Annotated in this window: 33 protein-coding genes, 1 pseudogene and 1 riboswitch; of the genes and pseudogenes, 23 read left to right on the top strand and 11 right to left on the bottom strand. The window is 59.2% G+C overall.

Features of this window, described 5'->3' with window-relative positions; genetic code table 11:
- The 5 genes from ACH2ED_RS15930 to ACH2ED_RS15910 form a co-directional block, all read right to left on the bottom strand.
- Positions 1 to 1,454 (bottom strand): transposase (locus tag ACH2ED_RS15930; protein ID WP_395093158.1); only part of this gene is annotated, 1,454 nt, incomplete at its 3' end.
- Between the two features lie 149 nt (positions 1,455 to 1,603).
- Positions 1,604 to 2,290, bottom strand: coding sequence for an ABC transporter ATP-binding protein (locus tag ACH2ED_RS15925; RefSeq protein WP_395093155.1), 687 nt, complete (start codon positions 2,288 to 2,290; stop codon positions 1,604 to 1,606).
- Positions 2,291 to 2,316: 26 nt separating this feature from the next.
- Positions 2,317 to 3,306 carry a ParB/RepB/Spo0J family partition protein gene (locus tag ACH2ED_RS15920; RefSeq protein WP_395093153.1) on the bottom strand — a complete coding sequence of 330 codons (990 nt, stop codon included), beginning with the start codon at positions 3,304 to 3,306 and terminating at the stop codon, positions 2,317 to 2,319.
- Complete coding sequence (locus ACH2ED_RS15915) at positions 3,236 to 4,057, bottom strand: ParA family protein (protein WP_395093151.1); 822 nt, start codon at positions 4,055 to 4,057, stop codon at positions 3,236 to 3,238. Before ACH2ED_RS15915 ends, ACH2ED_RS15920 begins: the two co-directional genes overlap by 71 nt.
- Before the next feature lie 136 nt (positions 4,058 to 4,193).
- On the bottom strand, positions 4,194 to 4,490 hold the full coding sequence (locus ACH2ED_RS15910; protein ID WP_395093148.1) for a flagellar biosynthesis anti-sigma factor FlgM: 297 nt from the start codon (positions 4,488 to 4,490) through the stop codon (positions 4,194 to 4,196).
- Positions 4,491 to 4,523: 33 nt separating this feature from the next.
- Positions 4,524 to 4,618, bottom strand: a riboswitch (cyclic di-GMP riboswitch).
- Positions 4,619 to 4,822: 204 nt separating this feature from the next.
- Between ACH2ED_RS15910 and ACH2ED_RS15905 the strand changes: the two genes are divergently transcribed.
- The 9 genes from ACH2ED_RS15905 to atpA are packed head-to-tail and all read left to right on the top strand — an operon-like array spanning position 4,823 to position 11,342.
- A complete protein-coding gene (locus ACH2ED_RS15905; RefSeq protein WP_395093146.1) occupies positions 4,823 to 5,356 on the top strand; it encodes an ACT domain-containing protein in 534 nt (177 codons plus the stop codon).
- The gene (locus ACH2ED_RS15900) at positions 5,353 to 6,729 is read left to right on the top strand and encodes an aspartate kinase (RefSeq protein ID WP_395093142.1); all 1,377 of its coding nucleotides are present in this window, start codon (positions 5,353 to 5,355) and stop codon (positions 6,727 to 6,729) included. Before ACH2ED_RS15905 ends, ACH2ED_RS15900 begins: the two co-directional genes overlap by 4 nt.
- Complete coding sequence (locus ACH2ED_RS15895; RefSeq protein WP_395093140.1) at positions 6,726 to 7,103, top strand: AtpZ/AtpI family protein; 378 nt, start codon at positions 6,726 to 6,728, stop codon at positions 7,101 to 7,103. The genes ACH2ED_RS15900 and ACH2ED_RS15895 overlap by 4 nt, the downstream gene beginning before the upstream one ends.
- Before the next feature lie 9 nt (positions 7,104 to 7,112).
- Positions 7,113 to 7,529, top strand: coding sequence for a hypothetical protein (locus ACH2ED_RS15890; protein WP_395093138.1), 417 nt, complete (start codon positions 7,113 to 7,115; stop codon positions 7,527 to 7,529).
- Positions 7,530 to 7,537: 8 nt separating this feature from the next.
- The gene (gene atpB, locus ACH2ED_RS15885; RefSeq protein WP_395093136.1) at positions 7,538 to 8,392 is read left to right on the top strand and encodes a F0F1 ATP synthase subunit A; all 855 of its coding nucleotides are present in this window, start codon (positions 7,538 to 7,540) and stop codon (positions 8,390 to 8,392) included.
- A 37-nt stretch (positions 8,393 to 8,429) separates the two neighbouring features.
- Positions 8,430 to 8,708: an ATP synthase F0 subunit C gene (atpE, locus tag ACH2ED_RS15880; RefSeq protein ID WP_309693889.1), complete on the top strand. Its 279-nt coding sequence runs from the start codon at positions 8,430 to 8,432 to the stop codon at positions 8,706 to 8,708.
- Positions 8,709 to 8,742: 34 nt separating this feature from the next.
- Complete coding sequence (gene atpF / locus ACH2ED_RS15875; RefSeq protein WP_395093133.1) at positions 8,743 to 9,270, top strand: F0F1 ATP synthase subunit B; 528 nt, start codon at positions 8,743 to 8,745, stop codon at positions 9,268 to 9,270.
- Entirely contained in the window at positions 9,270 to 9,812 is a 543-nt protein-coding gene (atpH, locus tag ACH2ED_RS15870; RefSeq protein WP_395093131.1) for an ATP synthase F1 subunit delta, read from the top strand. The genes atpF and atpH overlap by 1 nt, the downstream gene beginning before the upstream one ends.
- A gap of 12 nt (positions 9,813 to 9,824) precedes the next feature.
- A complete protein-coding gene (gene atpA / locus ACH2ED_RS15865; protein ID WP_395093128.1) occupies positions 9,825 to 11,342 on the top strand; it encodes a F0F1 ATP synthase subunit alpha in 1,518 nt (505 codons plus the stop codon).
- Positions 11,343 to 11,398: 56 nt separating this feature from the next.
- Here atpA and ACH2ED_RS15860 read toward each other — a convergent pair whose 3' ends face one another.
- Positions 11,399 to 12,424, bottom strand: coding sequence for a substrate-binding domain-containing protein (locus tag ACH2ED_RS15860; protein ID WP_395093125.1), 1,026 nt, complete (start codon positions 12,422 to 12,424; stop codon positions 11,399 to 11,401).
- A 200-nt stretch (positions 12,425 to 12,624) separates the two neighbouring features.
- On the opposite strand from ACH2ED_RS15860, the gene ACH2ED_RS15855 reads away from it, so the two are divergent.
- The 3 genes from ACH2ED_RS15855 to ACH2ED_RS15845 are packed head-to-tail and all read left to right on the top strand — an operon-like array spanning position 12,625 to position 16,131.
- Positions 12,625 to 13,758: a peptidyl-prolyl cis-trans isomerase gene (locus ACH2ED_RS15855; protein ID WP_395093122.1), complete on the top strand. Its 1,134-nt coding sequence runs from the start codon at positions 12,625 to 12,627 to the stop codon at positions 13,756 to 13,758.
- A gap of 5 nt (positions 13,759 to 13,763) precedes the next feature.
- Complete coding sequence (gene mazG / locus ACH2ED_RS15850; protein ID WP_395093119.1) at positions 13,764 to 15,272, top strand: nucleoside triphosphate pyrophosphohydrolase; 1,509 nt, start codon at positions 13,764 to 13,766, stop codon at positions 15,270 to 15,272.
- 22 nt (positions 15,273 to 15,294) lie between these two features.
- Positions 15,295 to 16,131: a BsuPI-related putative proteinase inhibitor gene (locus ACH2ED_RS15845; RefSeq protein ID WP_395093116.1), complete on the top strand. Its 837-nt coding sequence runs from the start codon at positions 15,295 to 15,297 to the stop codon at positions 16,129 to 16,131.
- Positions 16,132 to 16,134: 3 nt separating this feature from the next.
- Here ACH2ED_RS15845 and aroQ read toward each other — a convergent pair whose 3' ends face one another.
- On the bottom strand, positions 16,135 to 16,602 hold the full coding sequence (aroQ, locus tag ACH2ED_RS15840; protein WP_395093113.1) for a type II 3-dehydroquinate dehydratase: 468 nt from the start codon (positions 16,600 to 16,602) through the stop codon (positions 16,135 to 16,137).
- Positions 16,603 to 16,625: 23 nt separating this feature from the next.
- Positions 16,626 to 16,817 carry a Trm112 family protein gene (locus tag ACH2ED_RS15835; protein ID WP_395093110.1) on the bottom strand — a complete coding sequence of 64 codons (192 nt, stop codon included), beginning with the start codon at positions 16,815 to 16,817 and terminating at the stop codon, positions 16,626 to 16,628.
- Between the two features lie 116 nt (positions 16,818 to 16,933).
- Here ACH2ED_RS15835 and ACH2ED_RS15830 point away from each other — a divergent pair, with 116 nt between their 5' ends.
- The 7 genes and pseudogenes from ACH2ED_RS15830 to ACH2ED_RS15800 all read left to right on the top strand — a co-directional run.
- Positions 16,934 to 17,836: a prepilin-type N-terminal cleavage/methylation domain-containing protein gene (locus ACH2ED_RS15830; RefSeq protein WP_395093107.1), complete on the top strand. Its 903-nt coding sequence runs from the start codon at positions 16,934 to 16,936 to the stop codon at positions 17,834 to 17,836.
- Between the two features lie 106 nt (positions 17,837 to 17,942).
- Complete coding sequence (locus ACH2ED_RS15825; RefSeq protein ID WP_395093104.1) at positions 17,943 to 19,952, top strand: hypothetical protein; 2,010 nt, start codon at positions 17,943 to 17,945, stop codon at positions 19,950 to 19,952.
- Positions 19,953 to 19,975: 23 nt separating this feature from the next.
- Positions 19,976 to 22,312 (top strand): type II secretion system protein, encoded by a 2,337-nt coding sequence (locus ACH2ED_RS15820; RefSeq protein ID WP_395093101.1) that lies wholly within the window; start codon positions 19,976 to 19,978, stop codon positions 22,310 to 22,312.
- A 5-nt stretch (positions 22,313 to 22,317) separates the two neighbouring features.
- Positions 22,318 to 25,335 carry a hypothetical protein gene (locus ACH2ED_RS15815; RefSeq protein WP_395093099.1) on the top strand — a complete coding sequence of 1,006 codons (3,018 nt, stop codon included), beginning with the start codon at positions 22,318 to 22,320 and terminating at the stop codon, positions 25,333 to 25,335.
- Between the two features lie 10 nt (positions 25,336 to 25,345).
- A complete protein-coding gene (locus ACH2ED_RS15810) occupies positions 25,346 to 30,229 on the top strand; it encodes a hypothetical protein (protein ID WP_395093096.1) in 4,884 nt (1,627 codons plus the stop codon).
- A gap of 78 nt (positions 30,230 to 30,307) precedes the next feature.
- A complete protein-coding gene (locus ACH2ED_RS15805) occupies positions 30,308 to 40,762 on the top strand; it encodes a hypothetical protein (RefSeq protein WP_395093093.1) in 10,455 nt (3,484 codons plus the stop codon).
- 360 nt (positions 40,763 to 41,122) lie between these two features.
- Positions 41,123 to 41,362: pseudogene (locus ACH2ED_RS15800) on the top strand (TM2 domain-containing protein); the annotation flags it as partial.
- A gap of 6 nt (positions 41,363 to 41,368) precedes the next feature.
- Here ACH2ED_RS15800 and ACH2ED_RS15795 read toward each other — a convergent pair.
- Positions 41,369 to 43,924 (bottom strand): AAA family ATPase, encoded by a 2,556-nt coding sequence (locus tag ACH2ED_RS15795; protein ID WP_395093090.1) that lies wholly within the window; start codon positions 43,922 to 43,924, stop codon positions 41,369 to 41,371.
- Positions 43,921 to 45,180, bottom strand: coding sequence for an exonuclease SbcCD subunit D (locus ACH2ED_RS15790; protein WP_395093087.1), 1,260 nt, complete (start codon positions 45,178 to 45,180; stop codon positions 43,921 to 43,923). The genes ACH2ED_RS15795 and ACH2ED_RS15790 overlap by 4 nt, the downstream gene beginning before the upstream one ends.
- Positions 45,181 to 45,251: 71 nt before the next feature.
- Between ACH2ED_RS15790 and ACH2ED_RS15785 the strand changes: the two genes are divergently transcribed.
- Positions 45,252 to 46,145: an SPFH domain-containing protein gene (locus ACH2ED_RS15785; protein ID WP_395093084.1), complete on the top strand. Its 894-nt coding sequence runs from the start codon at positions 45,252 to 45,254 to the stop codon at positions 46,143 to 46,145.
- A gap of 23 nt (positions 46,146 to 46,168) precedes the next feature.
- Here the strand turns inward: ACH2ED_RS15785 and ACH2ED_RS15780 are convergent, their stop codons facing one another.
- On the bottom strand, positions 46,169 to 48,220 hold the full coding sequence (locus ACH2ED_RS15780) for a carbohydrate binding family 9 domain-containing protein (protein ID WP_395093081.1): 2,052 nt from the start codon (positions 48,218 to 48,220) through the stop codon (positions 46,169 to 46,171).
- 69 nt (positions 48,221 to 48,289) lie between these two features.
- Between ACH2ED_RS15780 and ACH2ED_RS15775 the strand changes: the two genes are divergently transcribed.
- The 3 genes from ACH2ED_RS15775 to ACH2ED_RS15765 all read left to right on the top strand — a co-directional run.
- Entirely contained in the window at positions 48,290 to 50,071 is a 1,782-nt protein-coding gene (locus tag ACH2ED_RS15775; RefSeq protein ID WP_395093079.1) for a CHASE2 domain-containing protein, read from the top strand.
- Positions 50,072 to 50,785, top strand: coding sequence for a FecR domain-containing protein (locus ACH2ED_RS15770; protein ID WP_395093076.1), 714 nt, complete (start codon positions 50,072 to 50,074; stop codon positions 50,783 to 50,785). It abuts the gene before it with no gap.
- Positions 50,786 to 50,889: 104 nt separating this feature from the next.
- Positions 50,890 to 50,997 (top strand): type IV pilin protein (locus ACH2ED_RS15765; RefSeq protein ID WP_395093160.1); only part of this gene is annotated, 108 nt, incomplete at its 3' end.

Raw genomic sequence — 50,997 nt, 5'->3', positions numbered from 1 at the left:
TCGGGAGTGAGAGCGATGATATACTTTTTAGCGGGCATGGATGCCTCCTTCACCGCAAAGTATACCCATCCATGTAAGCTAACGAAGTGCGGCACTAGTACAGTTTCCCAAACAATAGGATCAGCAAAATCCCATCCCCTTTTTAAGGATTCTGGCAGGCATGGCAATGTCCCAATTGCCTTCAGAGTTTCAAGAGCATAACGACGACCACGGTAGTAGCTCTTCAAGTCACAAACGCCTGCATCAGGGAAATCTTCACGCAAGGGCACCAGAAGATGCGAACTCAAGTTGCCCAAAAATAAAGACAGCCCCACGGCGTTAGTCACTGAGGTTTGTCCAACACAGACAAAATCGCTCAGACCCCAGTGTTGCTTAGCATCGCGAAACTCAAACTCGATCTGGTAGCGAAGAGCGTAATAATCCACCAGAGCCGCCGCCTCTAAATCCAAATCGCTGCTAAATAAAACCACATGACCCACTCGGCCACTGGCAAGGTGCGTCTTGTGGATGACCACCACATTGAGCACCTCGGCAAAGTCCTTGTGGCGGCAGCGCATCTGGTACATCTTGGTGAGCATTCCCTCCTCGCTCTTGCTGGAAACCAACGACTCAGCGGGCAGTGACTCATAGTCCAGACGCCCTCCATACTTGCAACGAGGATGCTCTTGCTTGTATTTTTCATCGGGGAGCAGGTACAGATGCGCATTGTTGCGCATCTTGGAAATCAGGTGCAGCCCCAACTGGCGTGTCATCTGGTAGGCAGGATGGTTGCCAAAATGTCCATCTAAGACCAAATGGCGCAAAGCGATCTTCTTGCCCACGAGTGCCATGATTTGCTGTGCCCAGCCCAGGATACGCAAAAGTTCGGGGCTAAATGTCACCTGCTCTTTGTTTTTGTTCTTGCTGCCCTTGGGCCGTCCCGGCGATTTGGGTTGACTATTGGCTCCCTCTTTGTCTCTGGCTTTTTGTTTGCGTTGAGCGGCGAGCTTCGTGCGTTGGGCGGCCTCTTGTTTCTCTTGTTGTGTGCGCACGACTTGGTGAGCTACCAGGGTGTAGGCTTGCCGCTTTTGCACGTTGACCAGGGCAAAAGTAAAAAACGCGATTCCTGGCACGGGCTTTCCTGCCAGCGAGGAGAAGAATCGATCTAAGCCGAAAGTGGCCTTGCCTGCCTTCTTGACAACCGTCTCGTCTCCCACGAGCAGGTAGATATCTGAGGCAACATAGACCATCAGGATAAAAAAGAGCCACTTGACTTGTAGCCAGTCGATGTCGGTGTGGAAGAAGCGCTGCACACTTCGATAGCTTGCTCCTTTGCCTGCCCATCTTGCGATGCTGAGTTGGTTAATGCGTGCAGGCATCACCAGGATGGCTTGGACGATGCGAGCCAGTTGTCGAATCGTTGTTTTGGAGAGGGCAGGGTGAAGGCACAGAAGTAGCGATAGAATGTCGGGCATGGGCTTTTGGGTGTTTCCAGTTTTGGTTTAGTCACTTCAACTGTACTTCCAAAGCCCTATTTTGTTTTTTAGATCTCCGATATCCAGGCGGCCGCTACCCCGGCGAGGTCATCCGTTTTTGGCGAAGGTATTGTTTTGTTAAATTCGTATTAACGAATCGCGTCGGAGGTGATTCGAAACACAGTACTGAGGCTTTCTGGGGTTAGAGTTTGTTTGGGAGTGCCTTGTGAATGCACCTGCCCCTCGGAGAGAACGATCAGATGATCACACCAGTGCTGCGCCTGCTTGAGGTCATGGAGCACGACGATAATAGTCGCGCCGCTCTCACTACGTTGTTTTAGGAATGCCAGAAGGCGGTTCTGGTAGTACAGATCTAGGTGTGTGAGCGGCTCATCCAGCAGTAGCAGCGGTGTTTGTTGTGCTAGAGCCCGAGCAATTGCGACGCGTTGGCGCTCGCCTCCCGAGAGGCTCAAGAGCGAGCGTGTGGCCAGTGCAGTCAGCTCCAGTGTGTCTAGTGCTCCCTGAAGGCTACTCGGAGACGCCGCATGGAGCCCGACCAGCTCCTGCGTGGTGAAGGCGAAGGCGAAGACGGTGGTCTGTGGGAGATAGGCAATGTGCTGAGCCCGCTCTCGTGCCCGCCAAGTGGAGAGGTCTCTGTTGTCTCCCAGAGTGACACTGCCCTGTTGAGGGGGAAGCTCTCCGGCCAGGCAACGGAGCAGGGTTGTTTTCCCTGCACCGTTGGGGCCGATGATCCCAGTTAGCTTCCCTTTGGGGATTGCTACGGAAATCTGCTTGAGGATCGGGGCTACACTTAGCCCCTCAGTGCATAACTCCATCAGAAATGTTTCACGTGAAACACGCCCTAGAGAGGGCGGCGGGTGCTGAGAAGTCCTGAAATGGGATTGTTTGCCTGTTTCTGACTTGTCGGGGCGCTCGCTGTTGGGGCCGGGGGATCAAACCGGAGTAAGAGGCCCTCTAGCTCCTCTGTGGAAAAGAACTCTACCTCGATCTTGCCTTTTTCCTCGCTGCCCGTGAGGCGCACACGTGTGCCTAGAGCCGTCCGCAAACGATCTTCCAATGCTGTCCAGTCGGCGGAGGTTGTCTTGGTAGTGGCGGACGAAGCACCAGGGACTGGGGGAGCCATCATGCGCTCGACATCGCGTACGGTTAGTCCCTTGCCGACCGCCTGCCGAAAAACATCCTGCTGGCGCTTCTGGAACGCACCGTGGAGGCGGCTCTTGCGGTCGCCTAGGAGTGCCCGTGCATGTCCCTCAGTAAGAGCGCCTTTCTCGAGGCTCTCTTGGATAGGAGTCGGAAGTTCCAGGAGGCGCAGGGAGTTGGCGATTGCCGGGCGGCTCTTACCTACCCGCTGCCCCATCTCCTCCTGGGTCCAGCCAAAGTCATCCATGAGCCGCCGGAACGCCCGCGCGGTCTCCATAGGGCCTATGTCCTCACGAATGAGGTTCTCAATCAGGGCAAGGGCGAGCGTATCCTCATCGGAGAGCTCGCGAATGACGACCGGAACCTTGACGAGCCCCGCACGTAGGGCCGCTCGGTACCGACGCTCCCCTGCGACGATCTCATAGCCGCCCGCGATGCGAGGCCGCACCAAAATCGGCTGGAGAATGCCATTTGCCCGAATAGAGTTGGCGAGCTCCTCCAGAGCGCCCTCGTCGAAGTGCGTTCGTGGCTGATTCGGATTGGCATGGAGGCTTGCGATTTGGATTTCCTGCCCCGCGGCACTCAACGGGAGACCTCCCTCGTGCCCCACCCCTAATACATTAGCGGCGCCGCCACCAACGGGAATCAGATCGGCTAGACCCCTCCCCAGCACCCGTTTTCCGCTCGACATGCGCTATCAACTCCTTTGCTATACTTTCATAGGCCAACGCTCCCTTAGATTTGGGATCGTAGACCGAGATGGGCTGCCCAAAGCTTGGTGCTTCAGAAAGCTTGACGTTACGAGGGACGACATTGGGTGAGACAGTATCTCCAAAGTAGGATTTAACTTCCTGCATCACCTGATTGGCAAGATTCGTCCGGCCATCAAAGAGTGTCAGTACCACGCGCCCTATCTCCAGCTCAGGGTTGAGCCCCCGTCGGACGCGGTCAATGATCTCTAGGAGCTGGGTGATTCCCTCTAGTGCGAAGTACTCACACTGAAGGGGGATGATTACCTGGTCTGCTGCGGTGAGTGTATTGACGGTGATCATTCCCAGCGAGGGAGGGGAGTCAATGAGAATATAATCGTACTCATCCGCTACCTCGGCAAGCGCCTTCTTAAGAATAAACTCACGCTCGGCCCGGCTTGCGATTTCAAGATCCGCTCCGGCGAGATTAATCGTCGCAGGGATGAGATCCAAGTTTGCGATCGCCGTCTTGCGGCGAGTCTCTGCAATCGTGTCCCCCTGCACCAGGATCGTGTAGGCATCCTTTTCTACCTGAGCGCGATCAATACCCACTCCGCTGGTGGCATTGCCCTGAGGGTCGGTGTCCACCAGTAGGACACGCCGCTCCCGGGCGATATAGGCAGCCAGATTGATCGCCGTGGTGGTTTTGCCGACCCCACCTTTTTGGTTTACAACGGCCCAAACAAGCGCCATAACACGTTGTCTCCTCCGGTGCACAGCATACCACACGTCGGCGCATGCATCACAATGTTTCACGTGAAACAAAACAGCCCAACAGAGAGGGCCTCTCTGCCGGGCTGCTCCTCGGTGTTCTTTCGGGCTGTAGGGTCTAGCGCATTCGATCCGCGAGAGCGCGACGTACCATCATTTCAGCGATCTGTTCACCACTCACGTGGTACGTCCCTGACTCAATACGCTCTTTCAGACTGGCAACAATCTGTTCCCGTATGTCCGGTACTTGGGCTAGTGTCTCGCCTATCATCTTCATATCCCGCGATTCCAAAGCAGAAACCACACTTTCTCCGATGGGGACGACACTTTCGGTGACCATCCGCCCCTCCTCTTGCTTTGTCTGCGTCCCGCCGTACTGGGCGATCCGCCGTAGCTCCTCATTTGAGATTCTCATCTTTTGCCTCGCTGTTTGATTAAAAATCCTAAGCGCGGCAGCCCGGCGGCCAAAAGTCTTGTCTCCAAAACTCAAAAGGCCCGTAGCTTTGCGTCACGCCCTTTCGGAGCGTTTTGCCCTTGCACCTAAATTATCGTACCACAACTGTCCCAGGAGCAGATTCCTGCTCGGAAATAATGAAAATACAGCATTTGCTGAAAGGTATTTCTACGAGGCGACTTCCTCGCAGAGAACTTCTGCTCTGCTCTGTACTGTCACAACCACCTGATTTCTTGCACATTTAAGGCCACAGTGGTATACTTCGTGAAAATTCGCACAAAGTTAGGCCACGCGTGTCTGCACTTACTGATCCGCAAAACCAGAACAAGCTTACTCTCACAGGCTTTCTTCCCCCAACGGGCTCTTTTGAACGGGAGCCTGGCGTCACCGCTATTCGCGTCGAGAATCACATGGCCCTCGTGAGTGTCCGCTTTTCCGAAGACATCACCCAAAACCGTCTGCGTCTACTTCAAGTTCTCGCTGAAGCGCGGGTGCCTGTTAATCAAGTTAAGCTTCTGCCAGAGGGCCTTTGTTTCGTCATTAGCGAAAACCATGCCAGTATGTGTCGAAGCCTCCTAAGCCAGGAAAAAGGTGAAGTGAGTGTTCTGGAGAACATGGCGCTCATCAATACCATTGCGGGAGCCATGCGCGACCTCTCGGGCGTGATCGCGCAAATCTGCGAGGCACTTCTGGGGGCCGCGATTCCCAATCGCCAGGTAGGCGATGCGTATGATGCAGTCTTGTGCCTGGTGCCTTCCGACGATGCCCCCCGTGCGGTCGCTGCACTGCGGGAACAGTTTCAGCTCCGTGACGAGGCGGTGACATGAAGATATTGGTGCAGAAGTTCGGGGGGACCTCGGTTGCAACCGATGAAGCCCGGCAAAAGGCGGCCAGTAAGGTCATCCGCGCTGTGCAGGCGGGTTGGCATGTCGTCGTGGTCGTCAGTGCGATTGGTCGCGCCGGAGCACCGTACGCCACGGACACGCTCATACAGACCCTCAAAGACGTTGACGCTGCTGTCCCACCCGCGCCCCGTGAATTAGACATGATGATGGCCTGCGGTGAGATCATCTCCACGGTCGTGCTTGCGCACACCCTGCGCGTCGCAGGGCTCGATACCATTGCGCTCACGGGCTTGCAGGCGGGAATCCTCACGGACTACCAGTTTGGCAATGCCCGTATTCTCTCGATTGATCCGCGCTATATTGTTGAGATGCTTGGCCAAGGCAAGGTGGTACTAGTCGCGGGTTTTCAGGGCGGCACAGAGCGCGGAGCGATCACTACTCTTGGGCGTGGCGGCTCCGATACCACGGCTGCGGCGCTGGGGGCGGCTCTCAAACCCCATGCACAGCAGATCGAAGTGGAGATCTACACGGATGTCAACGGAGTCAAGACCGCTGATCCACGGCATGTGCCCGCAGCGCGCACCCTCGTGCAAGCCACCTACGATGAAGTCGCTGAGATGGCCCATCAGGGGGCAAAAGTCGTCCACCCCCGTGCTGCCGAGATTGCGGGCATTCATGGGGTTCCGCTCCGGGTGAGGAACACCTTCGACGAGGAGCTAGGCACACTGATCACCGCGGATTCCTCCGCGGGCCAAGCACGCTTCACGGGTGTTACTCATACCGGAAAGCTCGTCTACCTGCGCTTCCCCCTCCCGCTGGATAGCCCCGAGGCGGATAGGGCGCGTGTCGAAGTGGAAGTCTATCGGCTACTGGAGCGCGAGAAGATCGCGGTACACCTGACGAGTGCCAGCGATGCGGATTTTGCGTTTGCTGTGGAGCGCACGCACTTGCCTCGCCTGAAAGAGCTGCTAGATGGGCTGGTGTTGCCTGTACAACTCGGAGTGGTGCGTCGCCAGCCTCCGTTTGGGACAATCTATCTTCTTGGAATCGGCCCCAAAGGCAAAGGTTTTACCGCACAGAAGGGTCTGCTTGAGGGAGCGCGCGCCTATATCGCACTCGGCCACGTCCAGGCTGAGGTGATTGAGAACTGTACCATGGTCTCCGTGATCGCCTCCGGCCTGGAAGACATTCCCGGTGTCGTTTTTCGCACCCTGGGGACGCTGGATGCCATTGGGGTTCCTGTCTATCAGATGGCGGACTCGCGCCACTCGATCTCCGCCCTCATTCCCGAGGCGGATGCACAAAAAGCCACGCGTGCTCTGCACGAGGAGTTCGGGCTCGGGTGGGAGAAGTGAGCCGAAAAATGGGAAAAGTGAGCGATACTCTCAAAAAACAACAAGAACCTCTGGAGCCAGAGCTGCCCGCCTTGCCCCGCCTGCCGGAGCCGCCGACAGTTGTTTATCAGAGGCCAAAGGCTGCCGAAGACCCTGCGGAGCGCTTTCTCAAGAGCCGGGGAATAGGGAGCAAAGACGCAGGGAGTATGGGAAAGGCGATGGGGATTGGCACCGCACTGGTGGGTTCGATCATGGGTGGGCTCGTCGTGGGTTGGCTCCTGGATACGTATCTCATCAAGTCCACGACTCCCTATGGGCTGATAGGTGGGTTCTTATTAGGTACCGTCTCGGGTTTTGTGAATCTGGTCAAGATGGCAAACAGCCTGAATGAGTGATGAGTTCCTATGGATGAGACGCGTGATTACTTAAGAAAGACCCTACGGGCTACCAGCATTCTGGCGGCGTGCGCTTCGATGTGCCTGGCAAACTTCGGTATCTCCTGGGCGATTGTGCCCCTGCTGGCAGGATTGGCGCTTGCTGTGGTACTCTTGCTCGGCTGGTGGGGCTTTCTAGGCTCGCTGATTACTCTGGCGCAGGCCATTGAGGAAAAAAATGCGCGGCAACGGAGAGTAACACAGCGATTTTTCTTGCTGGCTCTGGTAAAATACCCGCTGGTCGGGTGGGTGATCTGGTGGTTGACAGGCCATTGGGGTACCAAAGAGCTGGCGGTGTTTGTCGCAGGGTTCGGATTCCTGACACTGGTGATCGCTTTGCGGGCCGTGGGCAAGATGCTCACGGAGCACGGCGAGGTTAAAAAATAATGAGTGTGATGAAACGAGTGGGAGCGAGTCTGGGAGCCGTGGCGCTAAGTGCGACACTGGCTTGGGCACAGGAGCATGGCGCGGAGGGTGCCGAGGGCGCGGCGCAGGGTGGGCACGCGGAAAAGAGCCTTCTCGCCGAGCACGATGCAATCTACTACAGCCTGATCGGGACCCTGGTGGGGATCGGAATTATTCTGTTTTGCAAGACCCGCATCACCACTCTCTCTTTACGTAGCCCTAGCCGTGGGCAGCTGCTCATTGAGCAGGCCGTGGCCTCGATGCAGCACTTCTGCAAGGGAGCTATCGGCGCGGGCGGCGAGAAGTTTACCGCGTTCGTCGGGACGCTGTTTGCCTACGTCCTCTGCTCGAACCTTTGTGGCGTGCTCCCGTTCTACATCAACTTACCCGCACACGCTTCGATGCCCATGTCGCTGACGCCTGCGCCCAGCGCCAACCTCTCGATGACACTCGCCCTTGGGATCATCGTCTTCTTTGTCTTTAACATTGTGGGAATCAAGGCCAACGGGGCGGGCCCCTACTTTAAGCACTTTGCGGGGCCGATCTGGTGGCTGGCATGGCTGATCTTCCCGATTGAGATTATCGGGGTTCTGGTGCGACCTCTCTCGCTCGGGATGCGACTTTTTGGTAACGTCTTCGGGGAAGAGACGGTGATTGCATTCTTGGTCGGGACTTCTATGGCCACCTTTATTGTCCCCTTGCACACCCCGATGCTCGCGCTTGGGGTTTTCGGTTCGGTGATACAGGCGGGGGTCTTTGCGATCCTGACCTGTTCCTATATCGCTCTGGCAATCGGTGACCACGGTCACGATGAGCACGCGCACGAAGCGGCGCACGCGCACTAGCGCCTGTGCAGGCTATTCTATTGGAGGAAAATAAACAATGATCTATTTTGGTCTTCTGGGTCTGGGTTTGGCGATCGGGCTTCCGATCGCGGTAATTGGTGCAGGTATGGGTCAGGGCCGTGCCGCCGCCGCCGCGCTTGAGGGCGCCGCTCGGCAGCCGGAGATGGCCGGTAAGCTGCAGACGATGATGATTATCGCTCTGGCGATTATCGAGTCGCTCGTCATCTATGCGCTTGTGATGTTCTTCATCCTGATGGGCAAGCTCCCTTCGGTTGATGCAGAGACTGTCAAAGCGGCTCTGTTGGCGGGTAAATAGTCCGCTCTCACCACGAAAACGTATAGGAAAACTCATGGGCAATATCCTGGGTGAGCTCAATATCAACCCGGTGCTGATCCTGGTCAACATTATCGGTTTCGGGGTGCTGTTCCTGCTCGCCAAAAATATGGTCTTCACGCCCATCGGCAAGGTTCTTACCGAGCGCGATCTGGAGATCTCTAGCGGCTACGACCGGCTTGATGCCGATCAGCGGGAGATGCAGCGCCTCAAGGGCGACTACGAGACCCGGCTGGAGCAAATTGAGGGCGAGGCGCGCGAGAAGATCTCCTCTGCTATCAAAGAGGCGCAGGCTACCCGTGACAAGATCGTGAGTGATGCCACTGTGCAAGCTCGAGAGATTGTCGCTAAGGCCGAGGCCGATGCAGAGCGGGAGCGCGAGCAGGCAATGATTACGCTACGTCAGCAGATCGTGGATCTGGCACTCGGTGCAACCACCAAGGTTGTCGGCGAGAGCCTGGATGCGGATCGTCACGGCAGGCTGATTGATGAGTACATCGCCAAGGGTGTCCCCAGTATCAGTGCTGGTGTGGCGGAGGCGTAATGCGCGACGAGTCTGTCTCCCGGCGCTACGCCGCCGCGGTGTTCAACCAGTCCAAAGCGGCTGGGACGCTGAAAGAAACGGCTGCTGACCTGGCAGTGGTGTCTGACATGCTTGTGGCTAACAAAGCACTCGCGGGCATGATCGCGCATCCACTGGTTACCCAGAGTCGCAAGAAAACCGTCCTCAATGCAGCGTTCTCCGACAAAGTCTCGGTGGCCACGATGGGGTTCTTGAACCTACTGGCGGATAAGCGGCGCATGGGCCTGCTTGGCGATGCCAAGCGGGAGTTCGATGAGCTTCTGCGGGCGTACAGTAACATTGTCGCGGCAACCGCCACCACCGCCGTTCCTCTCAGCGCGGCACAGCTCGTGGCTCTGGAGAAGGCTCTGGAGCAGCGCACGGGCAAGGACATTGAGCTGACCACGAGTGTTGATCCGAGCCTGATGGGCGGAATTCTTGTGCGAATCGGTGACACGGTGCTGGATGGCACGGTCAAAGGCAAGCTGGATCGCCTGCGCGAGCAGCTTCTCACCAAAAAGTAAAACGGAAATATTATGGCAGTAAGACCCGATGAAGTCACCAGCATCCTAGAGCGAGAGCTGGCAAGTTATCAGAGCGGGGTCGAGGAAGTCGGCGTCGGTACCGTCCTACAAGTCGGTGATGGCGTCGCTCGTATCTACGGCCTGAGTGATGTCGCTGTGGCGGAGCTTCTGGAGTTCCCCGGCGGCGTTATGGGAATGGCGCTCAACCTGGAAGAGGATAATGTCGGCGCGATTATCTTAGGCAATGCCGAGGGAATCCGCGAAGGCGATATCGTCAAGCGCACCGGACGCATTATCGAGGTGCCGGTGGGCGAGGGGCTCGTGGGCCGCGTCGTCAACGCCCTCGGTCATCCCATTGATGATGGAGGCCCGATTGTGGCCGCCGAGCAGCGCCTTCTTGAGATCAAAGCTCCCGGCGTCGTGGACCGTCAGCCGGTTAAAGAGCCGATGTACACGGGTATCAAGGCTATTGACTCGATGCTCGCCATTGGCCGTGGGCAGCGTGAGCTGATTATCGGCGACCGCCAGACCGGCAAGACCGCGATTGCGATTGATACGATCATCAACCAGAAGGGGCAGGATGTTTTCTGCTTCTATGTCGCGATCGGGCAGAAAGCCTCGACCGTGCGTATGGTGGTGGAGGCTCTGCGTGCCAATGGCGCGATGGAGTACACCACGGTGATCGCCGCGACCGCATCCGATCCCGCGTCTCTCCAGTATCTCTCGCCCTACGCCGGTTGTGCGATGGCGGAGTACTTTCGAGACTCCGGTCGCCACGCCTTGATTATCTACGATGATCTCTCCAAGCAGGCCGTGGCCTACCGCCAGGTCTCGCTGCTCCTGCGCCGTCCGCCGGGCCGCGAAGCCTACCCGGGCGACGTCTTCTATCTCCACTCCCGGCTTTTAGAGCGTGCGTCCAAGCTCTCCGATGCTAAGGGGGGGGGCTCGCTAACGGCTCTGCCGATCATCGAGACCCAGGCGGGCGATGTCTCCGCGTATATCCCTACCAACGTGATCTCCATCACCGACGGCCAGATTTTCTTGCAGACCGACCTCTTCAACTCGGGGGTTCGCCCGGCCATTGACGTGGGTGTCTCGGTGAGCCGCGTGGGTGGCTCGGCGCAGATCAAGGCGATGAAGGACAAGAAAGTCGGCGGGCGCATCAAGCTGGAGCTGGCACAGTACCGTGAGGTGCAGGCCTTCGCTCAGTTCGCCTCGGACTTGGATAAAGCGACCCAGCACCAGCTCTCTCGCGGCCAGCGCCTCGTGGAGCTGCTGAAGCAAGACCAGTACGCCCCGATGCGTGTCGAGTGGCAGATCATCTCGATCTACTCGGCCACCTCGGGCGCTCTGGACGACCTGCCGGTGGAGTCCGTCCGCAAGTTCGAGAAAGAGTTCCTGGCTTACATCGCGGACAAGTACCCCGATGTTCCGGTTAAGATCGCCGAGACCAAAGCTTTCTCTCAGGACATCGAGGACAACCTCAACCGCGCTCTGGGCGAGTTCAAGGCCATCTTCAAGCCGTCGTAAAAAACAAGAGCCCCCCGCTTCCCATGATAAGGAAGCGGGGGGCTTTTTTAGTTTTTTTACTTGGCGCGGAATTCTTTCATCTCGGCTTTGTCCATGTTCTCTTTGGTCATGAGCACGACTCCGGTATCAATCTTCTTCTCGACCTTCTCGCCTTTTTTCGCGGCGACCAGGGCTTTCACGGACTCATAGCCCATCTTGAAGGGGTTTTGAATCACGACGGAGTCAATGGTGCCGTCGGTGATGGATTTTTCGATCTCGGTGGTGTTGTCAAACGCGATGATCTTGACCTTGCCCTTGAGACCCTTGGCTTCCACAGCTTTGAGCGCCCCAATCGCGCAGGGCTCGCAGGAGCCGAAGATGCCGACAGTGTCCGGGTTGGCCGAGAGCGCATCTTGGGAGACATTGAGCGACTTATTGCGATCCGACTCGCCGTAGTTGGAGCGCACGACCTTGATGCCGGGGAACTCTTTTTTCATGACCGCCTCAAAGCCGGACTCACGGTCCATTGTGGAGGCGGAGTTGGCCGCATTGGGCACCATGATCACCGTGCCCTTGCCGCCGACGATCTTACCCATCTGGCGCGCCGCGATCTCGCCGCTCTTGAGGTTATCCGTGGCGATAAAGCTGACGTACTGATCGTCGGCCACATCAGCGGCGGAGTCGAAGATCACGAGCGGGACTTTGGCTTCGTGGACTTTCTTGATCACCCCGACAAGCGCCGCTTTATCGAGGGGCGCAAGCGCGATCCCATCCACTTTGGCGGTCATCTGGTTCTCGACAACCCCGATCTGCTGGGCGGTATCGGTCTCTTTCTGAGCACCGACCCACTTGATGGTCGCGCCCATTTCGCCGCCCGCCTTCTCCGCGCCCGCCTTCACAGACTGCCAGAAGACATGGGTCATGCCCTTGGGAATCACGGCGAAGGTGAGCGTGTTTCCGCCTGCTGGAGCGGGTGCCCCTGTACTCTTGTCATTGGGGGTGCCGCCTGTGTCGGCGGGTTTATTGTCGCAGCCCGCTAGCAGTAGCAGTGCCAGAGCGGACAGAGAGAAAAGCGCCGTGCGGCGCGTGGTTACAATACGCATGGAAAACCTCCAGTGGAACTTCACGTGGCTGTCCATTCGCCACGCGGGGGCATTTTTCCTCCGTAATTGCGCCGAAGGAAGGCGCACGATAGAATTGCCAGTAAATGTGTGGACACGTCACTCATCAATTGGGTATGGGAACCCTAGGGCAATATACCGAGTATAGAGTTGGCGTGAACAAATCATCAGGAGTGTCTTTCTTGAATCGCAATCGTATTTTATGTTTTTCTGCCCTCGCAGCAACCGCGTTGCTCGCGAGCGGCTGTGGCGAGAAACCGTTTGTCAAGGTCAACGGTCAGATCATCACCAAGGATGAGTACATCAGTGCTCTGGAGCAGACCCTCGCGGTGGCAGGTCCTAATGGAACCGTCCCCGTGCCCGCAGGTCGTCTGGTGCTGGAGCAGCTTATCGGGCGCAAGATTATTCTGGCCGAAGCCGCGACTCAGGGAGTTGTCCCCAGTGACGACGATGTGAACAAAGCATTCCGCTACCGTAAGGACATGCTGGAGCAGAGCCAGCCTGGTAAGAGCTTCGAGGAAGAGCTTCAGAAGCAAGGAACGACCGCTGAGGCTTTCAAAGACAACCTGCGCGCCGAGCTCGCCGAAGTGGCGGTTCTGATTAAGAAACTCGGTGTGGGTGATGACAAGGTGCGGGCGTACTACAACGAGCACCGCGATGAGTTTGGTCTGCCCGCCCGTGTCCAGCTCCGTCTGATTCTGGTTGGCCCCAACACGCCACAGTTCGCGGACGCTCAGAAAAAGCTCGCGAACCCGAAGAACTTCACGGAAAAGACAGCCCGGGAGCTCAATATTATCCCGCAACTGAAGGCGACAGGCGGGCTTCAGGTTCTGGCGACCCAAGCGCTTCCACCCAATGTCGCTCCCAAGATCCAGCAAGCCGCTTTAGGAACCGTGATCGGCCCCGTGGACTGGGCGCTTCAGGGCGGAGCGGCCAAGGCATGGATTAAAGTGGAGAAGAAACTGCCGCAGTACAATGTTCCCTTTGAGGAAGCGGCCCCGGTGGCACGGCAGCGGGTTATCTTGCAGCTTCAGTCTACCAACGACCCGAAGTTCAACCAGATTCGTAGTGAGATTATCCAGAAGAAGTTTGCCGCCACCGTGGAGAGCACGAGCCCAGTTCACGAGACGATCTGGAAGGCAGTCAAGAAAAGTGCCCAGGATGCCGGACTCGACAAGGCACCCGTCGCGGCTCCAGGTGCTGTCGGTGGTGTCCCACCCGCCGCGCCGAGTGCTCCGGGTAAAGGCGTCCCCACTCCTGAGCCGAGTGTTCCCGGCAAGGGTGTTCCCAAGCCAGGCGCTGCGGTTCCTAAGTAGGTCGGATGATCTATCTTGTGGGCCTGGGGCCGGGGAGTGCGGAAGCGCTCCCTCCCCGGGCCTTTTCTTTGCTAACGGGTGGCTTGCCCGTTTTGCTGCGTACCGAGCGCCATCCGGTTCTCCAGAGCGAACCGCTTGCCAGCGCACTCGCCGCCTGCCCGGTCACAGCGCTCGACGATGAGTACGAGCACGGGGCGTCTTTCTCAGATACCTACGATGCGATTGTCGCACGGGTGCTACGGATGCACGCTGCGCACGGGGAGCTTGTCTATGCCGTGCCGGGGCATCCGCTGATCGGGGAGACAACCGTTGCGCGGCTTCTGGCACTGACACGGCGGCAAGGGATTCCTACCCAAGTTGTGGGGGCTCCGTCGTTTGTGGATGCCTGCCTGGAGGCTGTTGGCGAGGCCGTGACGGGGGATCTTCATGTGGTGGATGCCCTGCTCCTCGATCCGGAAGCGCCTATGCCGCCTGCGGCCTTGCGGACGGGTGGCCCGATCCTGCTCTACCAAGTACACAGCCGCGCCGCCGCCAGCAATGCTAAGCTAGCACTGAGCCGTGCGGGCTATCCCGATGAGTTCCGGGTCACGGTCGTGCACGCTGCGGGCATTGTGGGCACTGAGCAGCAGGCCACCATTCCTCTCTACGAGCTGGATCGAAGCGCCCACCAGAGCCTCATTGACCACCTCACAACCGTGTGGGTACCCGAGCTCGCCGAAGCCCAGCGGCTGCAAGACTTTGACAAGTTGCTTGGCATCATCGCCCGGCTGCGTGACCCCGAGGGCGGCTGTCCCTGGGATCTGAAGCAGACCCATACCAGCCTGCGCCGCTATGTCCTCGAAGAGGCCTACGAGGTCGCGGAGGCGCTGGATAAAGACGATCCCGAAGCGCTTTGTGAGGAGCTGGGGGATCTTCTGCTCCAAGTTCTGCTCCATGGGCAGATTGCCCGCGAGACGGGCGACTTCGACTCCGGCGATATCTGTGCAACCCTCTGCGAGAAGCTTATCCGGCGCCATCCTCATGTGTTTGGCGAGGCGCAGGCAGGCGATGCGGACGCTGTCCTGGCACAGTGGAACGCCATTAAGGCCACGGAAAAAGGCAAGGAACCTAAAGATTCCATCCTGGCGGGGATCACGAGTAGCCTCCCGGCGCTCTCTCTGGCACTGGAGACGAGCAAGCGGGTGGTCGCGGTCGGCTTCGAGTGGCCTGATGTTGACCAGGTCTTCGAGAAAGTAGTGGAGGAGCTGGCGGAGCTGCGGGTCGAGCTGGCTGCGGGCGAGACGGAGCGGAGCGCGGAGGAGCTGGGCGATGTGCTCTTTACGCTGGTGAATGTGGGGCGTAAGATCGGGGTAGATGCCGAGGAGGCGCTCCGGGGGCAGGTGTCACGTTTCTCGCGACGCTGGCGTTATATCGAGGAGGCAGCGTGTGCCCAGGGTCAGCGTGTGCAGGAGCTGACGCTTGCTCAGCAGGAAGCGCTCTGGCAAGAGGCTAAGCGCTCCGAAAAAGGAGCTTAGCACGTGGCGAAAGGTAAATAGAATGCAACGAGGAGTCAGTCAGAAAGTCACCACGGATAGAAGCCAGTATCCCTCTCAGCGTGCAGTGGAGATCACGGGGTATCTCTTCAATGACGGGGCCGCTCCGATTTTCTTTACCATCGGGACACGCTTCGAGTTCGAGATGCGGGTTCGGGAGAGCCGCAGCCGCAAAGTTGTCTGGACCTGGTCAAAAAACAAGGTCGGGCCCCCTACCGAGACGGTTCGGGTGGAGCCGGGGCAGTGGCGTGAGCACCGTGAGATCTGGGATCGGCGCGATGACAGCGGAAAGCGGGTTCCTGCGGGCACCTATGAGATTGAGCTGACGCATCTGCCTTTTACCGCGCCCGTGACGACGCAAGTTTATTTGATGGATCGTGAGCTACCCGGAGGTGATCCCGACCCCGTGCCGCCCCCTATCCGTGTCCGTCCGCCGCAGCCGGGGGGAGGGCGTCTGCAAGCCACGATTCAGGCCGACCGAAGCCGTGTCCGTGCGGGGGAGAACGTCCGCCTTACCTACACCGTCACCAACACGGGTGCCCTGCCCGTTGCTTTGGACTTTTCCTCGGGGCGCCAGTACGACATGGAAGTGCGCCGTCGCCCTGAGCCCAACGCCCGCTATGCCGCAGGGGCACTGACTGTCTGGCAGCTCTCACGGGGGCGCTCCTATAGCATGGCACTCACGCGGATCGCGCTGGCACCAGGGGAGAGAAAACTCTTCACGGAGACCTGGGCGGTGCCGGGCAAGCTCCCTGCGGGGAGCTACGATCTGGTGGGGTATCTGCCGATTATGGGGGGCACCAACACCGCCGAGGCCCTGGGAACTCTGACGGTTTTTTGATCGCTACTCGCGGCCCTGCTGGACAATAGCCTTGGCAGCTTGGAGTGCCAGCAGGTACGACATTGCTCCAAAACCGACTATCTGGCCCACGGTGACGGGGGCCACCACGGAGGTGCGCCGGTACTCGTCGCGTGCTTGGACATTGGAGAGGTGCACTTCAATGGCGGGGAGCCGCACCGCCTTGAGCGCGTCGGCGATGGCGTAGGAGTAGTGGGTATAGGCTCCCGGGTTAATCACAATGGCATCCGCCCAGTCCGCCGCGTCGTGGATGGCGTCAATGAGGACGCCTTCATGGTTGCTCTGAAGCGCCTTCAGTTCGATACCCATCTCTTTGGCGTAGTCGCGAACCCGTTTGTTCAGCTCCTCAAAAGTCATGGTGCCGTAGACATCCGGCTCGCGCTGCCCGAGTAAGTTGAGGTTGGGGCCATTGAGCAAAAGAACGCGGAGATTACCAGAGGGAGTGAGCTGCATGTCGGTGGTTCCTTAAAGTTAAGTTATTTCCCTTGCGCGGCGGGAGCGGGTTCCTTCAGATCCTCGGGGCGCAGGTCGGCAAACCCCTGCGTGAGGGGGAAATGATGCCCTGATGTGCAGTACAGACCACTGCCGTCCGCCTCCAGGCTCAAGGGCGATTTCGAAGCGCAGACGGGGCAGCGAAGCAATGCAAGAAGCTCGGGCGAGGCAATCACGCTAAATTGTACCAGATCGGGAACATCCGTTCTTGTTGCATCGTCAACCCAGTCAAGAGTATAATGCCTGAAGCAGGCCAAAGGTGAGTCTGTGTGGAATATAGAGGATAGAAGTTATGACATCCAATCTGCGAGTTCGTAAAGTTCGTGCGGGTTTCACTTTGGTGGAGCTGCTAGTCGTGATCGCCATTATCGCGATTCTGGCGGGCATCCTCTTCCCGGTGGCCGCAACGGTACAGGAGAGTGCACGTCGTGGAGCCACGATGTCGGGTTTGATGAAGATTCACCAAGCCGTCTCCGCCTACGAGCTGGACAACCGCGAGTACCCTGAGTTTCTCTTTGGCCCCGCGATCTGCCGCGCCAATGGCCTCCCCGATCCGGCCTGCTCGGATTTCTACACGATGAAAGAGACGGCGGCGCTGGTCACGGGGCGCTACCGCTCGGTAGACCCGGAGTACATCGCTTCGCGCAATGCCCGCAAGATCTTCTCCAAATCGCTCTATCCTGAGTACATCCGGGATCTGGATACCTTTGAGTCCAAGAACAACGTCGTCCGTACCCCCAATAACCGGGTCGGGCTGGCATCGCGCTACAGCTTCTTGAACGGAAATACCTACTTACCTCGGACGGTGGCCTCCAACCCCGCCTTCGCGCCCCAGCAGATTCCCTTCTACGCCTACGACGCGTTCGATACGAGCCCGCTCGTGACGAATGTGATCAATGGGGCGATTGATAATAATGCTCTCGTGGCGCGCTACTCCCGGCAGTGGATGGGGGTTGTAGACAACGCGACCCTTGATGGCCTGACACCTGCGGCGCTCCAGACCTACCAGCGTCAGCTTCTGTGGGCGCGGCCTCCGGCTGAGACTGTGACCACAATGACGACACACCATGTGCCCAAGGGCAAGGTTCTTGTGCTCTGGCAGAGCGGAACCGCCAAGGTGCTGGATGTGCGCAAGCTGGCAGCACTCCCGGTGAATCCCCTGGGTGATGTCGCGTTCTGGCAGCTCACAAACTAAGTGAGGGGGAACAATCTCCCCTCACAATAGGTCGTAAAGGAGCCTGTGCGCAGCTTGCGGCAGGCTCTCCCAGTCAAAATAGAGACGTAAAGAATAAAGCGTAGCAATGAAGACAAGAGTAGTGATGGAAAGAATAAACAAGCGAGTTTGGCGAGCCTCCTCCCTGGTTGAGGTGCTGGTGGTTCTGGTCATCCTACTGATCGGAGTCTTCTCGGTGGTGCGGATCTTCCCCATTGGCTTTACCTACCTGCGCAACAATGAGAGCCGCATGCGGAGCACCCGCTTGGCCCACGCGCTGATGGAGAAAGTCCAGAACGAGGCGGCAAACCTGCCCGAGGCACTCTGCTATTCTTACTTCACGGGAGTCTCAGGAAGCCTGGTTCGTCAGTTTGTTCTGGATGAGGATCCTGATGATCTCTCCGGTGATCCCGCCAACCCCTACTACAAAGATGTCAATAAGTTTCGCTTCGTGGTGGGAGAGCCGGTCAAGATTGGCCTGCCTACCCCGACAGCCATGGCGACGGGTTCGATCTATATCGCCAAGTTCGGGCCGATCTACATGGATCGCGCCATCACACTAGACCCTGCCTACCCTCAGACTGCCGCCGAGCAAAACTACAGCAAGCTTTTTCTTGCGGTCAACAGTGCTCCACTAAATGTGACTTACGGCTTCAAGCAAGCGGATCCTAATCTCTACCGGGGACGGCTAACGGGGCCGCAGAACTGCGTAATTGACACTAACGAGGATGAAAACGGTGGGGCCTGGATTCTCTTTTATCCCTCAGCTCGGAATCGCACTTTTAAGATACGCTACAGCAAGCTGGTGAACGATCACGACGATAACGATGTCAACCCGCTCGATGATGTGGTGGCAATGACTGTGGAGCGTACCGTCCCCGCGAATGCTTTCACTTGGCTGCCTATTCCTGGGGTGCTGAGCGATGACACCATTCAGACAGGGAGCGAAGTGGTTACCCGTGAGTTTGACCGCTTGCCGCTGACCGGACCAACAAAAGACTGGGATCCTGAGGATCCGTATCAGTTTAAGATCATCTCGTCCAATATTGACGCAGCAAGTACCACTAGTGTGGCTAACCTGGGCATCGTCGCCTTCAACCCCGCCGGTGCGCGCTTTGTGAATAACGGACAGGACCCGTTCAAGGCCTATCTGGACTACGCCGCGCTGGACTGGCATATCATTCACGATGACCGCGATGTGCCCGCCGTGATTCCCGGTGCTGATGGTGAGGTGCCGTTTCGCACCACGCTGACCCGGCTCAAGTCACTGGACTACATCAACCCCGACAATACGTTCTATGAGGGAATCTTCCCCGGCGGCGACACCAACCCGCTGCTCAACACCGATATTCTGATTGTGCGCCTGGACACGGGAGGAATCCTAAACCAAGCACAGAACGGGCGACCCGGCGACTACGGCTTGCTGAAGGCGGGCGATCCCGCCAATAGCGCGGCCAATCAGGACTACTGGGCCAATACCGACCCCAAGACGGGGTCTTACTCCACGGGGACGTTTTATATCAACAACAGCAAAGTCCCGGCTGGCACCCCTATCCGGATTTTCTACAAGGCGCAGGGCGAGTGGGCCGTATCGCTGAACAAGGCGATGGCAACCTACCGGGAAACAAACGCTTCCTGGCTAGCGACGCTCACCAATGTCAGCCTGGATGCCAGCGACCCCGCGCAAGATCGCTTTGTGGATGCGTCGCTGCCCGATAAGTTCTGGCGTGCAACTGCCGGGGGAGTGGGGGCACTCTACTTCGCCCGTACCGAGCTCAATAAATCTGTCGTGGCGACGCTCCAGGCGCGGGCAACTCCCACGTCACCTTGGAAGCGGACGCAGCCCCTTCAGATTGTGGTTGACACACCAGATACCGTGACCGCAGGAGCCAACACAGTGCGTGTGAGCTATGCCGATGTTTCCAAGCACCTGAAACGACTGGGCTGGGACGGTGCGCACGATAACTGGCGGGTTGTGACCAATATCAAGGGCGTGAGCGCCAAGAGCCGTGTGATCTGGAAAGATAGCCTGGAGAAGAACTCGCCGTGGCGCATTCAGGATCTGGATACCTACCTGACCCAGGGCACTCTTCAGTAAGTCGAGAGCGAAAGATGAGACCGATGCAGCATAGTTTTGCCAAAATCATTCGGAAGCAACGGGGCTTCACCATGACGGAGCTTCTGGTGGTGATTGCCATCACGGGAATTCTGTTGGGCCTGCTTTTTGTCCCGATTATCCAGGGCTTCAACCTGACTCGCAAGGCGTCGAACCAGATTCAGGCTTCGACCCAGGCGCGTAATGGCATCAACAATGTCGCTCGTGAGATCGCTCAGGCCGTTTTTGTTCTGGACAATACCAGTGCGCCTGTCAATTTTCCCCTCTCATTTGCAGTGAATGTGAACTCTGCGAGTACGCCTACCCCGGTTGCGACCTGGGGTAATGGAGCGGTCGTTTACTCCGCTCGCGTTCTCTACACGAAGATTGATTTTATTCCCTCGGGACGTCTCGGGGGCACCGGGGCAAAAGATCCGACGACCGGAGACACTCTGGGTGGCTCGCCCGTGCGCTTCCCACTTGCTCCTGGAACCCGGATGGTGCGCTACTTTATCGGGCTGAAGGACAATACCAGGCCCTACCAGAATATCTACCAGCGACGTACCCACAGCCCCTCAACGGCGAGTGTATCGGGAGCAACCGAGTACCCCTTTGATCGGGACAGTAACCTGAATCCCTTTGTGCTCTACCGCGCGGAGTTCGATCCCAATGATCCCAAGCTCTTCAACCTGACGAACTACAGTAGCGCAGTGGATGATAATGGGGGCTTCAATGATCCCAACTTTTTCTACAACTATAATGTTGCTTCCAATGGCCAGGCCTACGCGGCGAACTGGAAGGCGATCGCAACCGCCGTGGTGGATGGCCCCAATCAGGATGTGATTAGCTGGGTCAAGGACGACTCCGGGGATATAGCGATTGCCAGCCCCTTCCGCCCGCTGATCTCTTTTGGCCCCGGTTCTGTGGTCGGCGATACGGCGACTCCGGGATTCTTGACGGCGGCAGCGGCGGAGGTGCCCAATGCGGTGCCGACTGTCTATAATACGCAGCAAGGACACTGGAGCCTTCCGGCGACGCTGACTTTCTACCGGGCGGCGAACCGAGAGACGAAGCGAGCGACGGATCCAAATGCCATGGCTGAGTTTGGTGCGCTGAAAGTTTCTATTGATGGTGAAGTGCAGCCTGATGGCACACTGCGTCCTCATGTTCATATTGATGTCGCCGATCCGATGGGCAACCAGGGGAGCCTTCAGCATTCGGCGACACAGCTCTACTGTGCACGGATTGCTAGCACCAACGAGATCTTTGTCAAGACCCCGAACCTGACGTTCCTGGTGAACCTGGAGCGGGGGACGGTTCAGACGGGCTTTCCGCCTCTGGCCGGAGACGACACGGGCGCACCCCTGATCCGACGACTACTTGCCAATGGTACTCTCGCCCCCCCGAGCCCGATGATGCCAGCGGGAAGCTTTGACACTGCCTACCCCGATGTGAACCTTGGCGAGCTGGTGGAAACTCTGTACCGCTCCAACACCCGGGACCCAAGGGCCGACGACCCCTTCCTCTCACCGCCCTTTCCTACTAACCAGGGCATTGCGGCGATTGATGTCTGGGACAGAACCACTCGGCGTTATTTCCTGGCCGATGGCTCCGACGTGACTGCGGGAGCGGCACCACTGACGGGCTTAACCACGCGCTTGCGGATTGATCAGAATGGCTCCTCCGCATCGCCGCTGCATATCTTTGGCAATGTGAGTAACTTAGGGGTGCTTCAGCCCGGGGGCGGCTTGTTGATCGCAGCGGGAACCGAGCGCGTCATGGGCCCCGATTTGAGTGTGACTCCGGGAGGCAACCCGCTAGGACTGGTCGCGTACTACCGTGCGCCCGCCGCGATCTCGTCCGTGGTCAAGAAGGCATCGCTGGTGACAGAGAACCTTGCGGATCCGAACTCACGCAAGCGCTGGACCCCGATCACGGGGCAGCGAACCTATCTCTTTGACCAGGATACCCAGACAAATATCACAACGAATCTTCCGATGGCTATCCTGCGCTTCGACAATCCGGGAGGGCCGGGTCTGCCCTCGCGGGCCTTCACCGACACGGCCCCGAGTCCGGACAATCAGAGCGCCTTGGCCCCAGCGGTGCGTGAGCAGGAAGTGCAGATAACCTATCTCTGGCAAAACAATTTTTCCCGGCGCGATGGCAAGCCGGTGGATGCACAGGGCAATGTGATTGGGGACAAGGCCATTATCGCCCCGGAGCCTGATGTGGTGAAGGCGGACTACTCCACCCGGGATATGCTGACGGTCAATGTCGGCGTGATGATCTACGACTCCAATACACACCAGCCCAGCTCCATTAGCCTGACGGATAAAGTTCGAGTGAATAACACCATACGGTAACGACGATGACCAATCCTACGACTTCCTCCTCTCTGCCAAAGCGACGGCGAAACCAGACGGCGCAGTCCTTGACGGTTGCGATTATTGTCTTGTTTCTGCTGCTCTTTCTGGGCGGCCTCTTTATCGCACTGATCTCCAATAGCATCAAGTCTACCAAGCGCTCCGGTGAGGGAATGGCGTCGGATAAGCTGGCGGAGGCGGGGACTAAGTACCTCGACGATCAGTTGACCCGCTCGCCCGAAGGTGCCGACTGGCGTCCTGTTCCCTTTGTCGCCGATCCCGGCGACAACGATGGTAACGGGAACTACGACGACCAGGACAGCAATGGCAATGGCATGCGTAACGCCGAGCCGCTGCGCACCGGCGACCCGGACTACGACTGGCTCCGGCCTTGTGGCGGAGGGCTGGCCGCCGACGAACCTTGTGGTTTCTCCCGCGCCGACTTTGGCGGGCGCACCCCCGCAGCGGGCAACCTGGGCGGGCGGGCACTGGTCAAGATTGTCTACAAACCGGATAACTCCACTAACTCCACGCCCTTGAGCCACTTGCTCAAGCTTCTTTCCGTGGGGCGTACGGGGATTGTGGATGCGAGCGACCCGACCACCTTCGCCAACTCCGAGGGCAAAGGGGCGCGTCGTGAGATAGACGCCTACAAGCAGCTCGGTCTCGTGGACTTTGTGCGGCAGATCACCAATAAAGACAATCGCTCAGTGACGGCGTCGCTGGGTAGCACCAACCGCTTCCTTGACACGCCCTACAGCGCCGGGGCAACCCGCCCGACCACGGCTCCTGACGCTCGCACCATTGAGTCGGTCTACCACGGCTCGATCCACTCGAACGCGCCGCTGACATTTTTAGGGACGAACCGGCTGCTGCTCAATGGGCAGCGGGGCGACGCCCTGACTGTCTCCTCGACACTCAATATTCCGGCGGACTCCCAAGTCTTTCTGACGGGCTCTGTCGGAGCCGCCAACTACACCAACGCTCCTGTCCTGCCGAGCAGTGGGGCCTTTAACTCTTTCCAGGGGCTTGTCCGTGATCACTCTCAGCAGGCCAGCGATCCGCTGCGCCGCGTGGCCAAGACAACCGTGCCGCTGATGGACCAGAGCATCGGGGACAATAACCTCACCCGCTACAAGCAGCTCACCCGCGACTCCGAGCCGCTGGAGAACAACCAGGTACTTGCCAACCCGATAGATCCTGCCAACCTGCCGATCTCGCGTGCGGGCCGGGCGGGCTGGGGCTCGGGACTTTATCTGGACAACCGTGAGGACGTGCAGAACGCCTCCGAGGGACTGATCGGGGCCTACTCGCCGCGTGCCAACTGGACGGGTGCCGACAAGCGCTGGTGGAACGGTGACAGCCGCTACGTCCCGCCTGCCGTCACCATCACGCTGACCCCGCGCTCCATGATCATCCAGCGCTCCGCGACCAGCACCACCCGCTCGTTCCTACGGGACAACACCGGGCGGCGCATCAACCAGAGCACCGTCATCCGCTACTCCGGACGGGGCAATGGTGCTGCCGATACAGCGCCGATTGCCGCGCTTCCGGGAACGGTCCGCAAGCTAGAGGGCTACCCTGCCCAGCCAACAGGAAATGCCAATGTCTGGCAGGGCGACTATGTTATCTACGCCGAGGGCAATATCCGCATCCGTGGCACGGCGGGTGGCCTTGATCCCGAGACCCTGCGCTACTACATCCGCCACCTCACCATAGTCTCTGGCGGCAATATCTACGTGGATGGCAACCTGCTCAAGGACAACATCCCCGACAGTGAGGGGGGCGTGGCGGCGCAGGTGCGTGGTCGCTCCTCAATTGCTTTGCTCGCCAAGAACTATGTGGTGCTGAACACCACCCAGTTTCTCTCGCCCGGTGACAATCAAGCGGAGCCCGAGGCATCCGGTGCCGATGCACAGGCGGTCTTCCTCAATCCCGGCTCGCCCAACTTCACGCTGCGGCTTGCTCAAGGACCCGCGCAGACATACGGTGCGAACGGCGCTCCTAACCAGCGGCTCTCCCCCAATGATCCGAGCCTGAGCCCTGGGAATCCAGACGCTCTCATCCCCAAACTCTTCGTCCGCCACTCTGCCACCGGAATAGATGGGGCGACCGCTGTGCGCGTGGGGGTCAACAACGACTTCTTCCGCTTCCCGCTGGATATGGCGTGGCCGAATGCGAACCCGGCGCTGACCACTCTGGCGATGGGCGGTCCTACTTCTGTGGAGTCGGGCATCTACTTCGACCATGTCTTTGCACTCAAAGACGGCGGGGCGAATCCCAGCCTGCTCTACCCGGATGCCACTCTGCCCTACCAGGCCGCCGCGTTCCCTGTTACCGGGCTCTTTGGGATAGATAATCTGATGGCACTCTCGCTTGATACCAGTGCGGGCGTGCCCAACCAGACCAACTACCGCCTCTCCCGCTTCGGGGTCGCGCCGCTCGACATTCGGGTTGAGGCGCTGATCTACGCTCAGGAAGGCTCGTTCTTTATCATTCCGGGGCCGTGGTTCAATCCCGATCCCAACGATACCTACGAAGCGTACCTCACTCGCCAGGCCCGCTCAGGCGATAACCTGCTCGGGCCGGGAGCCACACGTGGGCGAATTGACCCGATGTATCCCTTCTATGGACAGCCGCAGGATATTCGAATCACCGTCTTTGGAGCCATCACGGAGAACCTACCCGCTGAGGTGGGCGATCAGGGATCATGGCTGGAGAAGTGGGGTTGGGTTCCGCACTACTACGGCTCCACGGGGCTACAGCCCACCGCACCAGGTTATTTCAACCCCGGGGCGACGGGGATCAAGACGGTTCATGGGCAAAACGGAATTCTGGCCGGGCCGAAACCAGGGGGGAACGGCGGCGGCAGTGGGATCGTCTACCTGTACGACGCGACACTGTCTTCGCCCCTCGTGGGAGGACCTCTGCGACAAGATAGCTTTGGCAATGTCCTGCCGGTGGCACCGCGCCTCCCGGTAGCGCCAGGACTCCTCTACACTGGGGAGACACCGGGGGCGTAAGGGAAATAAAATGGCGATAAGAAAACGGATACTGGGAGCGGCACTTTCCTTACTGGCAGTTGTGGTACTGACGGTAGCAACCGTCGTTCATGCACAGGTGGCGACGACCTACTCCAGCAACAAGAGAACACTCAAAGTCGGGATTCTCCTGGTGGACTCAACCGATATCAATGATGGGCGTGGTACAGAGAACACGGACCCCTTTATTTTCTATATCGCGGACACACGGGCCGATCTGAAACCCCAAAACTGGGAGTTCATCAACCCCCTCTCCCCAAAAGTCGTCACCAATGATGTGGCGGCGCGCTGGACGGCTCGATCAGGCGGCGTTGGTCAGCAGTATCAGGCGGGCCAGCAGGTCACCAAGAACATGGCGGCCTACTGGGAAGTGCCTCTCACTGATACCCCCATTCAGGATTTATTGCAGTTCGACCTGCTCTTTATCACCAATCACCGTCTCACACGGATGACGGCGATTGATCGTGAGAAGCTGCGCAAGCTCGTGGATGCTGGGGGCGTTTTGTGGCTGGAGGACTGTGGCAATATGCGCATGGATCCCTCCGGGCCGCTCTTTCTGGATCAGCTTCAGTTCAGTGGCAACAGTGGGATTGGTGGCGCGGGAACGCCCTCCATCAATATTCCCAGCCACCCGATTCTCAACACGCCCAATCCGCTGAGCCAGGCGGAGATCGCCAATCTGGGGGATAAAAACTACGGGGGCTATGCGCTGGTGAGCCTCTCCGATCCGACAGCAGCACCTAACCCGGAAGTACTGGTTAATATTGTCGGTAATCGGGCGCGGGCCACGGCATCGGCACCGAACGGGCTGCCCTATATCGCTGCCGGTAACTACGGCTCAGGTCGAGTCATCGCCACGGCAGGGGACTCCGGCTGCGATATCAACGATTATACGGGCGGAGTGCGCACACCCTCCGGCGGGAACTCCGGTGCCTACTGCGGGGAAAACCTGCTCGCTGCGCACGCGGAAGATCTGAAGTTTCTCTACAATGTGGTGGCCTGGGGCAGCGCCAACAATCAATACCGCAAGGATCCCCGCCGCACCGGCTCTTCCTTTGAAGCGATTGGTGCTCCGCTTGTGCCCGCGTTTCAAGTCGGCGCACTTGATGCACTCAGCTCGACCACCGCACCGCTCGTGGCAAAAGGCGTTGTCTACGCCACAGGACTGGACGCTTCCAGTACTCCTTCGGTGCGTGCCTACAATGCACACCCCTCATTGGTGAGTGGCGACAAGGGGATTCCCGACCTGGCGCTGGGCAAACCGTACGATGAGCTCTGGCGCTGGAATGGCGCGGGAACCATGCCCTCGTCACCGACTCTCGGAACTGTCTACGCTAGCAGCACGGCGTCTTATGCCGATTTTATCTTCGTCACCCTGAGTAATGGCACGCTGGTAAAACTTACCGCGCTTCTGGCGGATAGCTTTGGCAATATCGCCCCCGCTCCCAATACTGCCACAAATCCTGCTGTGACAAGCGGCACCTATGCCGGTCCGGGCGGGGCGACGATGGCCGCTCCCGCGCCCCTGCTCCACGATGGCAAGGTCTACGTGGTAGAGCCCGACGGCCTCGTGCGCTGCGTGGACGCGGCCTCGATGACGACACTCTGGTACTCGTACGCAGTGGCGCAGGATCCTGTCTACCACCCGACGGGCTCGCCGAGCTTGGGCTACACACGGCTCGCGATTACGAATACGAGTGCAAACCCGAATCTTGCTCAGATCATTGGCAGCAGCGGACGAACCGGGGTTGCGGCAAGCGCGAGCGGTAGCAGCAACGACTTGATGCTGTACGTGCCGGTCTGGCAGGAGAACCCCAGCGGCGGAATGACCCTGAGGACAATGGCCTACTGGCTGGGAGCACGTCACGAGGTCATACTGCGAGACCCGATACCCGGTGATTTTCCGACCCGCGCGGCCCAGGGAACCCCCAACAACAAGCAGTATGTTGCCATGCCCTCTACTCTGCCGTTCCTCAAGCCCGTGGTACGTGTCTATACCAATCGCTACGATGGGATGGGCAACCTGATCTACACCGCTCAGGACAACATGAACGCGGGACGGATCAGTCCTAATTTTATTGGGCAGTTTGTGGATCAGAATGGCATGGTCCGTGTCCGCGATGGGGCGAATAATCCTCCGAGCCGGGGGCCAGTCGGGCCGGGGATGCCTGAGAACGCACTTGTCTCCGTGGACTACGATGTCTACTACGTCACGACCAGTACCACGCCGCCTGCCCTGACGACGCAGGGAGATGCCTCGCGTAACCCAGGGATTCGCGTGAATGGCTACCAGGGGGGCGGCGAGGGAATCGCCATGACCCCCGATGATATTTTGGTGAGCGCTTTCAAGTATGTCGGCCAGAGCAACAGTGGGACACCACAGCCACACACGGTCATCTCGGGCGACTACGAGCAGTTTGGCCTCACGCGTCTTCGCCAGTCACTAGGGATTTTCGAGATCCCAGGCGGTGCGCAGGGGATTCCGATAACTTTTCCAAACCAGTTGGTTGTGGAGCGCCCGACACTGCGTAATCGCCTTCTGTTCGGTGGGCCTCTCAGTCAGTCCGGCAGTGCGGGCTACCTTCCCAGCTACGAAGGTCTGACAGACGTCAAGCCCGTGGGGCCGCCCGTGGCGACCAATGACGGGATCGTCTATCAGGTACTCAGGGCAACCTCGCCAAGCAATGGTGGCCCAGTCACGGTCGTGGCGGCGCTGGACATGAAGAAGGAAATTATCCTGAAGCTGCCCAAGGCCTACAACCCTGCCTACCGGGTTCAAGTCTCGCAGCTCGATATTGCCACTTTTGATCCGACGAATCCTGGGCAACCCAAAATTATCAACTCGATCCTGACGCAAACGGGTAGTAATCCGATCAGTATCGGGCAGAATATGGTGGGGGACGCGACCCGGGGACGGATTGTGATGACCGATCTGCGGACGGCTGGCGGGCGCTTCTCCACTTCGCTCTCTTTCGTGGTGACTTTTGTGCCTGCCGGTGGCAACGCCGACGAAACCGTGGTGATCTCTCCGTCGGCGCTCCTGCCCAATAATGGGGCGGGTACCGATGTGGATCCACGCGGCCTGCCGGTCAATGGGAGCTACTCCCCGCTGCTCTGGTACTATGTCCTGCCTGGTCTGCCAACCTCAGCAGCCACTCTTGCCGGGGACGTTCTTTATCTGGGGATCGCTAGTGGCGGGCGCGAGAACCTGGTTGCGCTGGATGCCGAGCCGACATCCAATGACCCAACCATTCGAGCGGGCGAGCAGGTCGAGACCATCGTGTTAAATCTGGCGGGGGCTCAGCAGAAGCTCAACCACATCCGCTGGGTACGTCCTATGGCGGGCCGAGTGAGCGCACCGCCCGTTGGTGCGCAGGGAACACTGGCCGCCAATACCCTCTTGGGTACCGAGGCTTTTGAGTCCGGCGTGACCCTTGTGACCGATGCGAAGCGTATTATCGAAGTGGATGCTGGGGGAGCTGCACTCTGGACACTGGATGGCACGATGACCTTCCAGGTAGCCGGTGGCGAGCTGCCTCTCTTCGATCCGAGTGCGGGCGGTGGGGTTGTCAACCCGGCCACCGCGACCGGGCGCGCCGTTCAGGACAAGAAAACTCTCTCTCGGCCCGCTCTGGCGCGGCGACTCTCGCCCTCAGACTATCTGATCTGTGATACGGGCAATAACCGTGTGGTTCGCGTGGATCGAAGCGGCCAGGTACGCTGGGAGCTGACACAACTTAACAATGCCTACGGCGTGCTGACCTCCGTAGATCCCATTACCCTCAATGAACCCACGGATGTTCAGCTCTACACGGTGTTCAGTCCGGGCGGCGTGGGCTATGAGATCCACTATTTGATTGCGGATGCGGGAAACAACCGCATTATCGAAGTGGCGGACTACTTCGATACAAACGGCATCCTGCGAACCAATGTACCGACACCTAGCGGCCCGCAGCGTGGGGAGCAGCTAGTGGTCTGGGTGAGCCGAACCACGCAGAAGGAAGGCCGCCTCCTGAGATTCCAGAGCCTCCAGCGCGTACTAACCTTTGGGGATACCCGACTGGGACAGAACGCGGCGCTCTACGGTTACCCGACCATCCTGACGGCGGTGGGCAACGCGAGCACAGCCGGAGACTCGGGTGGCGATACCCGTAGCGACTTTACCGGCGGCTCGCTCGTCTCACTGCTCTACAACCCGATCAACACCACCATTCCGCTGTTCAACAATATGGGAGCCCAAGCCGCGACGATCACTTCCTGGCCGATCGGTATGGAACCCGCCCGCAACGGTCTCGTTGATCGTACGATGAATGAGCTGGTCATGCCGCTTGTGGGTGGACAGCGCCACGTGCGCCGTATTGCAAGGCCTACCTACATCCAGCAGTTCAGTCTTCCCAACGGGCTTGGCGGACAGAAATCCGTCTTCCTGATCTGTGACTCCAGCGGTGTCTACCAGACAGAGCTGGGTACGGACAATCGTTGGTACGTGACCTGGTACTTCAACTCCAAAGACTATAAGGATATGACGGAGTACCGCTTAGCAGGGACATCAACTCTGGGGTTCCTACCCAGCGCCGTCAAGCGCCTTGCTAATGGGGACTATCTCATCACCAACTCCTGGATCGGTCAGAGTTCTCTCTTTACCAGCGGGCAATTTGTGGGGGAGGTCTTCCAAGTGGAAGGGAACCGCCGCTTTGATGCCGTGACCGGTAACCAGACGGATCCTGTCCTGCCACAACCCTGGCCCCACTTCAGTGGGTTCTCCTCGCCCAATATCGTTCTCGCGCCGAGCGGTCTTCGGTGGGAGCAAAAAATGGGGACGAACAGTAGTAACACGAATCTACTGGAACATCCTCTCTTTGGAGACCGTCTGTAAAACCAACCGCTCCTATCCCTGAGATTGGGATAGGAGCAATAACTCTCAGTGCGATTTAGCCTAACAATGAAATCCTCTTTGTTCAGTTCGACATTAACCAGCCTCCAGGGAGTCACTACGACTTCTCTGCGTACGCTAGTTGGAGCGGTCGCGATGCTGGGAGCCACGCTCCCCGCTGCGGCGCAGACGCCGCCGGGGGATCCGCTTCCCAAGGGGCAGGAGAGGGTTAGCCCCACTCTCGTCAAGCCCCGAACCACGGAGCGGCAGTCCCAGCTCAATCCCGCGGGGAAAATGCACGGTGACACTACAAACCGTGGGCGAATGAGCGCGGATTTTCTCTGGGGCGTCACCAACGCGAACCGCATCTACCGTACCCCCGCCTTCAGCCGCGTCCCTGACCAGACACTGGCAGCACCGCTCCAGCTAGATGGCTATACGGTTCCCTATCCCGTTGAGAATATCGGCACCCTCGCCTCGCCTATCTACCGTCGCCAGGGCACATCTGGCGCGGGGCTAACCTCCGATCTGCTCTATCCGTCGCGCCGTTTTGACGATGAAATCAACGGCGCCCAAGTCATTGCAGTGACCCAGCCGGTGACCACAACCGGCACTGTGGGGGGATTTTTTATTGGGACGAACTGGGGATCTGTCAATGGCCCGACACCCGGGGGAGGAGCCGGGTACTTCAACGCCACCTACCAGCGCATCGCCGCTGCTGCTCGCTCCGCCAATGCCCTGCCCGATCCTGGTAATCCAAACGATCCCGATAAGTTCATCTGGTACCCGTCCGTGCCCGGTGTGGCGGGAACCGTCACGCGCTACGGGGTTCGGATACACGTTCCTGAGGTTGACCCGGGTGGAGCGGAGCAGCGCATCACGGACGCACGCTACGCGGTCTACTACGTGGTTCCCCAGGCCGATGGAAGCTTTGTCCGCAAGCGTAAGATCTGTTTTTTAGGTCAGGACGCTGCGGGCGACAACTGGCTTTTGGGAGACGATGGCAAGCCTGCTCTTTTCCCTTTCTTCAGCGAAGCGACCTACAGCGATCCGACCTGGCGGACCCGCACGTTCAGCAATAGCCCGCTCCAGTTTGGCAATCCTCTGTCCCGCGCCCGTGTCGAGCTTGATAGATCCACTGAGGATGAGCTGACGGGCAGTCAGTTTGTGCTGGCGGACCAGATTTCCTTTGAGCAACGCGTCGCCAGTGTCAAGAGCACCCCCGTGGTCACCCCGCCGCACGGCGGTCGCAAGGTGGACACGACACAGCCCAAGCCCGTTATCGCGGACCCGAACCCCTTCGATCAGCCTGCCGCAGGAACGAACTATAATCTCGATACCTGGGTACCTGGTGCGGGCTTCGCGCTTCTTAACGACTCGTTCGCTTTTATCAACAACCCACGTGATCCTGTCTACAGCAATCCTGCCGACCCGCTCTTTGGGAAGTTCGATCCGGCCAATCCGTCCACCCTTTTCCGTGGACCCGCGTCGCTGATTGATCCTCGGAATGCCGCAAATCTTCCCACTGCTCCGGTGAACGCGGTCAATCTGCAGCAGTACAAAGACGCCATGGGGAACGCGGTTCCGTTTTTCTCGCACATGCAGGTGCTGGTGAACCGTACCAACTACGTGCTCGACCCCGAGACGGGCGTCCCGAATGTGGATAAAGACGGCACGAAGACCATTGAGGTCGGCTCGATCTTTGGTTTGGACTGGGCCACGGGGACGGTTCTCTGGCGCTTCCCGGATGCAACCTATTTGCCGCAGCTCGCGGGGGGCGCGTCTTGGCGGCATCCCGATAACACCCTGGTCGTTGGTGCGGGCCTGCGAAATGCCTACGATGGTGTGTCCGGGATCAACCTGATTCCTGGGATCGGTGCCTACGATGCGAACGGTAATGGCCGCTACGACGACGACGAGGTGTACCTGGTTGGCCAAGGGGTGAATCCTAGTGGGGCCGTCGAAGGCGCACCGACTATTGTCCCGAACATGAAGGTGTTTGGCGATGTGAAGCTGCCGGTCTACACGAGTGCGGGCGGGGGGCGCTTCAATGTAACCACCGTGGTCTCAGCACCGCTTGGTCGCTACGTACTGCCTGATCCCATAAACCCAGCGCTGCGTCTGCCGGTTCGCATGCCGCTTGCCTTTATTGGGGGGAGCAATGGAGTTCTCTACGCCATTGATCCGTTTGGGAACAACGACAATCAATATATCGAGCGAGCCACTACCAATAGCTTGGGTGAGTTCCGGCCGGGAACCACCAACTTGCTCTGGACATTCAGTCCCACTTCGGCACCACGGGTGACCATGGGGTCTTCCACGGAGCCCCTCGATAAGTATTACTTCCGTCTTAAAGGAGAGATCCCCGTACCCGGAAGCTTCGGGGCTTCGTCGCCGGTTGTTACCTGGGCCAAGCAAGATGATGATGCCTCGCTCAATCGCTTGACGGAGGAGCCCCGGCTCTTTATTGGCAATCAGAACAATGCAATCTATGCGCTTGATCCTCGTGCCGATGCGGGTGCGGACCTTGCGAACAACCCTATGCCGCTGCCGATTCGCAAAGGGGAGCAGGTTGCACACACGATTGCCCAGTACAACACGCCAGGTTACTTGCGCACGGACTTTAACTACCGAACGGATCTGAAGTGGTGGTTTGAGACTTTAGGGGTCGTACCCTCGACGCTGGCTGTCTCGGATGTTGCCTTCGCACGTAATCTTGCTGCGGCCCCTGTGACCGCGAGTCGCCGTGTTTTCGCGACCACGACCGAGGGCCGCATCTACTCCCTCGACTGGGATGGCCCGGTGACCAAGATGGACCATGAGAAAAACATGGTCTGGGATGGCACCAGTGGAGTCGAGTCCATTCTAGGGCCGAGCAATCCGCCCGTTCCGTCCACACGTCCGCTGATCGGTTCGGCGGCGGCGCTCAATGACAATGTCCGCTTCCACAATCAAGTGCCTGCCCGTCCGGGTGCGCGTCCTGATAAAACGGAAGGGACGATTCGCCCCGTCTGGGCCTTCCCGAACCGCTATGCTGATATTGCCGATGATGGTGGTGGGCCCGTTGATAATGTTCTTGACGATCCGAACAACACGGACTACAGTCGGGCCTATCCGGGAACAAAGCTTGCTAGTGCTTCTACCAATATTGCGCCGATCTACAGTGCCCCCGTGGTAATGGATTTCGCTATTCGCGACACGGATAGCGCGGTGACAGGGCTGACGGGGATTCGCCGCTATTTGGTGATCTCGACCAACGACTACGATGCAGACACACCGGCCAGCCCGAAGCAGGGCCGCCTGATTTTGCTGGATCAGGAAGGGGATCGCAACGACTTCCTTTCTAATCCGATGCCCAGCGTTGCCAGCGTCAAGTTTATCCCTAGTGCTCCCGCTGTCAATACAGCGCGCCCTAGCGGGCCGACGGCTAAGCCCATTCCAACTGCCGCTGCGCGCATCATGGGGCAGGCCCTCGATCAGTTCGTCTGGAAAGACGCGCCGTTTGGTAAGGCGTCGCCGGTCTGGACGTATCGCTTTGTCTACGATACCTACGATGCGATAACCAACAAGCCGATTATCTCGCGCCGTAACCGTCCCACTCCGGGCGTTGCTTCTGAGCCGGTGACACTTCTCCCTGCCCCAGTGGCGGGTGAGCCAGGGCGGCGCACGTTGCCGACGATCTTCTGGGGTGGCCAGGGGCGACTCTTTGCTGTGGATCTGGATGATGAGACGGGGCTACTTCTCCGCTGGCGCAAGTCCGGCGATCCTCAGCAGTCACCGATCCCGCTGGATGGCAGTGTCCCGATTCCGGCAGACCTGACTCTCGCCAGCGACTACCTAAATCCGTCGGACATCAACAACCCGTTCAGCCCTATCTTTAATGTGGGAGCTCAGGATACGCTCGGGCTTCGGACTAAACGCGTCATGGCACGCACCGTTAAGCTCCGTGGCGACGGTAGCGCGGTGGATGGTCAGCTCGTCGTGACGGGTGGCCCGCTACAAAACCGCAACAACTCGACGGCGATCACGGCGGCAAACGCGCTGCCTAACAGTCGGCCCGCTCCTCTGGTGGCAGGAACCGATCCGACTGTCCCGCTCATCCCGACACTGGATGCGCCGATCACTAAGCCGATCCTGACCTTCGAGCCGCAAGTTATCGTTGACCCTATCGGACCGATTATCTACGATCTGAATCCCTTTGGTTTCGATCTGGATCTGACCTTCTCGCTCGCACCAGCGGCACTATTCCCCGCAGCGATCTTCCTGCCTATCGTGGATCTGACGGGGCGCTTTGTCAATCAGGACATCGGCGATCCGCTGACGACCACACGGGGAACGTGGGACGGCGTGGCTCCGCCCGTTATTGGTACCGACGATCAGAACCTGGCGTATCAGTATCCTAGCTTGCTGGTGACCACAGCGCTCGGTGCGCTCCATCAGCTCAGCACCAATATTGAAGGGGAAGATCCGTCGGCGGCGACCGACCCCAACGTAAACCCAATTTACAAGGATAACTTTGCAGCGCTGGGCTGGTCGCTCACGGAAGGCAATATTGACCGCTACAACACGCACGACCATGTTCTGCTATTCTCCAAAGACGGGCCCGGCGGCGCAGGGACGGGCATCTCGGTGGTCACCAATGCCTACTTCCCGTCGCTCGACTCTGGCTATGCTCGTCGTAAAGACCGGCTGACCAAGCAGACCGCTCCGATGGCGGATCCCAGCGGAAAGTACGTGGCCTACCCGACCAAAGAGCCGCAGGCACTCACCTCCCTTTACGGCGATGGGCCACGCCCGGGCTTCCAAGCTCGGCCCCTCTACTCGGGCAATCCCGCGGATGGGACGACCACGCCACCGACGGCTCTCGTAGACCCCGACTGGAATACGGGACAGACCGGCTTCCCCCTGGACCTTCACGGCCTGTTCTACGACAAGCGTCACGCCACGGCAACTGCCACCAACCACAACGTGGACGGCAAGCTCAAGCTCCCCGCCTACGACCAACAGGGCATTTTTAGCACAACCCCGCCTGCCCTGACGGGAGTTCCTGAGACAAACCTGGAACGGGCCAGCCATGTGGTGCTTTCCACCACGGACACCAACGATAACCCCGCGGGACAGAACGTCGCCTGGATCTTCGTCGGTGGTGAGGATGGCCTCTTCTATGCCTACACTCCCGTCTTCCGGGCTGACCTCGGGGGCGTTGCCAGCGGATACGCCGGCGGACGTGACAACTCCCAGTACACCCCTGGGATGACAGCACAAGCCCGTGTTGATACGTTCGACATTAACACCTACACCACACTGCGCAACGCGGCTCGCAGTGGCGCCCCCATCCGTCCGGATCGCGATGGTAATGATGCGGCCTGGGTCAATACCCAGGAGAACACGCCGCTCTTCCCCATGGGCCAGGGTGCAGGGCGTCCCGTCACGGATGCCACCAAAAGATCCGTCGCGGCTCAGGGAAGCAAGAACCTCTACGAGTGGGGCGAGACTATCTATATTGTCGCTTGGGATCTGACGGTGGTCACCTCCGAGCTTGGCCCAAGCTTTAGTGCTATCCCTGGCGAGGCAACCGCGAGTATTCGGATTCGTGCGCTCAATAGTAATGTCACTATTCCTGCCCGTAATGTACGGCTGGAGCGGGCCACAATGGGTCCAGGAGCTGGAAGAGTGTCTGTCTATCCCTACGTGGGACGCTACAGTGCAACGGGTGATCCGACGCCTCCTGGGGCCCGGCCTGCTCAGCTCGGTCTGGCTTTCTACGAGTTCAGGCTTGATACCAGCTCTGGCCTGCCCCTGACACCGGGGATGCAGTTTGAAGTGGACATTGAGCAGGGGACGCCGCTAGGCTATCCAGGGAACGCTCGCCTCAGCACCGTGTCCGGTGGAACCACTGCCGAGCAGAGCCTGTTCCTGAAGCCAATTATTGCCGTCGCGAACCCGCTGGCTGTCCAGGGCTTCCTGGCGGATACTCGAACCAACCTTCCTTTGCTTGCAAACAAGGCTGTTGGTGCGCCGGTTGCGGGTGGCATCGGGCCCTTTGTAACCCCCGCGATCAACGATGCTCTGCATACGGTTCGGCAGCGTGTGGCCAGCAACAATCCGACACTGGCAATGGATCCCGACCTCGCGGGCTATGAGTATAGCCAGGCGCTGTCGAACGGAAACACGATTACTCGCTACGACTTTGTTCGCTACACGGCAGACGCCATGGGGCGGCTACGGATCAACAATAACTTCAGCCGTCGGCTACGCACCAACGGCTCCGATGATCCAAGCTTCTTTGTGCCAGTTGCCACAAGCACTGGCTACATCTCGCATGGCCGAACGGGTTCGACCGATCTCTCCACACGTCAGCGTAATCTGCGCGTTGTCAATCGCACGCCGGGTACCCTGGCGCTGACGGGAGTGCGGGCAGAGGTGGCGGACGATCTGATCTGGCGCTGGTGGCCGGGGCGGATTCCCAACGCGGATGTTGACCCCTCTGCCAACCCGACGATTACCCCGGCGGGGATGCGTCCCGATGGCAGGATCAACCCGCTGCCCTGGGAGCAAAATGTTCCTCAGGCACAGCCCTGGAAGCGCCGCCCGGATAACACGGTCGCCGTGCTGGGAGGTAACCTGAGCCCGGACTACCCGGACATCATTGCTGCCTCCGCTGCACAGCAAGGGCGACAGGCAGTAAGCGTTCTGATTGCGGGTACCGATGCAGTGCAGGGGCCAGTCACTCTTCCCAGTGCTCAGCTCATCAACCCCGTAAATGGAACCCTGGCAACACGACCCTACGATACAAATCCGCTCTTTGCGGCGACCGTCAATGTCCGCGTTCCGCAGTACCAGCCCGCCAACCTGGTGGCAACCCACAGCCTGACCTCCACCTACGAGGCTCCGAGCACCTCCGATGGTGCCCAGCCCTACGTAGGTGATGGCAAGACCCAGCTTCCGCGTGGTCTGGCAGGCCGTGATCTACGGCAGTACAACCAGGCGAGCAATGTCTTTACGGGGGGCTACGGAATTACCCCGTTCGGCTACAGCTCCCGGCTTCGTATGTTTGTGGACAATGGAAGCGGCAACGCTCAGAACAATAATAATGGGCGCTGGGACGACGGTGAACCGTTCCGCTTCGTGGAAGTGTGGACGGGCGTGCCGGTGGACATGGGCCTGAAGTCCTCGGAGACCCCGCTCGATCTGGGCGCACTCCCGGCGGGCTTTGGCATTCAGAATGGCCTGATGGGCTATCAGTACGGCTCGGCCAGCAACCCGGGCCTCCTGCCAGATCCCATCGGGCGGCTCGCACCGACAGTTGCAGCGCCCTACGATAAGTTCTTCAAGAAGATGACGATCCAGAACATCGGCAACGTCAACCTGTACAACCTGCGTGCCGCGCAGACCACGCAGCAGCTGACGACCAACGATGTCACGGATACGAATAACTTCCGGTGGAACTACTTCGGTCTGACCTCGGAGACCGTGGACTCTCGCTACGGAATCATGGCCGTGGCGGCGGACCCGGCCCTGACAGTGAATCCAGGCTACACCCCGGCACAGGTGATGCCACAGGTCGTGACATCGCTGGATCGCGCGTTCGATGCCGCATGGGTTGCTTATTTGGCAAATCCGGCGCTTCCAACAACGGCCTGGATGCACCAACTGAATGTGGATGATGGCAATGGTGGGTTTACGACGGCGTATCTGAAGTACTACGCCATGATGGCCGGGCGACACCCTCTCCATAAACCACAAGTAGGTGGAGCGATGCCTGCTGTTCTGAGTGACCCGGATCTGCCGCCAGGTACAGCACTGGTACCCAATCTCCCTGGCATCCCGCAGCCGCAGGTCACGCTTCCTGCTCTGGGAGTGGCGGTTCCGATTGGAACGCCTGTCGGAGTCTACCGCTCTCTGTCTACGGCGGGGGCGACCGCGCCTCCTGCGCTGGCGGTTTTTGAAGATCACGACACGGTGCACCCGAACGCAACTCCCACATCGAGCGGCCTCCTGGGCTACATGGGCGTTCCCACACTGATTGGTGGCCCCCTGAGCACACTGGGAGCCGGGGCGGGTTCTATCACTCCGGCAGGGCCGCTCTACGCAGGACGAAACGACCAGCCGCCGGGGCTAGGGACGATCCTTCCTGCAACGCTGCCTATACCTGCCACTCTTCGAGTCCGTAACTTTGCGGTCAACGGGCTTGGCCAGCGGATCGGGGTGGAGTTCCAGCCACACACCAACCCGGCCATTGATGTCAAGCTGACCGTGTCTGAGACCTCGGCACTCACCGGTCAGATTGCAGATGCCGCGCTGGCGGTGGCCTACGACGGGATTTTCTCGGGGCTCTTACCCGGAATTGACACGATGCCCCTGATGGAGGGCGCGTACCCGAACTGGCGTCCCGCCTCCGTGACCACGCCATCGGCCTATCGTGGTGCGAACGGGAGGCTCAATGTCTACTACACTCGCAATGCGAGCAGCACGGCGGCAGGAGCACCCTTCGGCTTGTTCCATAGCCACCTGGACTGGGATGCCACGGTGGGCGCGTTCCGGGCAAATGCACCGGGTGTTCCTCTGCTCGATCCCAACAGTAATGCAGGGCGTCTGTTCACGCAAGCGGCTGCAATTGCGACCAATGCAGGAGACTCAAACCTCTATCCGTCGGTGCTCCAGGTCGCACCCATGGCGCTTACCGGAGTGCTCACTCCCGAGGCTACCCTCTTCTGGGTGAACTCGCAGCGCAACGCGGGCTCGCTCCCCACGGATACGATCTACTACAGTCGCTTGGATCAGAATGGGGAACCCGTAGGCACACCTCGCTCCCTCTTGAGCACCTTCAGTGCAAACTCACGCCCCGATCCGACGATCCGTCGCTATGGGCCACGTGCTGCCTTCGATCCCACAACCCGTACGGGAATTGTGAGCTACTACGGTGGTGCACCCGGCAAACTCGGACTCTACTACATCCCGTACTCTGGCGATCCGAATGGGGAGCCTCAGGTTGTGGGCGGACGACGTGGTTCGGGCGAGGTGGCGCTGGCAGTGCCACCGGGCATCACCACGGCTTCCGAGCCCAGTGCCACCGCACGGCGTTTAGTGATTCCTGACCACAGCGTCGGAACCTATGCGGCTGGGGTCTTCACTCCGACGGTGAATACAGACGTGCCTGTGTTAGACGTCGTCTACACGGGAGTGCTACAAAATACCCAGACACCGGATATCTTCCTGAGCCGCTATCGGTTCTTAACACCGGTTCTAAATGGTGTCTATGACCTGAGTAGTCTTGCGAGTGTTAGCGGACGGAACACACGTCTGGCACTCACCGCCCTGCCACAGATCAACGGCGAGCGGCTGGTTCAGGTCGGGCGAGAGCTGGCGTGGCGCTCACGGCACATCGCCTGGTATGTCCGTGGGCAGGTGGACCCTGCAGACAATAAGTTCACAACAGAGAACCTAGATATCCGAGTGGTTCGAAACGGCGTTCCTGTTTATGCAACCTCGAACAAAGCCTGGCAGTACGACAATAACAGCCGTCGCTGGGTACAAGTGATCAGTGGCCGTCCGGGTGGAGTTGTCTACATCTACGTGGACGCTGACACAGGCGAGGTGCGCTTCCGTGGCGCGGACGAGCCGCAGTCGGGCGACACCGTGCTGGTGAACTACCAGCCGACGACCTACCGCCTGACACCGGATGCTGCGGGTGACACGGGAGCCGTCTTGACGGAAGACAACCGGGCTCTCACGGCAGGTGCTGTCTCGCAGGTCTATCGGCACCTGGTGAACGGTGCGGCCACGGTGATTCCTTCCCGGGAAACGAACCCGCTGGCTTCCGGTCTCGGGCGGCAGTGGTTTACCTGGAGTAAGGCAGCTCAGCCGAACCGCCCTGCTCGCCTGTACTTCACTGCACGGCGCATGGGAATTGACCTGCGCTCCGTCGTTGTCACCAACGGCTTGGCACGGGCTGAGTCCATCGCCCTGGGAGCACGCGACCTGACTCCGGGGCTGACCTTTGGGAACCAGTTCCCGCTGGTGAGTAGTGTGATCGTGGGGGGCGTCGGTTCTGTGAGCTACGACGTTGACTTCGCCACGGGCCGGGTCTTTGTGGATCCTCTCTACGAAGGTCTTGATGTCCAAGTGACCTACATCGCATCGCAGGGAGCGACCAGCACGAACCGCCGGGCAACGGGTCGGCTCAGCTATATTGAGGAGCTGGCACCCACGGATACGTACTCGATGGGTCTCCAAGTACCCATGCAGCAGACCATCAACGAGGGGCAGTCAAGCATCTTTGTTGACTTGTACAACTACGATCCCTCGCAGGCGGATCTACTGCGGCAGTACAGCAATACCCGCATTCCGAGCTACCAGGGAGATCCCAACCTACAGCCGGGCAAGCTCTGGATGTTCTGGACCAGCTCGCGGCCCCGAACCGGACTGTGGCCTCTTGGAGGAAACCTCGTGCCCATCCCCAATGGCTTCGAGCTGTTCTACCAGACTATTGCACCAAAGTTCGAGGCACCAAGCTTCTCAGGATTCGGTCAGTAGAGTCATTCAAAAGCCCTCTGCATGGTGTTTTCCATGCAGAGGGCTTTTTTTCTTGTATAGTGAAGGCTGGAGGATTGGATGGCAATATATACCGTCACTTTGGATGGCGTGGCCTACGAGGCGGATACAATCGAGACACTCGCGCAGTGGACATCAGAAGGGCGGCTTACCCCCGGCACCGTGATCACTGACACGGGCACAGGGATAAAGTTTACGGTGTCCGAGCATCCTGAGCTTCGGGTTCGCCTGCCACAGCTTGCCTCCACAGTCACCCTGCCTCCGCCGAGCGTCACTCGCGAAGTTGGAGGCGGGCAGGCGCAGCGGCAGCAAGCTCCGACCTACTCGACGGCTCAGGCTGCTGCCGCCAACAAGCTCCCCGCAGGAATCTGTGGGATTCTTCTGAACTGCCTGGGGGTGCATAAGTTTATCCTTGGCTACAACACCGAGGGGCTGATCATGCTCCTGGGGACGCTCCTGACCTGCGGACTCGCCTCCCCAATCTTTGGCATCATTGGGTTTGTCGAGGGGATTATCTACTTGACCAAGTCCGATGAGGAGTTTGTTGAGACCTACGTGAAAAATAAAAAGAGCTGGTTTTAAGTGCCACTAGCCCATCGAGAATCGTGAGCCTTCGGGGCCTTTAGTAATCTCGATTCGGTTGGGAAAGCGATCCTTGAGCTCCTCCACATGGGTAATTACCAGAATGAGGGCAAACTCCTCGGCGATGGCTTCCAGTGCCTCGGCGATGGCTTCCCGGCCCCGGGGGTCCTGCGTGCCAAAGCCCTCATCCAGGATCAGGGTCTGGAGCGGCGCTCCGGCACGACGTGCCAGCATCTTGGAGAGCGCGACACGCAGCGCGAGGTTGATGCGAAACGCCTCCCCGCCAGAGTACATCTCGTAGGCACGCGTCCCAAGATCATCCTCAATCACGATATCCAGGGTCTCGATAGGGCTGGCCGATTTGGTGCGCGCCTCCCGGTGTGTCTCAAAGGCGACCCGCATCGCGCCGCTGGTCATGCGGCCAAGCAGCCGGTTGGTCTCTTCCTGAATCTCCGGGAGCGCGTTTTCGATAATCAGCGCCTGGACACCTTTCTTGCCAAATGCCGCCGTCAGCTCCGCATAGAGTAGCTCATCACGCGCCGCTGCCACCCGCTGCTCCTCGGTCTTTGCTCGCTCCGCCTCACGTGCCTTCAGGCGATCCTGCTCAGCTTTCAAGCGCCCGATCCGGCTGTGCGCCTGGTTGGACTCGTCGCTCTGGCGGCGCAGGGCATACTCGGCGTCTGTGAGTGTCTGTCGCAGCGCTACTAGGTTTGCGGTGCGCTGGCGCATCTCCTCCACTTTGGGGCGGCCCTTCTCGGCTCGCTCCGCAAGGCGCGTCGCCTTGGCTTGCGTCTCTGTGAGCTTCTGGGGTTCGTCTACCAGAATGGCTTCGGCCTGAGAGAGCTTCGCCCGCTCATTGGGAAGGTCGCGATAGGTCGTCCGCTTCATCAACAACGGACGTAACTCCTCATTGAAGCGCTCGATTTTTTCGACCCGGGCGGCGAGCACCATCATCCGCTCTTGCTCCTGCCGCGCAAACTCTCCGGACTCCAGCTCTCGGGTAAGCTCCGACAGGTGGCGCTCTCGCTCTGGGCGCTCTGCCTGGCGTGTGCGGAGTCGGAGCGCCTCTTGCTGGGCATGGGCGCTCCGGTTAATAAGCTGCGCAACCAAGCGTGCGTCCGAGAGTGCCCGTTCGGAGACCGCTTTCCACTCCTCGGCGATGCGCTTGGCCTCCCTGCCCTGCGCCGCCAGTACGCTCTGCTGCTCACCGTTGGCCTCCAGAGCCGCCTCTGTCTCTAGCACGGCGTCCTGCCGTGCTTTTGGGGTGAGGGGTTGGCCGCAGAACTCGCACTGCGATGCTGAGGAGCCGGTGAGCGCGGCGAGCCGCTTCTCAAGGCGCTCCAGCTCGGTTTTTGCGCTGTTGCGCCGTGCCTTGAGCTCCGTAAAGGCTTCGTCGGCCTGGCTGCGCTCCCCCTCGGCTTCTTTGCGCCGCGCCTCCGGGTCGCCGTAGGCCGCAATCTCCGCGTCGCTGGTCACACGCTCGGCATCGTAGCGCTCCAGCTCCTTGGCTTCCTCATAGAGATCCTGAACTTCACGGGTGACTCGGTAGAGCTCACGGTCAAGCGCCGTTCGCCGCTGCTGTATTGTCTCCATGAGCTGCTCCCGCTCACGGTAGAGCGCCGTTGCCCCCTCCACCTGGTTCTGTAGATTTTGGATGCGTTGCTCCAGGGTGGCGGCCTCGCGCTCCTGCTTCTCCAGCGCGGGGCGGTTTGCCAGAATACTCTGTGCGGCAGCGATGCGGCGACGCAAGCTTTCGGCCTCGCGTAGGGCCGCCGCCTCATCCAACTCCAGCTCGCGCAGTTTCTCGTCCCACTCGCGTGCCTGGTCCGCAAAGCCCTGGCACTGCTCAAAGAGAACATGGGCGGCATCACGAGCAGCCTGGAGCTGGGTGAGCTGGGCAGCAGCAGCAGCGAGAAGGGCCTCCGCCGCCTCCAGCTCGGCATCAATCCGGTCTTTTTCCTCTAGCTCGGTGTCTATCTGCGAAAGCTGGCTCTCGGCACTGTTGCGGCGCTCGCGCGCCTCGCGCTGGGTCTCACGGGCACGTTTTTCCAGGTCGTCGTACCGGGATAAGTCCAGAATATCGGCGACAATCTGCTTGCGCTCGGCGGGCTTAGCGCGTGCAAAGATATCGGCACGGCCCTGAGCCAGGTACGCAGTTGCGAGGAACATGTCGTAATTGAGCCGCAGTAGGCGCTCTAAGTGCAGCTTGGTCTCACGCCCGTCGCTGATATTGCGGAGCGTGTCATCGTCCTGCCAGGCTTGCAGTGTCCAGACGGGCGACGTGCCTTTTCGATCCCGCTGCTTGATAATACGGTACTTCGCCTCCCCAAGCTGAAAGTCCAGCATGACGCGGCAGCTTGCGGCTCCAAGGCGGATCACATCGTCCTCACGGGGGGCACGGGTCTCCCCAAAGAGCACCCAGGTGATGGCGTCGAGGAGGGCGCTCTTACCGTTGCCATTATCGCCGGAGAGGCAGGCTAGGCGCATGTCCGTGAAGGGCAGTGGCGCGACGCCTTTGCCATACGACATGAAGTTTTCGAGCTGGAGCTTGAGGGGGATCACGCCAGCGCCTCCTGGCGTAGCTCGTCCATCAGGCGGCGGGCGGCGGCCATGAAGTCCTCACGTAGCGGCGCAAGATCGGGGCGGCGGGTGTCCAGATAGAGCGTCAGGGCCTGCTCGGGGGTGAGCTGCTCCGTCATGCCCTCGGCGCGGGTGGTGAGGGTCTGGCCGGGGAGATCGCGGGAGATCGCGACGACACTATGCGCCTCAAGAAGCGCTTTTCGTAGCTCGTCTTCCCGCACGAGAGGCGCTTTCTCACGCGGAACTTTATAGCTCAGCTTCACTACGGCGTCTTTGAGGGGGCGTTTGGCCAGCTCCGTAAGAATCTTCTCCGTCGGATCTTCGGCATCGCTGGCATCAATGGCGATCTCCAGAAAATTGCGAACCGCGATATCCACATACCTGTACTCCGCATTTTGTTTGGAGATATCGGCGAGCACGATACCTTTGTTCTCATCTTTTTCCCCAAAATCGAGCCGATCAATCGAGCCGCAGTAGACCACGGGCGGCTGGCGGCGATTGTTGCAGTCCTGACGTTTGTGGATATGGCCCAGCGCCACATAATCAAACTGCGGCAGAGCCAGAGCGCTCACGGGCACCTGGGGCTCGGCGGCGTTGAGGAGCAGGCCCTGCACCCCGACTCGGGAGTCGGCGACGGTGAAGTGGGCTGTGAGAATGGCGATATGCTCGGGCTGCTCGGCGCACTGCCGAGCGAGGGTGGCGATGTACTCGATATATCTATCGCGGATGAGCTGGGCGATCTCCTCGACCGTCTTATTTTTGGTCTCGTCTTGGGTGAGCACGCGGGCACGTGGCAGGTAGGGCATCCCGCCGACAAGCACATCGCCACGCCGCGTGGAAACGCTGACCAGCTCTGGCCGTGAGAGAATCTGCACACCCGCTCCGCCCAGCACGTCGTAGATCTCCAGAGCATGTGCCCGGCCCCGTGTGTTGGGAATATCGTGGTTGCCTACCAGCATCACCACGGGAATATTTGCCTTCGTCAGCCGCTGGAGGCTCCCCGCAAAGAGCTTTTGATGGGTCTGGCTGGGGTCGCGGGCTTTGTAGGCATCGCCGGCAAAGATCGCCAGATCCACATCGGCCTCCAGCGCCAGTGAGATGCCCTGATCCAGGGAGTTCTTGAAGTCTTCGAGCCGCGTGTTGAGGCCTGTTTCGGGGTTGAACTTGCCGTGCGTCTCGACTCCCAGGTGGACATCGGCAAAATGGAGCAAACGAATTTTCTCAGCGGGGGAAGACACGTCGCAATTATACTGTACAATCGCAACCAGAACAGGGCGCTGCGGGTCAAAACCCGAGGAGGACAAAACAAATGTATCAAAATCAACAACAACATCCCAAAGAGGAGACATCGTCGTCGTGGTCGAAGGAGAAAGACGCGGTGGGGCTACCGGGCGGGATTGCTATTGTCATTCACCTACTGATGGTGGCGGCGATTCTCTACGGCTTCACGTCGGGGATGATCTTCATGGCCGCACTTCTTTCGTTTGTACTGCTCTTCACGCTGGGGGGCTACTTCACCGTGGCACCCGGCGAGAGCTTCGTCTTAATGACGTTTGGTAAGTACGTCGGCACCGTCAAGAAGAACGGGATTTTTTGGGCGCTTCCCTGGGCAAGCAAGCAGCGCATTAGCTTGCGAACTCGTACGCTCAACGGCCAGCAGCTCAAAGTGAACGACTCGATTGGCAACCCGATTGAGATTGCCTGTGTGATTGTCTGGAAAGTGACCGATACCTACCGCGCCACTTTCGAGGTGCAGAACTATGAGTCGTTTGTGGGGATGCAGTCTGAGACGGCGATCCGGCACATTGCGGCCACGCACCCCTACGACTCTGACGATGATAAAGCAATCTCGCTACGGCGCAATGCCAGCGATGTCTGTGATGATCTGGTCAAAGAGATCCAGCTTCGCCTCGCCCCAGCGGGTGTGACCGTGACCGACGCGAGCCTCTCGCATCTCGCCTACGCGCCGGAGATCGCCGGAGCCATGCTGCGCCGCCAGCAAGCCGCCGCCGTCATCTCCGCCCGCCAGCGCATTGTCGAGGGCGCGGTCGGAATGGTGGAGATGGCTCTCCAGCGTATTCAGGAGCGTAAGATTGTTGAGATGAGCGAGGCGCAAAAAGCCGCGATGGTCGCCAACCTCATGACGGTTCTGTGCTCCGAGCACTCCGTTCAGCCCGTTGTCAATACCAACGTCCAGCCGTAGCCGGGGGAGGGAAACAGGGGGGGCTACCGTGCAAACACGAGCTTGACGGCAGCACGCGGGGTGAACTTCACTGCATTGGGATCGCCAAAGAGGAAGTAGATCTCCGTGCCCGCCCCGCCCGCGTTTCTGTACGAGACATACCAGTTGGTCGAGGCCGGTTTCCCTGGCTCCGTCAGGCTCACCACCCGACCACCCACCGTCCGTGTGCCCGAGAACTGGTAGTTGAATGTCGCGATATGCTGGCGGTTCCAGCCCTTCTGCTCCTGAATGCCACCTTGATAGATCACATCGAGGCGTTTGAGCATCCGTACGGAGACCTGCGGGCCAAAAAAGCGCGTCGGTGCGCCGCCCTGTGTCCCTGTGTCAAGGCGCAACCCGTAGCTACGGAACCGGTTGCTTACTCCGGATGTAATGCGGAATCCTACGGTTCGGTCGGTCTGGTCGTCGAAGCGATTATGGTTAACATTGATCCCGAGGCTCCAGTCGGAGCGGGTCTGGAAATTCGCCCCCATAAACACTCCACGCTGGTACGGGCGACCGTCTTGGTGCCACCAGTACTGTGGCCCGAAGTCCACACTGAACGAGCGCCAGGCTCCCTTGCGCCACTCACGGTTCCAGTTGTGGTAGCCGGAGAAGCCCTTGAAGTCGTTGAAGAAGACAAGGCCATTGGCATCCTGAAAGTGGGGCGAAGCCGTTAAATACCGAAGGCTCGTGAAGTGGTTTCCATCAAGATACTGGAAGTTATTGGAGGAGGCGTACCCCCCCGCCTTGGTCTTGTCTACTCGCCCCCCCGAGATGTACTGCTCGGTATCAAAGCCGAATTTGCCCCAGCGGTTATTGGCAAAAAGCCCTCCCACACTATTATGGTCGCCCGCCTTGGCATCTTTTTGGTTCACGAAAAAGCCTGCCTGCGCGGTGGGCGAGAGATCGTGGCGGTAGCGAGCCACGAAGTCGCTGCGGTTGCCAAAGTCTTCGGTGAGCAAGACACCGATCGTGTCTTGAGGAGTGAGCTTACCAAAGATTTTGGCGCCAACATCGAATTTCTCAATACGATTGGAGTAGAACAGGGGGCCAAGGCCGAAAAACTGCCCGGTGCGGAAGTAGTCGCCGCCTTCTAAAAAGAAAGGGCGGCGCTCCTCGACGAAGCGTTCTGAGCGAGAGAAACCAATGCTCTGGACGGCGTTCTCCACAGTCGCGAAGTCCGGGTTCACGCTCACCACGGCGGTGAGATCCGGGGTGGCCTGGTAGCGGGCATCTACCCCCATACGCTCCACGATAGGGCCGTCACCGGCAAAGGTCAGGGTATAGGGAAGCAGGGAAAGAGTGGGATGGAACGCACCACGCGGCACGTCCACGCCTTTCCAGCGCCCGATCAAGTTGCCGAAGTTCTGCAAGCCGGTGTTGCTCCACTGGGAGCGGATTCGGGTACGGTACTGAAAACGGGTGAAGTTCAGCCCGAAGTCCCGTTTCTGGATGCTCCTCGCCGTGGGGTAGTTGAGCACTTTCCAGGGGATACGCAGCTCCGCGCTCCAGCCCGTCGGGGTGCGTTTGACAGCAGCGTCCCAGGCACCACTCCACTCAGCCTTGTTCGCCCGTCCGCCGCCAAAGCGCGCGGAGCGTGTGCCTAGGGGATTCACCGCAAACTTCGCCTGATCGTTTTCTTTAAAAGAAAGAAACGTGTCAAAGGAAACTTCTACCCAGTCCTCGGTGCCTCCACCAGCATCGTCTCCCCGGCGTCGGTAGAGCGTATCGCGCTCCAGCTCACGCCCGACAATTCCCTCTGGCTGGCTATCACGGCACTCAAAAGCGACGTAGATTGCGTCGTCGTCGTACGTGATGCGAGCCACAGTGGGGTCAGCCGTGAGCTTACCCGTCTGCAAGTCCGTGAACTCGGTAGCGGGAGGCACCTCTTTCCAGAGAGGGTCGGCAAGATCGCCGTCTAGCACGGGCGCAACTGTAATACTGCGTTTGACGGCGGCAAGCGGGCGGCTTGTACGGGGGGCGGGCTCATCCGCACTCACGTGAGGGAGTGGGAAAATAAGGCAGGCCAGCAAGAGTGCGGTACGAAAAGTCATAACGGGACAGTATTGCCGAAATTCTTCGTTTTAGCAAACAACTGCGTGCTTCGGGTACTATCCTTTCAGATGGATTACCGTGGAAGAGTCCTGGCTTTTATAGGAGCGGTTGCATTTGTTGTTGTGGCCGTTCTGGTCTGGCGGCCCAGCACACTTCTGCCTGCGCTGGGAGACATGGAGTGGTTTTTCTACGACTGGCACCTAGAGGCAACTGCCCGGACGAAGCCACTCACCCTTGAAGAATCACCTGTGGTCATCATCGCCATGACCGACGAAACCCCGATTAAGCTGGCCGTTGCCCAGATCCTGGAAGACCCCTTCTACCCTCTGCCACGTTTTTGCCATGCAGATCTCCTGGCACATCTCAAGCGCTCTGGTGCGCGGGCCGTTGCCTTCGATATCTTTTTTACGGAGGCGAGTGATCATGATGCTAGCTTTGCGGCGGCACTCAAGGCATATCCGGGAACGATTGCGGCGACGCGTCCTGAGGTTAATGAGCAGGGCCAGAGCACATTCGTTCCGCTGACTGGGAGCCTGTTTGGTCTGGTGCCTGCCTCAGTGGAGGTGCTACGCTCGACAGGGCGGAGCGTGCGCTTTATCCGGCCTCTGGTTCAAGACGGTGTGGCGCTCGATATGCACGTGCCTCACCTCGGGGTGGCGCTTGGGGCTGCTGGAAACGGGGCACTCACACAGGCGGCACAACTAACGGGAGGGCATCTACGCTGGGGGGGACTGACCCTTCCTCTGGCCACTAGTCTTGGTGACAGTGCTGCTCTGGTTCGCTACCTTGGCCCCGAAGGCACCTTTCCCATCCTCGACTACGAGGAGGTGCTTCTGTCTGAGAAACCATCTGTACTCCTAAAAGATAAGCTAGTGCTCGTGGGACGCCAGAGTACACTGGAAGATCGGCATATGACTCCGCTGGGAGAGATGACCGGTGTGGAGATTCTTGCGAACATCGTCACCATGGCCACTAGGAACAGGGGCATTCGAACCGCGGAGGCATGGAGTCTCTGGATTGGCTTGCTGCTAACCGTGGTCTTTCTCTGGCTGGTCTGGCGCTTCACGCTGGCTCCTGCACTCATCGCCCCACTGGTTCTAGGAACGGGGTGGGTGTTTCTGGTGCACGCCGCGTTTCTTCGGACAGGGGTCTGGTGGGAGAGTGCGACTCCACTGACAATGCTCGGGCTCGCGGCGGGACTGGCCACCCCCTACGAAATACTTCGGGCGCACCGTGCTTTCAAGACACAGGTCTCCGCATCTGCTGCGCGGAGCGCAGTCACTGGTCGGGGGATGCAGCTAGGCACACGCGAGGTCTATGTCACCGTGGTCTTCTGCGATATCCGTGGCTTCACCAGCTTCTGTGAGACACATAGTGCCGATGAAGTCGAAAAAATGCTCCAGAGCTACTTTGAGGCAGGCAATGGTGCCGCAAAGCGCTTCGGCTCGGAGCTGGATAAGTTCATGGGGGATGCGATCTTGCTTTACTTCTTCGAGTTTCCGAGGCTGGAGCCCGGCGCGGTGCGCGCAGTGCGCTGGGCGTGGGAGATGCAGCGTGTGGGCGAGCAGATGGGGATCCAGATGGGGATCGGGATCGCCTCGGGGGTGGCGCGGGAGGGCTTTATCGGCACGGCGGGGCGGATGCAGCGCACCGTGATTGGCGATATTGTCAACCTTGCCTCACGCTTGCAAGACGCGACCAAGACTCTCGAAACCCCGATTTTGCTTAGTGAAGGCAGTTTTTTACAGCTTACAGAAGCAATAGCGGCTGAACCCCTGGGTGAGATTACCGTCAGAGGAAAACAGATACCCGTGCAGGTCTTCCGGCCCGTGCGCACTCAGGAGCTTTAGATGCAAAAAACGACGGTGGCACGCATTGCCGATGCCTTTGGAAAAGTGGAGAAGAAGCTACCCGGAAACGATGCATTTCGTGCGCTTTCGGTGGGAGACCGTCTGCCCGCTGCGACAACACTACGGACAGGTACCGATGCTGCGCTTCTGGTCGAGCTACCCGACAACCATGTGGTGCGGGTCGGGGCCAATACCACTGTGATTCTCAACCAGATTGGCGCGGATAAGCAGTTTGCGCTCAAGGTACTGAGCGGGCAAGTCTGGGCACTGGTGAAAAAGGCCAATCACCCCACTAAGTTCACTGTGGAGACATCGAGTGGAGTGGCGGGGGTGACAGGTACTGTATTTGGAGTTGGGGTGGACGAAGAGACCAACGAAATGGTAGTGAGCACAGCCGAAGGCAGTGTCGAGGTACAGTCTTTCGATGCGGCCGGGCGCGCTCTGGAATCTCCTGTCCCGGTGCTCCAGGGCATGATGTTGCGTGCTGTTCGCAAGCGTGCGCTTCAGGCCCCCCACTCTCAGGCCCCGCAGCACCGGAATATGTGGCGTGCCCTTTACCGGGAAGGGGCGTGGACCCAACAAAATGCCCCAGGCCTGCTTCATCTGAACCGGGGCCGTGAGACAGAGCTGATGCACTCTCTTCGGATGCGAGTGCCTAGGCCTCTGGGGAACCCACCTCGTCGTCCGGGGAGGGACGCTAAAAAAAACTGGTAATAATCAGACCTAATGCGAGATGAGAGGGAGTGCCATAATTAGAGAATGTATAGGGGAGAACACCAAACTCTCCTCTTCGATTCTGAAAGGATCACATTTAGACTATGAAATCTCTTCGTCGTGCGTTTACACTTGTGGAAATTATGATCGTCGTCCTGATCATCGGTATCTTGGTCGCGATTGCTGTCCCGAACTTTATCCGTGCTCGTGAG

Source organism: Armatimonas sp. (assembly GCF_043757465.1).
GTDB lineage: Bacteria > Armatimonadota > Armatimonadia > Armatimonadales > Armatimonadaceae > Armatimonas.
The sequence above is the reverse complement of the archived record's forward strand: the minus strand, read 5'-3'. Positions and strand labels throughout refer to the sequence as shown.

Coding starts and splice junctions, on each gene's coding strand:
- ACH2ED_RS15925 (WP_395093155.1), bottom strand. CDS start 2,290: ATGGAGTTATGCACTGAGGGGCTAAGTGTAGCCCCGATCCTCAAGCAG.
- ACH2ED_RS15920 (WP_395093153.1), bottom strand. CDS start 3,306: ATGTCGAGCGGAAAACGGGTGCTGGGGAGGGGTCTAGCCGATCTGATT.
- ACH2ED_RS15915 (WP_395093151.1), bottom strand. CDS start 4,057: ATGGCGCTTGTTTGGGCCGTTGTAAACCAAAAAGGTGGGGTCGGCAAA.
- ACH2ED_RS15910 (WP_395093148.1), bottom strand. CDS start 4,490: ATGAGAATCTCAAATGAGGAGCTACGGCGGATCGCCCAGTACGGCGGG.
- ACH2ED_RS15900 (WP_395093142.1), top strand. CDS start 5,353: ATGAAGATATTGGTGCAGAAGTTCGGGGGGACCTCGGTTGCAACCGAT.
- ACH2ED_RS15890 (WP_395093138.1), top strand. CDS start 7,113: ATGGATGAGACGCGTGATTACTTAAGAAAGACCCTACGGGCTACCAGC.
- atpB (WP_395093136.1), top strand. CDS start 7,538: ATGAAACGAGTGGGAGCGAGTCTGGGAGCCGTGGCGCTAAGTGCGACA.
- atpE (WP_309693889.1), top strand. CDS start 8,430: ATGATCTATTTTGGTCTTCTGGGTCTGGGTTTGGCGATCGGGCTTCCG.
- atpF (WP_395093133.1), top strand. CDS start 8,743: ATGGGCAATATCCTGGGTGAGCTCAATATCAACCCGGTGCTGATCCTG.
- atpH (WP_395093131.1), top strand. CDS start 9,270: ATGCGCGACGAGTCTGTCTCCCGGCGCTACGCCGCCGCGGTGTTCAAC.
- atpA (WP_395093128.1), top strand. CDS start 9,825: ATGGCAGTAAGACCCGATGAAGTCACCAGCATCCTAGAGCGAGAGCTG.
- ACH2ED_RS15860 (WP_395093125.1), bottom strand. CDS start 12,424: ATGCGTATTGTAACCACGCGCCGCACGGCGCTTTTCTCTCTGTCCGCT.
- mazG (WP_395093119.1), top strand. CDS start 13,764: ATGATCTATCTTGTGGGCCTGGGGCCGGGGAGTGCGGAAGCGCTCCCT.
- ACH2ED_RS15845 (WP_395093116.1), top strand. CDS start 15,295: ATGCAACGAGGAGTCAGTCAGAAAGTCACCACGGATAGAAGCCAGTAT.
- aroQ (WP_395093113.1), bottom strand. CDS start 16,602: ATGCAGCTCACTCCCTCTGGTAATCTCCGCGTTCTTTTGCTCAATGGC.
- ACH2ED_RS15830 (WP_395093107.1), top strand. CDS start 16,934: ATGACATCCAATCTGCGAGTTCGTAAAGTTCGTGCGGGTTTCACTTTG.
- ACH2ED_RS15825 (WP_395093104.1), top strand. CDS start 17,943: ATGAAGACAAGAGTAGTGATGGAAAGAATAAACAAGCGAGTTTGGCGA.
- ACH2ED_RS15820 (WP_395093101.1), top strand. CDS start 19,976: ATGCAGCATAGTTTTGCCAAAATCATTCGGAAGCAACGGGGCTTCACC.
- ACH2ED_RS15815 (WP_395093099.1), top strand. CDS start 22,318: ATGACCAATCCTACGACTTCCTCCTCTCTGCCAAAGCGACGGCGAAAC.
- ACH2ED_RS15810 (WP_395093096.1), top strand. CDS start 25,346: ATGGCGATAAGAAAACGGATACTGGGAGCGGCACTTTCCTTACTGGCA.
- ACH2ED_RS15785 (WP_395093084.1), top strand. CDS start 45,252: ATGTATCAAAATCAACAACAACATCCCAAAGAGGAGACATCGTCGTCG.
- ACH2ED_RS15780 (WP_395093081.1), bottom strand. CDS start 48,220: ATGACTTTTCGTACCGCACTCTTGCTGGCCTGCCTTATTTTCCCACTC.
- ACH2ED_RS15775 (WP_395093079.1), top strand. CDS start 48,290: ATGGATTACCGTGGAAGAGTCCTGGCTTTTATAGGAGCGGTTGCATTT.
- ACH2ED_RS15770 (WP_395093076.1), top strand. CDS start 50,072: ATGCAAAAAACGACGGTGGCACGCATTGCCGATGCCTTTGGAAAAGTG.